Annotated in this window: 55 protein-coding genes and 2 tRNA genes (1 of these 57 cut by a window edge); 43 read left to right on the top strand and 14 right to left on the bottom strand. The window is 69.4% G+C overall.

Features of this window, described 5'->3' with window-relative positions:
• Window positions 1–8, bottom strand: partial view of a TRAFs-binding domain-containing protein gene (locus K344_RS0116100; RefSeq protein WP_028081531.1) — the start only. 2,428 nt of this gene lie to the left of the window's left edge; 8 of the gene's 2,436 nt are visible here — the first part of the coding sequence; its start codon is at window positions 6–8; its stop codon lies off the left edge, out of view.
• A gap of 77 nt (window positions 9–85) precedes the next feature.
• Between K344_RS0116100 and K344_RS0116095 the strand changes: the two genes are divergently transcribed.
• Window positions 86–3,073 (top strand): WD40 domain-containing protein, encoded by a 2,988-nt coding sequence (locus tag K344_RS0116095; protein ID WP_028081530.1) that lies wholly within the window; start codon window positions 86–88, stop codon window positions 3,071–3,073.
• A 50-nt stretch (window positions 3,074–3,123) separates the two neighbouring features.
• Here K344_RS0116095 and K344_RS24190 read toward each other — a convergent pair whose 3' ends face one another.
• Window positions 3,124–3,411 carry a hypothetical protein gene (locus K344_RS24190; RefSeq protein WP_028081529.1) on the bottom strand — a complete coding sequence of 96 codons (288 nt, stop codon included), beginning with the start codon at window positions 3,409–3,411 and terminating at the stop codon, window positions 3,124–3,126.
• Window positions 3,412–3,754: 343 nt separating this feature from the next.
• Between K344_RS24190 and K344_RS0116085 the strand changes: the two genes are divergently transcribed.
• Complete coding sequence (locus K344_RS0116085; protein WP_028081528.1) at window positions 3,755–5,458, top strand: proline--tRNA ligase; 1,704 nt, start codon at window positions 3,755–3,757, stop codon at window positions 5,456–5,458.
• Between the two features lie 11 nt (window positions 5,459–5,469).
• The gene (locus K344_RS0116080; protein WP_043114719.1) at window positions 5,470–6,045 is read left to right on the top strand and encodes a lytic transglycosylase domain-containing protein; all 576 of its coding nucleotides are present in this window, start codon (window positions 5,470–5,472) and stop codon (window positions 6,043–6,045) included.
• Window positions 6,046–6,155: 110 nt separating this feature from the next.
• On the opposite strand, the gene K344_RS0116075 is transcribed toward K344_RS0116080, so the two are convergent.
• The 5 genes from K344_RS0116075 to K344_RS0116055 form a co-directional block, all read right to left on the bottom strand.
• The gene (locus K344_RS0116075) at window positions 6,156–6,620 is read right to left on the bottom strand and encodes a nuclear transport factor 2 family protein (RefSeq protein ID WP_028081526.1); all 465 of its coding nucleotides are present in this window, start codon (window positions 6,618–6,620) and stop codon (window positions 6,156–6,158) included.
• 61 nt (window positions 6,621–6,681) lie between these two features.
• Window positions 6,682–7,155 carry a hypothetical protein gene (locus K344_RS22125; RefSeq protein WP_051362310.1) on the bottom strand — a complete coding sequence of 158 codons (474 nt, stop codon included), beginning with the start codon at window positions 7,153–7,155 and terminating at the stop codon, window positions 6,682–6,684.
• Window positions 7,152–8,015: an FAD:protein FMN transferase gene (locus K344_RS22120; RefSeq protein ID WP_084197545.1), complete on the bottom strand. Its 864-nt coding sequence runs from the start codon at window positions 8,013–8,015 to the stop codon at window positions 7,152–7,154. Before K344_RS22120 ends, K344_RS22125 begins: the two co-directional genes overlap by 4 nt.
• Window positions 7,981–8,511 carry an FMN-binding protein gene (locus K344_RS0116060; RefSeq protein ID WP_028081525.1) on the bottom strand — a complete coding sequence of 177 codons (531 nt, stop codon included), beginning with the start codon at window positions 8,509–8,511 and terminating at the stop codon, window positions 7,981–7,983. The genes K344_RS22120 and K344_RS0116060 overlap by 35 nt, the downstream gene beginning before the upstream one ends.
• Window positions 8,512–8,526: 15 nt before the next feature.
• On the bottom strand, window positions 8,527–9,417 hold the full coding sequence (locus K344_RS0116055) for a DUF6662 family protein (RefSeq protein ID WP_084197544.1): 891 nt from the start codon (window positions 9,415–9,417) through the stop codon (window positions 8,527–8,529).
• A gap of 256 nt (window positions 9,418–9,673) precedes the next feature.
• Here K344_RS0116055 and wrbA point away from each other — a divergent pair, with 256 nt between their 5' ends.
• Window positions 9,674–10,270 (top strand): NAD(P)H:quinone oxidoreductase, encoded by a 597-nt coding sequence (gene wrbA, locus K344_RS0116050; RefSeq protein WP_028081523.1) that lies wholly within the window; start codon window positions 9,674–9,676, stop codon window positions 10,268–10,270.
• Complete coding sequence (locus K344_RS23180) at window positions 10,267–10,629, top strand: DUF2069 domain-containing protein (RefSeq protein ID WP_051362307.1); 363 nt, start codon at window positions 10,267–10,269, stop codon at window positions 10,627–10,629. The genes wrbA and K344_RS23180 overlap by 4 nt, the downstream gene beginning before the upstream one ends.
• Before the next feature lie 16 nt (window positions 10,630–10,645).
• On the opposite strand, the gene folD is transcribed toward K344_RS23180, so the two are convergent.
• On the bottom strand, window positions 10,646–11,512 hold the full coding sequence (gene folD, locus K344_RS0116040; protein WP_028081522.1) for a bifunctional methylenetetrahydrofolate dehydrogenase/methenyltetrahydrofolate cyclohydrolase FolD: 867 nt from the start codon (window positions 11,510–11,512) through the stop codon (window positions 10,646–10,648).
• A gap of 178 nt (window positions 11,513–11,690) precedes the next feature.
• On the opposite strand from folD, the gene ccmA reads away from it, so the two are divergent.
• The 15 genes from ccmA (at window position 11,691) to K344_RS0115965 (ending at window position 26,766) form a co-directional block, all read left to right on the top strand.
• Window positions 11,691–12,242, top strand: coding sequence for a heme ABC exporter ATP-binding protein CcmA (gene ccmA, locus K344_RS0116035; protein ID WP_245586246.1), 552 nt, complete (start codon window positions 11,691–11,693; stop codon window positions 12,240–12,242).
• On the top strand, window positions 12,239–12,904 hold the full coding sequence (gene ccmB / locus K344_RS0116030; RefSeq protein ID WP_028081520.1) for a heme exporter protein CcmB: 666 nt from the start codon (window positions 12,239–12,241) through the stop codon (window positions 12,902–12,904). Before ccmA ends, ccmB begins: the two co-directional genes overlap by 4 nt.
• Window positions 12,905–12,932: 28 nt before the next feature.
• Entirely contained in the window at window positions 12,933–13,706 is a 774-nt protein-coding gene (gene ccmC, locus K344_RS0116025) for a heme ABC transporter permease CcmC (RefSeq protein ID WP_028081519.1), read from the top strand.
• On the top strand, window positions 13,696–13,842 hold the full coding sequence (gene ccmD / locus K344_RS23620) for a heme exporter protein CcmD (RefSeq protein ID WP_169729310.1): 147 nt from the start codon (window positions 13,696–13,698) through the stop codon (window positions 13,840–13,842). Before ccmC ends, ccmD begins: the two co-directional genes overlap by 11 nt.
• Window positions 13,839–14,303 (top strand): cytochrome c maturation protein CcmE, encoded by a 465-nt coding sequence (ccmE, locus tag K344_RS0116015; RefSeq protein ID WP_028081518.1) that lies wholly within the window; start codon window positions 13,839–13,841, stop codon window positions 14,301–14,303. Before ccmD ends, ccmE begins: the two co-directional genes overlap by 4 nt.
• Window positions 14,304–14,313: 10 nt before the next feature.
• Window positions 14,314–16,296, top strand: coding sequence for a heme lyase CcmF/NrfE family subunit (locus tag K344_RS0116010; RefSeq protein ID WP_028081517.1), 1,983 nt, complete (start codon window positions 14,314–14,316; stop codon window positions 16,294–16,296).
• Window positions 16,296–16,817, top strand: a complete 522-nt coding sequence (locus K344_RS0116005) for a DsbE family thiol:disulfide interchange protein (RefSeq protein WP_051362306.1) — start codon at window positions 16,296–16,298, stop codon at window positions 16,815–16,817. The genes K344_RS0116010 and K344_RS0116005 overlap by 1 nt, the downstream gene beginning before the upstream one ends.
• On the top strand, window positions 16,814–17,272 hold the full coding sequence (locus tag K344_RS0116000) for a cytochrome c-type biogenesis protein (RefSeq protein ID WP_028081515.1): 459 nt from the start codon (window positions 16,814–16,816) through the stop codon (window positions 17,270–17,272). The genes K344_RS0116005 and K344_RS0116000 overlap by 4 nt, the downstream gene beginning before the upstream one ends.
• Window positions 17,269–18,495 (top strand): c-type cytochrome biogenesis protein CcmI, encoded by a 1,227-nt coding sequence (gene ccmI / locus K344_RS0115995; RefSeq protein ID WP_028081514.1) that lies wholly within the window; start codon window positions 17,269–17,271, stop codon window positions 18,493–18,495. Before K344_RS0116000 ends, ccmI begins: the two co-directional genes overlap by 4 nt.
• Window positions 18,496–18,588: 93 nt before the next feature.
• Window positions 18,589–19,470 (top strand): MaoC/PaaZ C-terminal domain-containing protein, encoded by an 882-nt coding sequence (locus K344_RS0115990; RefSeq protein WP_028081513.1) that lies wholly within the window; start codon window positions 18,589–18,591, stop codon window positions 19,468–19,470.
• Window positions 19,471–19,494: 24 nt separating this feature from the next.
• Window positions 19,495–20,400, top strand: coding sequence for a UTP--glucose-1-phosphate uridylyltransferase GalU (gene galU, locus K344_RS0115985; protein ID WP_028081512.1), 906 nt, complete (start codon window positions 19,495–19,497; stop codon window positions 20,398–20,400).
• Between the two features lie 84 nt (window positions 20,401–20,484).
• The gene (locus tag K344_RS0115980) at window positions 20,485–23,337 is read left to right on the top strand and encodes a 2-oxoglutarate dehydrogenase E1 component (RefSeq protein ID WP_028081511.1); all 2,853 of its coding nucleotides are present in this window, start codon (window positions 20,485–20,487) and stop codon (window positions 23,335–23,337) included.
• Window positions 23,338–23,427: 90 nt separating this feature from the next.
• Window positions 23,428–24,654: a 2-oxoglutarate dehydrogenase complex dihydrolipoyllysine-residue succinyltransferase gene (gene odhB, locus K344_RS0115975; protein ID WP_028081510.1), complete on the top strand. Its 1,227-nt coding sequence runs from the start codon at window positions 23,428–23,430 to the stop codon at window positions 24,652–24,654.
• 82 nt (window positions 24,655–24,736) lie between these two features.
• Window positions 24,737–25,768, top strand: coding sequence for an AraC family transcriptional regulator (locus tag K344_RS23175; RefSeq protein WP_051362305.1), 1,032 nt, complete (start codon window positions 24,737–24,739; stop codon window positions 25,766–25,768).
• Between the two features lie 110 nt (window positions 25,769–25,878).
• A complete protein-coding gene (locus tag K344_RS0115965; RefSeq protein ID WP_051362304.1) occupies window positions 25,879–26,766 on the top strand; it encodes a metal-dependent hydrolase in 888 nt (295 codons plus the stop codon).
• Window positions 26,767–26,769: 3 nt separating this feature from the next.
• Here K344_RS0115965 and K344_RS22105 read toward each other — a convergent pair whose 3' ends face one another.
• Entirely contained in the window at window positions 26,770–27,642 is an 873-nt protein-coding gene (locus K344_RS22105; RefSeq protein ID WP_169729309.1) for a class I SAM-dependent methyltransferase, read from the bottom strand.
• A 156-nt stretch (window positions 27,643–27,798) separates the two neighbouring features.
• Between K344_RS22105 and lpdA the strand changes: the two genes are divergently transcribed.
• The 20 genes from lpdA (at window position 27,799) to K344_RS22080 (ending at window position 47,057) form a co-directional block, all read left to right on the top strand.
• Complete coding sequence (gene lpdA, locus K344_RS0115955) at window positions 27,799–29,235, top strand: dihydrolipoyl dehydrogenase (protein ID WP_028081508.1); 1,437 nt, start codon at window positions 27,799–27,801, stop codon at window positions 29,233–29,235.
• Between the two features lie 89 nt (window positions 29,236–29,324).
• Complete coding sequence (locus tag K344_RS23170; RefSeq protein ID WP_169729308.1) at window positions 29,325–29,927, top strand: YfaZ family outer membrane protein; 603 nt, start codon at window positions 29,325–29,327, stop codon at window positions 29,925–29,927.
• 35 nt (window positions 29,928–29,962) lie between these two features.
• Window positions 29,963–30,682 carry a YebC/PmpR family DNA-binding transcriptional regulator gene (locus K344_RS0115945; protein WP_028081507.1) on the top strand — a complete coding sequence of 240 codons (720 nt, stop codon included), beginning with the start codon at window positions 29,963–29,965 and terminating at the stop codon, window positions 30,680–30,682.
• A 10-nt stretch (window positions 30,683–30,692) separates the two neighbouring features.
• Window positions 30,693–31,217 (top strand): crossover junction endodeoxyribonuclease RuvC, encoded by a 525-nt coding sequence (ruvC, locus tag K344_RS0115940; RefSeq protein WP_028081506.1) that lies wholly within the window; start codon window positions 30,693–30,695, stop codon window positions 31,215–31,217.
• Window positions 31,214–31,801, top strand: a complete 588-nt coding sequence (ruvA, locus tag K344_RS0115935) for a Holliday junction branch migration protein RuvA (RefSeq protein ID WP_028081505.1) — start codon at window positions 31,214–31,216, stop codon at window positions 31,799–31,801. Before ruvC ends, ruvA begins: the two co-directional genes overlap by 4 nt.
• Before the next feature lie 73 nt (window positions 31,802–31,874).
• Window positions 31,875–32,906, top strand: a complete 1,032-nt coding sequence (ruvB, locus tag K344_RS0115930; protein ID WP_028081504.1) for a Holliday junction branch migration DNA helicase RuvB — start codon at window positions 31,875–31,877, stop codon at window positions 32,904–32,906.
• Between the two features lie 7 nt (window positions 32,907–32,913).
• Window positions 32,914–33,345 (top strand): tol-pal system-associated acyl-CoA thioesterase, encoded by a 432-nt coding sequence (gene ybgC, locus K344_RS0115925; protein ID WP_028081503.1) that lies wholly within the window; start codon window positions 32,914–32,916, stop codon window positions 33,343–33,345.
• A gap of 87 nt (window positions 33,346–33,432) precedes the next feature.
• Window positions 33,433–34,113, top strand: coding sequence for a protein TolQ (gene tolQ / locus K344_RS0115920; protein WP_028081502.1), 681 nt, complete (start codon window positions 33,433–33,435; stop codon window positions 34,111–34,113).
• Window positions 34,114–34,159: 46 nt separating this feature from the next.
• Entirely contained in the window at window positions 34,160–34,564 is a 405-nt protein-coding gene (locus K344_RS0115915; protein ID WP_245586245.1) for an ExbD/TolR family protein, read from the top strand.
• The gene (gene tolA / locus K344_RS22095) at window positions 34,564–35,511 is read left to right on the top strand and encodes a cell envelope integrity protein TolA (RefSeq protein WP_028081500.1); all 948 of its coding nucleotides are present in this window, start codon (window positions 34,564–34,566) and stop codon (window positions 35,509–35,511) included. Before K344_RS0115915 ends, tolA begins: the two co-directional genes overlap by 1 nt.
• Window positions 35,512–35,563: 52 nt before the next feature.
• A complete protein-coding gene (gene tolB / locus K344_RS0115905) occupies window positions 35,564–36,859 on the top strand; it encodes a Tol-Pal system beta propeller repeat protein TolB (protein ID WP_028081499.1) in 1,296 nt (431 codons plus the stop codon).
• Window positions 36,860–36,909: 50 nt separating this feature from the next.
• Window positions 36,910–37,425, top strand: a complete 516-nt coding sequence (gene pal / locus K344_RS0115900; RefSeq protein ID WP_028081498.1) for a peptidoglycan-associated lipoprotein Pal — start codon at window positions 36,910–36,912, stop codon at window positions 37,423–37,425.
• 33 nt (window positions 37,426–37,458) lie between these two features.
• Window positions 37,459–38,349: a tol-pal system protein YbgF gene (ybgF, locus tag K344_RS22090; RefSeq protein ID WP_051362301.1), complete on the top strand. Its 891-nt coding sequence runs from the start codon at window positions 37,459–37,461 to the stop codon at window positions 38,347–38,349.
• A gap of 30 nt (window positions 38,350–38,379) precedes the next feature.
• Window positions 38,380–39,066: a 7-carboxy-7-deazaguanine synthase QueE gene (gene queE, locus K344_RS0115890; protein ID WP_043114715.1), complete on the top strand. Its 687-nt coding sequence runs from the start codon at window positions 38,380–38,382 to the stop codon at window positions 39,064–39,066.
• A 23-nt stretch (window positions 39,067–39,089) separates the two neighbouring features.
• Entirely contained in the window at window positions 39,090–39,764 is a 675-nt protein-coding gene (queC, locus tag K344_RS0115885) for a 7-cyano-7-deazaguanine synthase QueC (protein WP_028081496.1), read from the top strand.
• A 23-nt stretch (window positions 39,765–39,787) separates the two neighbouring features.
• Window positions 39,788–40,441 (top strand): DsbA family oxidoreductase, encoded by a 654-nt coding sequence (locus K344_RS0115880; protein WP_028081495.1) that lies wholly within the window; start codon window positions 39,788–39,790, stop codon window positions 40,439–40,441.
• A 209-nt stretch (window positions 40,442–40,650) separates the two neighbouring features.
• Window positions 40,651–40,726: transfer RNA gene (locus tag K344_RS0115875), tRNA-Lys, on the top strand.
• 29 nt (window positions 40,727–40,755) lie between these two features.
• Window positions 40,756–40,832 (top strand) — tRNA-Pro (locus K344_RS0115870).
• A 97-nt stretch (window positions 40,833–40,929) separates the two neighbouring features.
• A complete protein-coding gene (locus K344_RS22085; protein ID WP_043114714.1) occupies window positions 40,930–43,653 on the top strand; it encodes a PD-(D/E)XK nuclease family protein in 2,724 nt (907 codons plus the stop codon).
• Window positions 43,650–47,057 carry a UvrD-helicase domain-containing protein gene (locus K344_RS22080; protein WP_051362300.1) on the top strand — a complete coding sequence of 1,136 codons (3,408 nt, stop codon included), beginning with the start codon at window positions 43,650–43,652 and terminating at the stop codon, window positions 47,055–47,057. Before K344_RS22085 ends, K344_RS22080 begins: the two co-directional genes overlap by 4 nt.
• Before the next feature lie 31 nt (window positions 47,058–47,088).
• On the opposite strand, the gene K344_RS0115855 is transcribed toward K344_RS22080, so the two are convergent.
• From K344_RS0115855 to K344_RS0115835, 5 genes are all read right to left on the bottom strand, one after another.
• Complete coding sequence (locus K344_RS0115855; RefSeq protein ID WP_157623020.1) at window positions 47,089–47,388, bottom strand: hypothetical protein; 300 nt, start codon at window positions 47,386–47,388, stop codon at window positions 47,089–47,091.
• Between the two features lie 140 nt (window positions 47,389–47,528).
• Window positions 47,529–48,677, bottom strand: a complete 1,149-nt coding sequence (locus tag K344_RS0115850; protein ID WP_028081493.1) for a DUF1501 domain-containing protein — start codon at window positions 48,675–48,677, stop codon at window positions 47,529–47,531.
• Between the two features lie 3 nt (window positions 48,678–48,680).
• On the bottom strand, window positions 48,681–50,084 hold the full coding sequence (locus K344_RS0115845) for a DUF1800 domain-containing protein (protein WP_028081492.1): 1,404 nt from the start codon (window positions 50,082–50,084) through the stop codon (window positions 48,681–48,683).
• A 70-nt stretch (window positions 50,085–50,154) separates the two neighbouring features.
• Entirely contained in the window at window positions 50,155–50,499 is a 345-nt protein-coding gene (locus K344_RS0115840; RefSeq protein WP_028081491.1) for a hypothetical protein, read from the bottom strand.
• 91 nt (window positions 50,500–50,590) lie between these two features.
• Window positions 50,591–51,340, bottom strand: coding sequence for an ion transporter (locus K344_RS0115835; RefSeq protein ID WP_028081490.1), 750 nt, complete (start codon window positions 51,338–51,340; stop codon window positions 50,591–50,593).
• A 120-nt stretch (window positions 51,341–51,460) separates the two neighbouring features.
• On the opposite strand from K344_RS0115835, the gene K344_RS0115830 reads away from it, so the two are divergent.
• From K344_RS0115830 to K344_RS0115820, 3 genes are all read left to right on the top strand, one after another.
• Window positions 51,461–53,221 (top strand): DUF885 domain-containing protein, encoded by a 1,761-nt coding sequence (locus K344_RS0115830; protein WP_028081489.1) that lies wholly within the window; start codon window positions 51,461–51,463, stop codon window positions 53,219–53,221.
• Window positions 53,222–53,338: 117 nt separating this feature from the next.
• A complete protein-coding gene (locus K344_RS0115825) occupies window positions 53,339–54,655 on the top strand; it encodes an ammonium transporter (protein ID WP_028081488.1) in 1,317 nt (438 codons plus the stop codon).
• A gap of 95 nt (window positions 54,656–54,750) precedes the next feature.
• Window positions 54,751–55,047, top strand: coding sequence for a hypothetical protein (locus K344_RS0115820; RefSeq protein WP_028081487.1), 297 nt, complete (start codon window positions 54,751–54,753; stop codon window positions 55,045–55,047).
• Window positions 55,048–55,266 lie beyond the last annotated feature (219 nt).

Raw genomic sequence — 55,266 nt, 5'->3', positions numbered from 1 at the left:
CCTGCCATGCTCGCCGATGTCCTTCGCCGGTCTTGCCCCATCGCCATTATGATGCGCGCGAAGCGGGATCGGAGACGGGGGCGGCGTGCAGGACGGTTTTCGCTACTGGGCATTCATCAGCTACAGCCACCACGACCGCGGTTGGGCGCGCTGGCTGCACAAGCAGCTGGAAACCTACCGCGTGCCGCGCCGGCTGGTCGGCGCGCCGCACGGGAGCGGCGCACGGCCGCGGCGGTTGTATCCGGTATTCCGCGATCGCGACGAACTGCCGAGCTCGGCCGACCTCGGCGGCGTCGTGCAGCGTGCGCTGCAGGAATCACGCTACCTGATCGTGCTGTGCTCGCGGCACGCCGCGGCGTCGCGCTGGGTCAACGAAGAAGTCGAGACCTTCAAGAAGCTCGGTCGGCAAGAGCGCATCCTCTGCCTGAAAGTCGACGAAACCGACGACAGCGGCAGCTGCTTCGTGCCGGCGCTGCTGCAGCACTACGACGACGAAGGACAACCGAGCGGGCAGGCCGCCGAGCCGCTGGCGGCCGACGTCGGCGCACAGGCCGACGGGCGCGACGGCGCGGTGCTGAAGCTGATCGCCGGCATGCTCGGCGTGGGCTACGACGACCTGCGCCGGCGCGAGCGGCGCCGGCGCATGCAGCAGCACCTGGCGCTCGGCACGGCCGCGATCGCGCTGATCGTGCTTGCCGTCGCCAGCTGGCGCTGGCAGCAGGACGAGAAGCGCCAAGCACTCGAAGCGCAGGCGCGGACCGTGCGGCTCAACAAGCTCTACGAGAGCGGCCGCGAGGAACTGCTGGCGCACAACGAAGCGCGTGCCGCGGTCTATCTGAACGAGGTCTATCGCGAAGGTGTCGACACGCCGGCGCTGCGCTACATGCTCGGCAAGGCGATGCGCGTCGTCGATGCGCAGGAGCTGCGCATCAAGCTGAAGCAAGCGCCCTTGAGCCTCGACATCAACCGCGATGGCACGCTGGCCTTCGCCATGACGCCCGACAAGGTGCTGCACGGCTTGGATCTGCGCCGGGGCGGCACCGAGCTGTTCGCGCAAGCGCTGGGTGACCTGAGGCAGTGGCTGATGGGCTACAGCCCTGGCGGCGGGCTGATCTGGCTGCATCACGAGGATTCGAAGCTGCATGGCCGCTGGCTGCAGCTATTCGACGCTCGCAGCGGCGCGCTGCGAGCACGCGTCGAGCTCGGTCCGAATTCCAGCGGCGTTTCCATGCCGCCGGTCGCCGATGACGATCGTCACTTCACTTTCGTCGACGCCGACGGCGCCGTCGTTGTCGGCGAGCTGGCGTCTGCCGCGAACTTCGTCGTGCAAAGGCGCATTGCCGGCAACTACGGCGTTGCCCGCCTCTGTCGCGACGGCCGCTCGGTGCTCGCCGGACGACGCGACGGTGCTCTCGAGTTGCGCGACATCGTCAGCGGTGCGCTGCGCCGTCGCTTCGTCGGCGTCGGTGGCCCGCTGACGATGCTGGCGTCGTCGGTCGGCTGTGGCGTCGTGGCGGGCGGCACCATCAACGGCGCCGTGCGGGTCTGGGATGCGGTGCAGGGCACGGTCCTGGTGAGCGCCGGGCATCGCCGCACGATCACCGATCTGCAGTTCGACGACGATGGCTCTCGATTGCTCAGTGTCAGCCGCGGCGCCGCGGCGATCTGGGATGGCCGCAGCGGTGCGCTGGTCTACGCCAGCAAGTACTTCGGCGCGGGTGGCAACGTCGTGATGCTGCGCTCGGATGGGCGCCAGTTCGGACAGATGGTCGAAGGGCGACTGACGATGTTCGATGCGGCGTCGGGTCAGGAGTCCTACACACTCGACGGGCACATGGGTTCAGCCGTGAACTTTCACTATGCCGACGATGCGCAACGCCTGATCAGCAACGGCCCGGACGGGTCGATCGTCGTCTGGTCCCTGCCTGACAGCGCGCGCGCCGGGCTCGGCTCGGCACCGCCCGGCAAGGCACCTGCCGCCGCGCTGAGCGCCGATGGCCACCTGCTGTTCGTCAGTGAAGCATCCGGCGGCGGCGCGCTGTGGCAGCGCGCGCCGCTGCGCAAGCTGCGCGCGCTGGCGATTCCACAGCGTTTCGTCAGCAGTGCCACGTTCACATCCGACGCCCGCCTTCTCGCGACGGGCTCGCCCGACGGGAGTGTGGTCCTCAGCGAAGTCGGGAGCGGTCGCACCGCGCGACGCTTCAAGGGCGTCGGGCGGGCCACCAGCCTGCAGTTCGACGCCGACGGCCGCTTTCTCGCCGCCGAGATCGAAGATGCCTCGCTGCGCGTCTGGGATCTGCGCGATGGCAGCCTGCGGCTCGCCTTGCCGAGCGGTGAGCTGCAGGCTTATGCGATGGCGCCGCACGGTGCGCTGCTCGCGACCGGCGCGCGCGGGCGGATGCGCCTCGTCGATCTCCAGCATGGCGACGAGCGCTGGGCGGTGCACTTGCCGTCGGGCGAGCTGGAGCTGGCGAGCGCCGCCTTCAGCCGCGACGGCCGCCTCTTGCTGGTGGCGGGCCAGCAGGGATTCGCCTTCGTGCTCGATGCGAGCGACGGGCACATCGTCAAGCAGCTGCACGATCCTTCGGCGGCGTACTTCTGGACGGCGGCCTTTGACCCGGATGCCCGGCAGGTCGTGCTTGCCGAAACGTCGAATTCGATACGTGTCTGGCGGCTGGCCGACGACCGCCTGCTGACGCTCGGCGGGCACACCAATGCCGTCGAGACCGCGGTCTTCAGCCCGGATGGCCGCTTTGCGCTGAGCGCCGGGCGTGATGGCGTGATCAAGATCTGGGATGCCGACAAGGGCGAGCTGCTGGATTCGTTCCTCGCGCACGACGGCCTGATCCAGTGGCGCGCCGCGGTGTTCACGCCGGACGGCGCCGACATCCTGAGTACAGGCCGCGACGGCGTCGCCCACCTGTGGCCGCTGCGCTACGAGGCGCGGGACGCCGCGGCGATCGCCGCCGAGCTCGAATGCCGCGTGGCTTGGCGGGTCGACGGCAGCGCCCTCGTGCCGCGCGAAATCGACACGCCGCGCTGCCAGAAGACGAGCGAAGGCGGCGGCCAATAAAAAAGCGGCGGACCTCGCGGTCCGCCGCTTCGCAGCGAGCCTCGCGGCTCTTACTTCTTCTTGCCTTTCTTCGCCGGCTTCTTGGCAGCCTTCTTGGCGACCTTCTTCACGGCCTTCTTCGCCGGCTTCTTGGCAGCCTTCTTGGCGACTTTCTTCACGGCCTTCTTGGCCGCTTTCTTCGCCGGCTTCTTGGCGACCTTCTTCGCTGCCTTCTTCACGGCCTTGGCGGCTTTCTTGGCAGCTTTCTTCACCTTCTTCACGGCCTTCTTCACCGGCGCCACGACAACCGCCGGCGGCGGAATGGCGGTGGACTTGGTGGCGTTCTGTTCATCACCCATCGACTGACTCCCTCAATTGATCAAGCTTCCTGTGTTCTGCTCGCCATGAGCGGAACTCTGTGACGCATCGCATCCGATTCCATGAAAGATGCGCAGCGTGAGAAAGCTATCGCATCGCCATGTGTTGCGCAAAGGATTTTCGCGAAGCGACACAGGCGCGATGCGTGTACGGCGCGCTCTGCGATGCGCTCCACTGCCTTCCGAAGTCGCGCGCCGCGCATCGCAGACGCATGCGGGGCGATGACGCCGGACGGGCGGGCATCGCGCCATGGACGTATGGCGGACGCTACAATCCGCGCCTTCAGCAGTCCCTACGAAAACGATCGAAAGCCGGTTGCCCGCCATGCGTCTCACGCAATTCCCGCTGTCCACCTCCAAGGAAACGCCGGCCGACGCGCAGGTCGTCAGCCATCAGCTGATGCTGCGCGCCGGCTATATCCGCCAGCTCGGCAGCGGCCTGTACAGCTGGTTGCCGATAGGTCTGCGCACGCTGACCAAGATCGCCACCATCGTGCGCGAGGAGATGAACCGCGCCGGCGCGCTGGAGATGCTGATGCCCTCGGTGCAGCCGGCCGAGCTGTGGCAGGAGTCCGGCCGCTGGGATCAGATGGGCCCCGAGATGCTGCGCTTCAAGGATCGTCACCAGAACGATTTCTGCCTGGGGCCGACGCACGAGGAAGTGGTCTGCCATCACTTCCGCCAGGACTTCCGCAGCTATCGCCAGCTGCCGGTCAACCTCTACCAGATCCAGGCCAAGTTCCGCGACGAGCGCCGCCCGCGCTTCGGCGTGATGCGCTCGCGCGAGTTCCTGATGAAGGACGCCTACTCGTTCCACATGACGGCGGAGGACCTGCATCGCGAATATCTGAACATGCGCGAGGCCTACATCCGCATCTTCACGCGCCTCGGTGCCGAGTTCCGTCCGGTGAAGGCCGACTCCGGCAACATCGGCGGCGCGCTGTCGGAGGAGTTCCACATCCTCGCCGGCTCGGGCGAGGACCTGCTCGCGGTCGCGCAGGGCGGCAGCTACGCGGCGAACGTCGAGGCGGCGGAGACCCGGCCGAGCGGCACGCCGCGCGCGGCGGCGAGCAAGCGCGTCGAGAAGGTGTCGACGCCCGGGCAGAAGACCTGCGAGCAGGTTGCGAAATTCATGGACGTGCCGCTGAGCGGCAAGGTCAAGCTGCTGGTCGTCAAAGCCGCCGGAGGCGGGCTGATCGGCATCGCGCTGCGCGGCGATCACCAGCTCAACGAGATCAAGGCGGCCAAGCATCCGAAGGTGGCGAGCCCGCTGACGATGGCGGCGCCGGAAGAGGTGCGGAAGGTGTTCGGCTGCGAGGTCGGCTATCTCGGCCCGGTCGGCTGCCCGGTTCCGCTGATCGCCGATTTCGCGGCGGCGGAAGTCGCCGACTTCGTCTGCGGCGCCAACGAGGATGACCATCACCTGCGCGGCGTGAACTGGGGCCGCGATTGCGCCGAGCCGGAAACGGCCGACCTGCGCATGATCGCCGAAGGCGATCCGAGCCCGGACGGCGTCGGCACCATCAAGTTCTACCGCGGCATCGAAGGCGGCCACATCTTCCAGCTCGGCACCAAGTACACCCAGGCGATGGGCGTGACGGTGCTCGACGCCGAAGGCAAGGCGGTGACGCCGGAGATGGGCTGCTACGGCATCGGCGTGACGCGCTTGGTGGCGGCGGTGATCGAACAGAACCACGATGCCAGCGGCATCATCTGGCCGGATGCGATCGCGCCGTTCCGCGTCATCATCTGTCCGATCGGCAGCGACAAGTCGGCGGCGGTGAAGGAGGCGGCGGAAGGCCTGTACCGGGATCTGCTGGCGGCCGGCATCGACGTCGCGCTCGACGATCGCGGCAACCGACCGGGCTCGATGTTCGCCGACGCCGAGCTGATCGGCATTCCGCATCGCATCGTCATCGGCGACAAGAGCCTCGCCAACGCCCAGTTCGAGTACAAGCACCGGCGCGCCGAGAAGGCCGAGATGATCGCGGCGAGCAGTGCCGCCGTGCTCGAGCGCCTGGCGGCGTAAGCGTCGCGCGCATGCGGCGGCGGTTCGCGGCGGTGACGGCTCTGCTGGCGGCGACGCTGGCGGCGCCGGCGCATGCCGGCCCGACCGGCGAGCCGGAGCCCGAATTGCGCGCGCTGCTGGCCAAGAACATCGACGCCGCCGACAGCTTCGAGCACCGCTTCGATGCCGAGGTCTGGCTGGTCGACATGTCGAGCCGTCTGCAGAAGTTCGTGCCGGACGAAGACCAGCGCCTGGAACTGCTGCGCCTCGTGCACAGCGAGGCGCGGCGCGCCAAGATCGCGCCGGAGCTGGTGCTGGCGGTGATCCAGGTCGAGAGCGGCTTCAACCGCTACGCGGTGTCGAGCGCCGGCGCGCAGGGCCTGATGCAGATCATGCCGTTCTGGCTCAAGGAGATCGGCAAGCCGGACGACAACCTCTTTCAGGTGCGCACCAATCTGCGCATGGGCTGCACGATCCTCAAGTTCTACCTCGACCAGGAACGCGGCAACCTGATCGGTGCGCTCGGTCGCTACAACGGCAGCTACGGCAAGCCGGACTACCCGATGCTGGTCGTCAATGCGCTGAACCAGCGCTGGTATCGCAGCTGATAGTTGAGCGCCGCTCCGGCACGTGCGTCGCCGCAGGGCGCGGCATCACGCCTGCGGATGCGCGCCGCGGTTGAGCGCAAGCCACGTCAACGCGATATGCAGGACCGCCGTCAGCCCTTGCGCTGCCGCCATTGCGCGAGCCGCTGCGCGGCCTGCGCCTGCAGCTTGCGTTGCAGAAAGGCCGTGCCGCCGAGCAGGCGGCCGGTGAGGCCGAGCGCCTGCGTCGCCCAGCGGTGGAAGTCGAAGGCGTCGCGCTGCACCAGGATCAATCCGTCGCGGAACTCGAAGCGCGTCTCGACGTGGTTGCGCACCGGCCGGCCGGTCGCCGAGAAGGTGTACCAGGCGTCCCAGTGCGCGCGGCCCTGCTGCGCGTCCGCGTCGATGCCGCCGAACTCGATGCGCAGATCCTTCGCGCCGCTGAGCAGCATGCTCCACATCGCGCGCACGCCGCCGGCGTCGAGATCGGGAAAGACCGGATCGCTGAAGCGCGCGTCGTCGTGGTAGCAGGCACTCATGCCCGCCGCGTCGCGATGGCGGAAGGCGCAATAGAAGCTTTCGATACGTTCGCGTGACATGGCGACGGCACCGGGACGGGACGGGCGCAGTATGCGCCGTCAGCCGCCGTGGCGGCATGGCTCAGGGCCGCTCGACGCCGGCCGCCGACACGCGGTGCGCGAGGCGGTGGATGGCGTAGGCCAGCGCGATGGCGACACCGCAGGCCCAGTGCACGATCGACGTGGCGTTGCGCAGGTCCTCGTCGCCGGCGTAATAGAGCAGGTAGCCGCTGACGATCAGCAGCGCCAGCAGGGCGAACACCAGGGCGCCGGACAGGCGCCGCCGCTTCTGCTCCCAGCCGTTGACCACATGCACCGCCCACAGCGTGCCGCTCATCCACAGGGCGGCGAAGGCGAAGGCGCCGTGGCACTTCAGCGACCAGGGTTCGAGCGGATGCGCTTCCGGGCCGAACTCGCCCTGGCGACGCAGCAGATAGTGCAGGACCAGCCAGGCGATGCCGGACAGCCAGATGCCGAGGCCGATCAGGTGAAAGGCCTGCTTGCGCCGCGCGCCGAGGCGCGGCGACGGGCGCGGGCGGTGATGCGTCGGCCTCATGCGATCGCCGTCGTCGCGCGCCAGCCGTGCCGCGGCGAGAACGCGTATGCCGCGGCCCGATGCTGTTGCAGCAGCGGGCGCGCGGCATCGAGGCCGAGCGCGAGCACGATCTTGGTCATGGCGTCGGCGACCATGCAGGACGGCGCCGTCACACTCGCGAAGTGCGCGGCCGGCAGCGATGCGCGCCGCGCGGCGTGGAAATGCGGGGTCTGCAGCGAAGGATCGCCGCCGCTCGACGCGACGGCGCCATCGTCGATCAGCAGCAGCGGCAGCTGCGGCGAACCGTCGACGCGCAGGCGCACGGCGTGATCGGTGCCGAGCACGCGCAGATCGCCGCCGGCATCGACGCAGGCGCGCTGCGCGCCATGGCCTTGCAGCACGCCGATCGCGCGGTCGACGGCATAGCCTTTGGCGATGCCGCCGAGATCGAGCCAGGCCTTGCGGCGCAGGCGCACCGCGCATCCCTCGATGTGGACGTCATGCCAGTCGGCGACAGGATCGGCGGCGTCGCTGTCCGCCGGGCGCGGCAGCGCACCGGCGGCGACCGCCTCGGCGCCGACCGTGGGATCGAAGGCGCCGTCCGACTGCCGTGCGAAGGCGAGCGCCGTCTGCAGGACTTCGGCGGTGCGGGTGTCGACCTCGACGGCAAGGCCGGGCGCCGCCCGGTTCAGGCGGCCGAGATCGCTGTCCGCCTCGTGGAAGGTCATGAGGCGGTGGACGCGCGCGATTTCGGCGAACGCGGCCTCGACGGCGTGCCGCGCCTGCGCGTCGTCCTCCAACTCGACGCTGATGCGGACCAGCGTGCCGAGCAGCGGTCGGGCTCTCTCAAGCGGTGGCGCCGGGCGCGAGGACGATGGCATACGTCGACAGCAGGCGCCGCACGCCGTCGCTGATGTGCTTGGAGGACAGCGTGGCGCCGGAGATGTTCTTGATGTCGTCGCCAAGGGCCAGCGGTGCGCCGCGCTTCTTGCCGACGAACTGCGCCAGCCAGGCCGCTTCGCGCACCTGCGAGCCGTAGGCCTCGCGGTAATCGAGCACCTCGACGCGCCGCACCGCGCCGCCGCCGTCGATCGTCACCGCGAAGGTGATGAACTCGTGCTTGCCGACGACCTCGTCGACGATGAACCAGCTGCCGTCGCTGGCGCGCCAGGCTTTCAGCTGATCGTTGAGCGGCGACTGCCCCGAGTCCTTGCGGATCGCGGCGATCTGCGCCGGCGTGAGCTGGCGGAAGTCCTGCGTGAGCGTGGCGCCGGGCAGCATCTGCGCCTGCGCCTGGTCGACGGTGAGATAGGTCGTCGCCTGCACGGCGCCGGAGGCGAGCAGGGCGATCGGCAGCAGATAGAAGGATGTGCGCATGGCCAAGCGGCTTACTCAGAAGTAGTAGCCGAGCTTGAGGCGGAAGCGGTAGTTCTCGAAGTCGTCGGCGTTGGTGATGCCGTGCACCGTGAAGCTGTCGGCGCCGCTGTTGGCATAGTCCTGCGCCCAGGGCAGCTGCTTGAGGATGGTGCCGGTCGCGAAGAAGTGCTCGTTCGCGTAGTGCAGGGTCGGACCGAAGTACCAGGCCGAGTTGGTGCGGTTCTCCGACTTGAACGGATTGAGGTCGGCCCATTCGCGTTCGTTCTGCAGTTCGAGACCGGCCGACCAGTTCGACACGAAGCGGTAGCTGCCGGCGAGGCCGAAGTTGACGTCGGTCTCCTTGTCCCAGTGATCCCTGAAATCGTCCGACGCGGGATCGGCCGACGGATCGCCCTGCAGATAGCGCCACTCGTAGCCGAGCGTGGTGTTGAAGGCGAAGATCAGGCGGTCGTCGAGGAAGTTCTTCTGCAGGATCAGGCGCGCCTCCAGCTCGCGCGTGCGCGGGCCGATCGACGGTTCCAGATACAGCGCCGCGCCGACCGGATCGGTGTAGGGGCTGAGGAAGCGGTACAGCGCTTCGAACGAGAAGCTCTCGACGCGGAACTGGCGGAAGCGCGCGTCCGGGTCGGCGTCGTAGTCGGCGAACACCTCCGGCGGCGCGGTTTCGCCGGACGGCGTGTTGTGATTGACGCTGGCCCAGGCGAGGTTCGCGTAGCCCGAGATCTGCAGGTTGTCGCTGAGGCCGTAGGACAGCTCGGTGCGCGTCTGCAGCAGGTGGAAGCTGCCCTGCGAGCGGCCTTCGCGCTCCGTCGCCCACTGCTCGATCTCGGTCTTGCCCTGCGGCAGCAGATCGGTCGTGTAGATGTAGCCGAAGATCGGCTCGTCCGCCTGCGCCACTCCGCTCATGCCGCCCGCGAGGGTCGCAATGCACGCTGCCACTGCCGCCGATCTGCGCATACGGTGCTGAATCCAAACGTTATCGATAATAGGAATAATTCTATTCTGTCTAAAACGGATCATTCAACTGACGCCGCGGTGACGCGTGCCCGGTGCGGCGCGCCGAGCGCGGATGCGCTCGAGGGCGCGGCCGCGGCACCGCGTCTGCGCCGGCGGCGAAGGGCGCGGTGCCTCTACAATGCGCGCCCGCGAACGGCGATCCGTGATGACCGAAATCCTTGTCCTCTATTACTCGCGCCATGGCTCGGTGGCGAAGATGGCGCGGCTGATCGCGCGCGGCGTCGAATCGGTGCCCGGCGCGGCGGCGCGCCTGCGCACGGTGCCGCCGGTGACCGCCGATCACGCGCAGCGCGGCCCGGCCGTGCCCGACGACGGTCCGCCCTACGCCGAACCGCGCGATCTCGTCGAATGCGCGGGCCTCGTGCTCGGCAGCCCGACGCGCTTCGGCAACATGGCGGCGCCGCTGAAGCACTTCCTCGACGGCACCTCGGCGCAGTGGCTGTCCGGCGCGCTCGCCGGCAAGCCGGGTGCGGTGTTCACGTCCACCAGCTCGCTGCACGGCGGCCAGGAGATGACGCTGCTGACGATGATGATGCCGCTGCTGCATCACGGCATGCTGCTCGTCGGCCTGCCGTACAGCGAGCCGGCGCTGTCGGCGACGGCCGCCGGCGGCACGCCGTATGGCGCCAGTCACCATGCCGGCACCGGCGCGCAACCGCGCGCGCTGACCAGGGACGAAGAGGCCCTGTGCCTCGCGCTCGGCGCGCGCGTCGCGCGCGTCGCCCTGAAGCTCGCGCCATGAGCGTCGCCGACGCCGCGCCGCGCATGTTGCTGAGCCGCTGGATGCACGCACTGACGATCGCCGCGCACCTGGCGCTGATCATCCTGCTGCTGATCGCCGTGCCGTCGCGCCTCGGCATCGCCTCGGCGCTGCTGCTGTTCGTGCCGCTGCCCGGCCTGTTGCGCGGCAGCCTCTACACCTGCAAGTGGGCGAGCATGCTGCTGGTCTTCTACTGTGCGCTGCTGCTGTCCGGCGGCTACGCGGCTCCGGCGCAGCGCGGCCTGCTGTTCGGCCTCGCCGCGCTGGCGGCCGCCGATTTCGTCGGCATGGTGCTGTTCGTGCGCTTCAGCGCCCGCGAGGCGCTGGCACTGCGTCGCTGAGCAGCCGCGCCGGTCTTCAGTCGATGCCGTGGCCGTCGCGCGCGACGCAGGCGGTCAGCGTGTTCTGCATCAGCATCGCCACCGTCATCGGGCCGACGCCGCCGGGCACCGGCGTGATGTGGGCGGCGCGCTCCCTGGCGGCATCGAAGTCGACGTCGCCGCAGATCCTGCCGTCGGGCAGGCGGTTGATGCCGACGTCGATCACCGTCGCGCCCGGCTTGATCCAGCTGCCCTGCACCATGCGCGGCTTGCCGACCGCGGCGACGACGATGTCGGCGCGGATCACTTCGCCGGCGACGTCCCGCGTGAAGCGGTGGCAGCAGGTCGCGGTGGCGCCGGCCAGCATCAGCTCCAGCATCATCGGCCGGCCGACGTGGTTGCTGGCGCCGACGACCACGGCGCGCTTGCCCTTGAAGGTCTCGCCGGTCGATTTCAGCAGCTCGATGACGCCGAACGGCGTGCACGGCCGCAGGCTGGGAATGCGCTGCGCGAGCCGGCCGATGTTGTAGGGATGGAAGCCGTCGACGTCCTTGTCGGCGCGGATGCGCTCGGTGACGCGGATGGCATTGATGTGCGCCGGCAGCGGCAGCTGCACGAGGATGCCGTCGATGTCGTCGTCGGCGTTGAGCGCGTCGACCGCGGCCAGCAGCTCGGCTTCGCCGATGCCGGCGTCGAAATGCATCGGCACCGAGCGGATGCCGACCTTCTCGCAGGTCAGGCGCTTGTTGCGCACGTAGATTTCCGAGGCCGGGTCGGCGCCGACCAGCACGGTAGCGAGGGCCGGCGCGCGCTTGCCGGCGGCCAGGCGCTCGGCGACGGCGACGCGGACCCGTTCGTGGACGGCGGCGGCGACGGCCTTGCCGTCGATCAGTTGAGCGCTCAAGAGAGGGAGTCCGGTAGTGGCATGCGGCAGAGCCGCGCATTTTAATGCTTCGCGCGGCGACGATCGCGCCGCCGATTGATCCAGATCGGCTCGGCGCGCGGCCCCATCCCGTACACTACGCGGCGTTTTTTCATCCGGCCGTGCGCCTGTGCCTCTACTGACTGCCGATCCGCTCACCGTGACCCGCGGCGATCGCGCGCTGTTGCGCGATTTCGCGCTGCGTCTCGACGCCGGCGAGCTCGTGCATCTGCGCGGTGCCAACGGCGTCGGCAAGACCTCGCTGCTCGAGACGCTGGCCGGTCTGCGCCGCGGCGCCGGCACGATCGTCTGGCAGCCGGCCGACGCGCAGCCCCACTGGCTCGGCCACCGCAACGGTCTCAACCCGCAGCTGTCGCCGCTCGAGAACCTGCGCTTCTGGTGCGGCATCAACGGCGCCGCGACGGCGGCAATCGCTCCGGCGCTCGAGCGTCTGCAGCTGCCGCCGCGCGCGCGCCTGCGCGCCTGCCGCCAGCTGTCGGCCGGCCAGAAGCGGCGCACCGCGCTGGCGCGCCTGCTGCTGCAGCGGCGGCCGGTGTGGCTGCTGGACGAGCCGCTCGACGGTCTCGATGCCGGCGGCCTGGCGCTGTTCGCGCAGCTGGCCGGGGCGCATCTGGCGCAGGGCGGCGCCATTCTCATGACCAGCCACCAGGCGCTGCCGGCACCGCTGCAGGCGCGCGAGCTCGTGCTGTGAGCGCCTTCGTCGCCATCTTCGCGCGCGAGCTGAAGCTGGCGGCGCGCGCCCGCGCCGAATGGCTGATGCCGCCGCTGTTCTTCGTCATCGTCGTGACGCTGTTCGGCTTCGGCGCGCGGCCGAACGATCCGCAGCTCGCCGCCTTCGCGCCGGCGGTGCTGTGGGTCGGCGCGCTGCTCGCCGCGCTGCTGTCGCTGGAGCGCCTCTACCGCGCCGACCAGGAGGACGGCACGCTCGAGCAGCTGCTGGTCAGCGGCACGTCGCTGAGCTTCGCGGTATTCGTCAAAAGTCTCGCGCACTGGCTGCTCAGCGGCCTGCCGATCGTGCTGCTGGCGGCGCCGCTGGCGGCCATGCTCGGGTTGCCGGCGGCGGCGCTCGGTCCGCTGGTTCTCGGCCTCGCGCTCGGCACGCCGTGCCTGAGCTTCATCGGCGGGTTTGTCGCCGCCCTGACGGTCGGCTTGCCGCGCGGCGGCGCGCTGCTGCCGGTGCTGGTGCTGCCGCTGATCGTGCCGGTCATCATCTTCGGCGCCGGCGCGGTGCGCGCCGCGCAGCAGGGTCTGGATGCAGGCGCTCCGCTATACTTTCTGGCCGCCATTTTGACCTTGACGCTGACCGTGCTGCCGTGGCTTGCCGCCGCCGCTCTGCGCAATGCCTTCGAATAGCCAACGACCAACGTCAGTGCAAACGTCCATGAACTGGACCTGGTTCCATCGCCTCGGCTCGCCGCCGAGCTTCTACCGCTTCGCCGAGCGTCTCGCGCCGTGGCTGGGCGTCGCCGCGCTGCTGCTCCTGGCCTACGCCTGGTACGGCGGCCTGGTGCTGGCGCCGGCGGATTACCAGCAGAAGGACGCCTTTCGCGTGATCTACGTGCACGTGCCGGCGGCGGCGGTGTCGCTCTCGCTCTATGTGCTGATGGCGGTCGCCGGCGCGGTGGCGCTGATCTGGCGCATGAAGCTCGCCGAGTGCGTGATGATCGCCAGCGCGCCGGTCGGGGCGAGTTTCACGGCGCTGGCGCTGCTGACCGGCATGCTGTGGGGCAAGCCGATGTGGGGCGCGTACTGGGTCTGGGACGCGCGGCTGACCTCGGAACTCGTGCTGCTGTTTCTCTACCTCGGCGTGATCGGCCTGCACGCCGCCTTCGAGGATGCGCGCGCCGCGGCGCGCGCCTGTGCGCTGCTGGCGATCGTCGGCCTGGTCAACGTGCCGATCGTGCATTTCTCGGTCGAGTGGTGGAACAGCCTGCACCAGGGTTCGACGATCCTGAAGTTCGGCAAGCCGGCCATCAGCGCCGACATGGCACGGCCGCTGTACGCGGGCCTGCTCGGCACCTATCTGCTGTGCGCCTACGCCATCCTGCGCCGCACGCAGAACGAGCTGCTGCTGCGCGAGCGCGGCACGCGCTGGGTGCGCGAGCAGCTCGCGGCAGCGGCCGGGAACCGGGACGGAGGCGCGCATGTCTCCTGAGTTCTGGAGCATGGGCGGCTATGCGCCCTATGTCTGGGGCAGCTTCGGCGTTGCCGCGGCGATCTATCTCTGGAACGCGATCGCGCCGCGCCTGCGCCGCCGCGCGATCCTCGACAGCCTGGCCGACGACGAATGACGAAACGGCAGAAACGCATGGTGGCGGTGGCGGCGCTGGTCGCGGGCCTCGCGCTCGCGGCGGTGTTCGGCTTCACCGCCTTCCGCAAGAACATGATGTATTTCTACACGCCGACCGACATCGTCGAGCACAAGGTCGCCGAGCACGCGCGCCTGCGCCTCGGCGGCCTGGTCACCGTCGGCAGCCTGAAGCGCGGCGAGGGCCTGAACGTCGAGTTCACGCTCGCCGACTGCGAGAAGTCGCTGCCGGTGCGCTACGACGGCATCCTGCCGGACCTGTTCCGCGAAGGGCAGGGCATCGTCGCCACGGGGCAGATGAAGGACGGCACGTTCGTCGCCGACGAGGTGCTCGCCAAGCACGACGAGAACTACATGCCGCCCGATCTGGCGAAATCCCTGGTCACCGCCGACGGCAAGCACAGCTGCGCGCCGTTCAAGTCGGTGATGCGGGCCGCCGGCTGAGCGCGCGACGATGATCCCGGAACTCGGTCATTTCGCGCTGATCGCGGCCCTGGTCGTGGCGATCCTGCAGGCGGCGGTGCCGGCGCTCGGCGTCGTCCGCCGCGATCGTCGCCTGATGGCGGTCGCCGGTTCGGCGGCGCAGACGCAGTTCGCGCTGATCTTCGCCGCCTACCTGTGCCTGAGCTATGCCTTCGTGACCCGCGACTGGTCGGTGGCCTACGTCGCCGCCAACAGCCATTCCGATCTGCCGCTGGTCTACCGCGCGACGGCGGTATGGGGCGCGCACGAAGGCTCGATGCTGCTGTGGATGCTGATGCTGAGCGGCTGGAGCGCGGCGGTGTCGGTGTTCAACCGCCGCCTGCCGCCGGACCTCGTCGCCACCGCGCTCGCCGTGCTCGGCGCGCTGTCGATCGGCTTCCTGCTGTTCATCCTGCTCACCTCGAATCCCTTCGACCTGAACTTCCCGGTGCCGGAGGATGGCCGCGACCTCAATCCGCTGCTGCAGGACCCGGGCTTCGTCATCCATCCGCCGATGCTGTACATGGGCTATGTCGGCTTCTCGGTGGCCTTCGCCTTCGCCATCGCCGCGCTGATCTCCGGCCGCCTCGACGCCGCCTGGGCGCGCTGGACGCGGCCGTGGACGACGACGGCCTGGCTGTTCCTCACCTGCGGCATCACGCTCGGCTCCTGGTGGGCCTACAACGAGCTCGGCTGGGGCGGCTGGTGGTTCTGGGATCCGGTCGAGAACGCTTCGTTCATGCCCTGGCTGGTCGGCACCGCGCTGATCCATTCGCTCGCCGTCACCGAGAAGCGCGACCAGATGAAAGCCTGGACCGTGCTGCTGGCGATTCTCGCATTCGCGCTGTCGCTGCTGGGCACCTTCCTGGTGCGCTCCGGCGTGCTGGTCTCCGTGCACGCCTTCGCCACCGATCCGGCGCGCGGCGTGTTCATCCTGACGTTCCTGGCGATCGTGCTCGGCATCGCCTTCACGCTCTATGCCTGGCGTGCGCCGAAGTTCGTGTCGCAGGCCGACTTCGCGCTGTTCTCGCGCGAGGGGCTCTTGCTGCTCAACAACGTGTTCCTCGTGGTCGCCGCGACCGCGGTGCTGCTCGGCACGCTCTATCCGCTGGTGATCGACGCGCTGAACGCCGGCAAGGTGTCGGTCGGTCCGCCGTACTTCAACGCCGTGTTCATTCCGCTGACGGCGCCGCTCGCCGTGCTGGTCGGGTTCGCCTCGGCGGTCGGCTGGAAGCGGGCGAAGGCGCGCGAAGTCTGGAAGCGCATGCGCGCGCCGGCGGCGATCGCCGTCGTTCTCGGTCTCGCGCTGCCCTGGCTGCTCGGCCACCCGACCAAGCTCGTGGCGATCGCCGGCGGCATGCTGGCGCTGTGGGTCATCGTCACCGCCTTGCAGGAGATCGTGCGCCGCGTGCGCGCCCGGCGCGATCGCCTGCAGGGCCTGACGCAGATCCCGCGCGCGGTCTGGGGCATGACCATCGCGCATCTCGGCCTCGGCGTCTGGGTGCTCGGCATCAGCTTCGTCAGCCTCTACAGCGTCGAGAAGGACGTGCGCCTCGGGCCGGGGCAGGCGGCGACGCTGTCCGGCTATGACTTCCTGTTCCAGGGCACCGAGCCGCGCCGCGGGCCGAACTACGATGCCGATCACGGCACGGTCGAAGTGCGCCGCGACGGGCGCACCGTCGCCACGCTGACGCCCGAGAAACGCCTCTATCACGCGACCGGGCAGCTGATGACGGAGTCCTCGGTCGACCACAACGCGCTGCGCGATCTCTACGTCGCGCTCGGCGAGCCGATCGACAAGAACAACGCCGCCGGCGACTGGGCGCTGCGCGTCTACTACAAGCCGATGATGCGTCTGGTCTGGTGGGGCGGTTTCATCATGGCCTTCGGCGGCCTCGTCGCCGCCTCCGACCGCCGCTACCGCCTGGCGAAGCTGCGAGAAGCCGCGACATCCGGCGCGGAGGCCGCCGCCTGATGCGTCTACGTTATGTGGTGCCGGCCCTGGTGCTCGTCGGCCTCGTCGTGCTGTTCGCCGCCGGCCTGAAGCGCGATCCGCGCGAGGTGCCGAGCCCGCTGATCGGCAAGCCGGCGCCGGCGTTCTCGCTGGCCGTGCTCGGCCATCCCGAACAGCCCTACACGATCGCCGACCTGAAGGGCCGCGCCGTGCTCGTCAATTTCTTCGCCAGCTGGTGCGCGGCCTGCCGCGTCGAGCATCCGTTCCTGATGCGGCTCGCGGGGCAGGGCGTCGAGATCATCGGCATCGACTACAAGGACAGCGACGCCGACGGCGCCGCATGGCTCGCGCGGCACGGCAATCCCTACCGCACCGTGGTCGCCGATCCGCAGGGCGCGATGGGCCTCGACTGGGGCGTCTACGGCGCGCCGGAAACCTATGTGCTCGACGCCGCCGGCACCATCGTCTACAAGCAGATCGGGCCGCTCGGCGAAGAAGTCTGGCGCGACAAGGTCGCGCCGCTGCTCGGAGCCGGGCCGTGAGGCGCGCGCTCGCCGTCCTGCTGCTGTCGCTGCCGGCGCTGGCCGCGGCGGCGCTGAGCGATGAACAGCAGGCACGCTACGACGCGCTGATCCGCGAACTGCGCTGCCTGGTCTGCCAGAACGAGACGATCGCCGATTCGACGGCGCCGCTCGCCGCCGACCTGCGCCAGCAGGTCGAGGCGCAGATCGCCGCCGGCCGCAGCGACGCCGAGATCAAGCGATACCTCACCGACCGCTACGGCGATTTCGTGCTGTACCGGCCGCCGTTCAAGGCCAAGACCTGGCTGCTGTGGGGCGGGCCTTTCGTCGTGCTGCTGTTCGCTCTGATCGTCGCCCTGCGCTTCGCGCGCGCGCGCAAGGTGGCGGCGCCGGCCGCCGTCGATCGCGAGGCGCTGCAACGACTGCTGGCCGAGGAATACCGACGCGAGCCGAAGCCGGACGTGGAATCCCGATGAACGTGACGAGCGTGCTGCTCATGGCGCTGCTGGCGCTGGCCGCCGGTGCCTGGCTGACGCGGCCCCTGTGGAGCAAGGCCACCGCCGCGACCGTGCGCCGCCGGCGCGCCAACGTCGTCGCCTACGAAACGCGCGTCGCCGAGATCGACGCCGATCTCGCCGCCGGCACGCTCGACGCCGAATCGGCGCAGCCCTTGCGCGACGAGGCCGCCGCGCGCCTGCTGCACGACGCCGGCGAGACCGCCGAGGCCGGCGAAGCGCCGCGCCGGCCGCTGGCGGCGCTGCTCGCCGTGCTCGTGCTGCTCGTCGGCGCCGGCCTCGCCTACGCGGTCGCCGGCAACTGGCAGACGCGTGCCCTCATCGACCTCGCGCAGCGCGATCCGCAGGCCGCCGAGCGACAGATGATCGACGGCATGATCGCCCGGCTCGAAACGCGCCTGAAGGCGCAGCCGGACGACGCCCAGGGCTGGGCGATGCTGGGGCGCTCCTACGTCGTCACCCAGCGTTACGCCGAGGCCGCCAAGGCCTACGCGCGCGCCAACGCACTGAGCGTCGAGCAGCCGCAGGCGGACTGGCTGGTCGCGGCCGGTGCGGCGCAAGGCCTGGCTTCGCCGGAGCGTGATCTGCGGCCGTCGCGGGCGCTGTTCGAGCAGGCGCTGCAACTCGACCCCGGCCACGCGGAAGCGCTCTGGTACGCCGGCCTGGCCGCGCTGCAGGCCGGCGATGCGGCGACCGCCTACCGCCACTGGCTCGCGCTGCGCGACCAGGAGCTGCCGGAGGACGTCTCCGCCGTGCTCGAACAGCAGTTGCCGCAGCTCGCGCAGAAGGCCGGACAGACGCTGCCGCCGAAAAAGGCCGGCCCGCCGGCGGCGGCCGGCCTGCGCCTGACCGTGAACGTGCGCCTCGCCGACGCCCTGCGCGCGCAGCTCAAGCCGGGCATGACGCTGCTGGTCTTCGCCAAGGCCGAGGACGGGCCGCCGATGCCGCTCGCCGTGCAGCGCATCGCTTCGCCGACGCTGCCGCTGACCGTCACGCTCGACGACAGCATGGCGATGCTGCCGGCGATGAAGCTGTCGAGCTTCGGGCGCTGGGTCGTCACGGCCCGTTTGACCAGCGGCGCTGGCGCCGAGGCGCTGTCCGGCGACCTCGAAGGCCGGCATCCTGCCAGCCGCGCCGAGGCCGGCACGCCGGTCGATCTGCTGATCGACCGGCAACTGCCGTAGGAACGTTCCTCGCTGTCAGCAGGAGTTCACGGCCGGCGCACCATCATTGATCGCCCATCATCGGTCACTCTTTCGACACCAGGGATTTCCCAGATGAACGCCACGCTTGCCAAGCTGCCTTCCGCCGAAGGCCTTTACCTCAAAGCCGCTTCGACGGTGCTGCGCCGCCCCCGGGGCAAGCCGCGCATCCCGCAGTACGGCGTGCAGGTGAAGGGCGTGCGGGCGTCGGCCAAGCAGCTCGCCGACTATCGCGCCGTGTGCGGCTTCGCCGACGGCCACACCCTGCCGATCACGTTTCCGCACGTCATGGCGGCGGCGCTGCATCTGCACCTGATGACGCAGCCGCAGTTTCCGCTGCCGCTGCTCGGCCTGGTGCACGTGCGCAACCGCATCGAGCAGGTGCGCGGGCTCGGCAGCGGCGAAAGCTACGACTTCGACGTGCGCCTCGGCGAGGCGCGCGAAGTGCGCCAGGGCCTCGAGTTCGACATCGTGTCGAGCGTCAGCGTCGACGGCACCGAAGTGTGGAACGAAGTCATGACCACGCTGTTCCGCATCCCCGGCCCGAAGGAGCCGGCGGCCAAGCCGGCACCGCTGCCGGCCAGCCTGTCCGAGTACATTGCGATCGACGCGCCGGGCGACATCGGCCGCCGTTACGCCAAGGTCGGCAAGGATTTCAATCCGATCCATCTGGCGCCGCTGCCGGCCCGGCTGTTCGGCTTCAAGCGCCACATCGCGCACGGCATGTGGTCGGCGGCGCACTGCGCGGCGCTGCTCGCCGACCGCCTCGAGGGCGAGCCGAAACTGCTCGACGTGCAGTTCCGCCAGCCCTTGTTCCTGCCCGGCCGCGCGGCGCTGAAGTTCGCGCACGGCGCCGCCGGGGAGGGCCGGGCGGCGCATTCTTCCCGCGGGTATATCGAATTTGCGATGCTTTCCCGCAATTCGGATAAGGTCCATTTGTCCGGCATGCTGCGCTAAAATAATCGACCTCAAGGAGTTCTCATGCGTATCCGCAAGGCGGTCTTTCCCGTTGCCGGTCTCGGCACCCGCTTCTTGCCCGCGACCAAGGCGAGCGCCAAGGAAATGCTGCCGGTCGTCGACAAGCCGCTGATCCAGTACGCCGTCCAGGAAGCGATCAGCGCCGGCGCCCAGGAACTCATCTTCATCACCGGCCGCTCGAAGAATTCCATCATGGATCACTTCGACAAGGCCTACGAGCTCGAGGCCGAGCTGGCCGCGCGCGGCAAGAACAAGCTGCTCGAAACCGTGCAGGACATCGTGCCGCCGGGCGTCACCTGCATCTACATCCGCCAGGCCGAGGCGCTGGGCCTCGGCCACGCCGTGCTGCAGGCCTGGCCGGCGGTCGGCGACGAGGACTTCTACGTGATCCTCGCCGACGATCTCATCGACGGCCGCCTGCAGCCCTGCCTGTCGCAGATGCACCGCGTGTATCAGCAGTACGGCACCAGCGTGCTCGCCACGCAGCGCGTGCCGCAGGAAGACGTGTCGAGCTACGGCATCGTCGACGTGCAGCCGATCGGCCCGGGCCTGTCGGAAATCAAGAAGATGGTCGAGAAGCCGAAGCCGGAGAACGCGCCGAGCAATCTCGCCGTCGTAGGCCGCTACATCCTGACGCCGCGCATCTTCAAGCTGCTCGAGCGCACGCAGCGCGGCGCCGGCGGCGAAATCCAGCTGACCGACGCCATCAGCCTGATGCTCAACGAGCAGACCGTGCTGTCCTATGAATTCGAGGGCATCCGCCACGACTGCGGCTCGAAGCTCGGCTACCTGCGCGCCAACGTCGAATTCGGACTCAAACATCCCGAGCTGGCGGAAGACTTCCGCCGCTACCTCACCGACCTGACCGCGGGTTGGCACGAGCAGGACAAGAAGCGGGCCAAGGCGTAAAGCTTCGCGAACGGACAACGAAGTTCTCAAACGATGCTGAAACAGCCGGGGTGACACGAACACACAGACGAGCACTACGCAATCATGGCGACCAGCAAGTATCAGAGCTTCATTGAGTCGTCTTCGATCAACGGCGCCAACGCGCCCTATGTCGAAGCGTTCTACGAACAGTTCCTCGACGACCCGGAATCGGTCGATCCGAGCTGGCGGGCGTACTTCCGCCTGATCCAGGACAAGACCGGGCCGCGCGAGACGCCGCACAGCGAAGTGGTCGCGCGCTTCGAGCGGCTCGCCCGCGAGCCGCGCCGCGTGGTCGCCGCCGAGGCCGGCTTCGATGCCAAGGCCGCCGAGAAGCAGGCCGGCGTGCTGCGCCTGATCAACTACTACCGCATGCGCGGCCACCAGGCCGCCAGGCTCGATCCGCTGGGCCTGTCGCCGGTCGAGCCGATCGAGGATCTCGATCCGGCGTTCCACGGTCTCGGCCCCGAGGACATGGAAACGGTGTTCAACACCGGGACGCTCGCCGCCGGCAACGATCGCCTGCCGCTCAAGGAGATCATCCGCATCCTCAAGGCCACGTACACGGACACCATCGGTACCGAGTACATGTACCTGACGGAAACCAGCGAAAAGCGCTGGATCCAGAGCCGCCTCGAAGCCGTCGCGTTCCAGCCCAAGCTGCCCGCCGCGCGCAAGCGCGAGGTGCTCAAGCATCTCGTCGCCGCCGAAGGCCTCGAGCGCTATCTGCACAACAAGTACGTCGGCCAGAAGCGCTTCTCGCTGGAAGGCGGCGACTCGCTGATGCCGGCGATGGACGAAATCCTGCGCGCCTGCGCGGCGCGCGACGTCGAGGAAATCGTCATCGGCATGGCGCACCGCGGCCGCCTCAACGTGCTGATCAACACGCTCGGCAAGTCGCCGAAGGACCTGTTCGCCGAGTTCGAGGGCAAGTACTCGGTCGAGGCGCTGTCGCGCGCCGGCGACGTCAAGTACCACATGGGCTTCTCGACCGACGTCGATGTCGACGGCAAGCGCCTGCACCTGGTGCTGGCCTTCAACCCTTCGCATCTCGAGATCGTCAACCCGGTCGTCGAGGGCTCGGTCAAGGCGCGCCAGACGCGACGCGGCGACGAGGCCGGCCAGAAGATCGTGCCGGTGCTGATCCACGGCGACGCGGCCTTCGCCGGCCAGGGCGTGGTCATGGAGACGCTGCAGCTGTCGCAGGCCAAGGGCTACGCGACCGGCGGCACCGTGCACCTGATCGTCAACAACCAGATCGGCTTCACCACGCCGGACCCGATCGAGGCGCAGCGCCGCAAGGAAGTGCGCACCTCGCGCTACTGCACCGATCTCGCCAAGATGCTCGAAGCGCCGGTGTTCCACGTCAACGGCGACGATCCGGAAGCGGTGACCTTCGTCACCGGCCTGGCGATGGACTTCCGCAACGAGTTCCACAAGGACGTCATCGTCGACATCTGCTGCTACCGCCGCCTCGGCCACAACGAGGCCGACGAGCCGAGCGTGACCAGCCCGGTGATGTACGAAGTCATCAAGAAGCATCCGACGACGCTGACCCTGTACGCGAAGAAGCTGGAAGAGGAAGGCACGATCGCCAAGGGCGAGGCCGACCAGCTGGTCAAGGCCTATCGCGATGGCCTCGACAAGGGCGAGAACATCGTGCGCACGACGCTCGGCCTGGTCGGCAACAAGCACACCGTCAACTGGTCGAAGTACAGCCAGGGCACCTGGGACACCGTCACCGACACGACGCTCAGCAAGAAGTCGATCCAGGCGCTGTCCGACCAGCTGCTGAAGCTGCCGGAAGGCTTCACGCTGCATCCGCGCGTCGCCAAGATCTGGGAAGACCGCGCCAAGATGGCGGCCGGCGAACTGCCGATGGACTGGGGCTTCGCCGAAACGATGGCCTACGCCGCGCTGGTCAAGGACGGTTTCCACGTGCGCCTGTCCGGCCAGGATACGCGCCGCGGCACGTTCTTCCACCGCCACGCGACGATTCACGACGTCAAGAACGGCCAGCGCTACACGCCGCTGCGCCACCTGGTGCCGGACAAGTACGGCTTCGTCGTCAACGACACGCTGCTGTCGGAAGAGGGCGTGCTCGGCTTCGAGTACGGCTACTCGACGACCGATCCGGATTCGCTGGTGATCTGGGAAGCGCAGTTCGGCGATTTCGCCAACGGCGCGCAGGTGCTGTTCGACCAGTTCATCTCGTCCGGCTACGCCAAGTGGGCGCGACTCTGCGGCCTCGCCGTGTTCCTGCCGCACGGCTACGAAGGCCAGGGTCCGGAGCACTCGTCGGGCCGCCTCGAACGCTTCCTGCAGCTGTGCGCCGAGAACAACCAGCAGGTCTGCGTGCCGTCGACGCCGGCGCAGATGTTCCACATGCTGCGTCGCCAGATGAAGCGCTCGCTGCGCCTGCCGCTGATCGTGATGACGCCGAAGTCGCTGCTGCGCCATCCGCTGTCGGTGTCGACGCTCGACGATCTGACCAAGGGCGGCTTCCAGCCGGTGATCCAGGAGATCGAGCAACTCGACGCCAGGAAGGTCACGCGCATCGTGTTCTGCTCGGGCAAGGTCTACTTCGATCTCGTGCAGGAACGCCAGAAGCAGAAGCTTGAGAACGTCGCCATCGTGCGCATCGAACAGCTTTATCCGTTCCCGCGCGAAGGCTACGAGCGGGCGCTCGCCGCCTATCCGAATGCGAAGGAAGTGGTCTGGTGCCAGGAAGAGCCGGAGAACCAGGGCGCCTGGTACCAGATCAAGCACCGCCTCGCCGCCTACCTGCAGCCGCAGCACCAGATGTTCTACTCGACGCGCAAGGGCGCTTCGACGACCGCGGTCGGCTATCTCAAGGTGCACCAGAAGGAACAGGCCGAAGTCGTGCAGGAAGCATTGACCGGCGGCAAGCGCATGTAACATTGCCCGCATGGGCATGACGGGGCCGGTGTGAACCGGCCCTGTTCTTTGAACAGACAGCAAAAGAGCGAAACAAGGAAATCCCCAAAGATGGCCATCGAAATCAAAGTTCCCAACCTGCCGGAGTCGGTCTCGTCGGCGACCATCGCGACCTGGCACTTCAAGGCTGGCGACGCCGTGTCCCGCGAGCAGAACATGCTCGATCTCGAAACGGACAAGGTCATGCTCGAAGTGCCGGCCACGGCCGATGGCGTGCTGAAGGAAATCCGCGTCGAGGCCGGCGCGACGGTGCAGGCGGGCGACGTGCTCGGCATCCTCGAGGAGGGCGCGGCCGCCGCGCCGGCCAAGAGCGAGCCGGCGAAGAACGAAGCCGCGGCGCCGAAGGCCGCGAGCGCGGAACCGGCGGCAATGTCGTCGGAAGACGGCCAGAGCCCGGCGGTGCGCAAGCTGCTGTCCGAACTCGGCCTGTCGGCGGGCCAGATCAGCGGTACCGGCAAGGGCGGCCGCCTGACGGTCGAGGACGTCAAGGCCTATGCGGCGAAGCCGAAGCCGGCCGCCGCGCCGGCCGCCAAGCCTGCCGCTGCCGCGGCGCCCGCCGCGCCCAAGGCGCTCGGCGCCCGCGAAGAGCAGCGCGTGCCGATGACGCGCATCCGCGCGCGCATCGCCGAGCGTCTGCTCGAGGCGAAGAACACCACGGCGATGCTGACGACCTTCAACGAGGTCGATCTCAAGGCGGTGATGGACATCCGCGCCAAGTACAAGAACGACTTCGAGAAGGCGCACGGCGTCAAGCTCGGCTTCATGAGCTTCTTCGTGCGCGCCGCGGTCGAGGCGCTGAAGAAGTATCCGGTGCTGAACGCCTCGGTCGACGGCGGCGACATCATCTATCACGGCTACTACGACATCGGCATCGCGGTGTCCTCGGAGCGCGGTCTCGTCGTGCCGATCCTGCGCGACGCAGATCAGCTGTCGCTGGCCGGCATCGAGAAGACGATCGGCGACTTCGGCGCCCGCGCCAAGGCCAACAAGCTGACGATGGAAGACCTGTCGGGCGGCACGTTCTCGATCACCAACGGCGGCATCTTCGGCTCGATGATGTCGACGCCGATCCTCAACCCCCCGCAGTCGGCCATCCTCGGCATGCACGGCATCACCGAGCGGCCGGTCGTCGTCGACGGCCAGATCGTCATCCGTCCGATGATGTATCTGGCGCTGTCCTACGATCACCGCATCATCGACGGCAAGGAAGCCGTGCTCGGCCTGCGCACGATCAAGGAATGCCTCGAGGATCCGGCCAAGCTGCTGCTGCAGCTCTGATCGACCGGCGATTTGCCGCGACGACACCGGGCCCGCGAAGCGGGCCCGATTCGTTTGCGCGGCCGTCCGGCATACTCGCGCCATGCGTCAGGCGCCGCTGCACGAACAACCGCTGCCGTTCATCACCTTGCCGAACTGGGTCAAGGCGGCGGCGCTGTGCGGCTTCAACATCCAGCCGGTGTTCGACCAACTCGGCGTCGAGACCGACCTGATCCATCTCGAGGACGCGACGATCCAGCGACCGCAGCTCGAACGGGTGATGGCGGCCTGCGTCGAACGCGCGCGCGGCCAGCATTTTCCCTTCGTGCTCGGCGAGACCTTCGCCTTCGACTATCTGCCGGACATCGGCACCTTCCTCGCGACCAGCCCGACGCTGCGCGATGCGACGCGCGTCTTCGAATGGGTGCGCGCGCTGATCAACCCGATGATCGACGTGCAGCTCGAGGAGGACGGCGAACTCGCGCGCCTCGTGCTGCGCGGCAGCGGCGAGGCGCAGGCCGGCGGCGCGGTCGCGGTCTACTTCATCGAATCGATCTTCGCGGCGATCGCCAAATTCGGGCGTCTGCTGAACGGCGACGTCGAACGCTTCAGCCAGCTGCGCTTCCGCTATCCGGCGCCGCCGCACGCCGCGAGCTACGACGGCTACTTCCGCATTCCGGTCGCGTTCGCGCAGCCCTGCAACGCCATCGAGCTGCCGCGCGCCCAGCTCGACGCGCCGCTCGACGGTGGCTTCCCCGCGCTGCACGATCAGGCCGAGGTGCGCGTCGAGCAGCGCCTCGCGCGGCTGCCGCGGCGCAGCGGGCTGATCGCCGCGGTCGAGGCGCAGTTCGAGCGCGAGCCGCATCTGCTCGGGCTCGGCATCGCGCAAATGGCGCGGCGGCTCGATCTGCACGAGCGCACGCTGCAGCGGCGCCTGCGCGAGGAGGGCGAGGCCTACGCCGCGCTGCAAACCCGGGTGCGCTACCGCCTCGCGCTGCGCGATCTCGACGATCCGCGCCTCGATCTCGAGACGATCAGCGAGCGCCTCGGCTTCTCCGACCGGCGCAGCTTCACGCGCGCCTTCATGCGCTGGGCCGGCGTCACGCCGAGCCAGTACCGGCGGCGCGCGAAATAACCGGCCGCGGCTGTCGCGAATTGTTCCTTATGCGTCGCGCCGCGTCATAGCCGCGGCGCCGGCCGCCGCCTAGATTGGGCGCCATCGACGGAAAGATGCGGAGAACGGACATGGCCGATGGCGGAAACGGTGGCAGCGCTCAGGCGATCGTGCCGCGCAAGGGCCCCGAGTTCGCGTGGGCCGACCTGCCGCGCTGGTGGTTCGGGAACGATCCGTTCCGCACGCGCTTCTTCGACGCGATGTCGCTGCTCTTCCCGGAAGGCGAGAAGTTCTTCATCGCCTGCGTGCGCGACTACCGCGAGCGCATCAGCGACCCGGCGCTCGCCGCGCAGGTCAAGGACTTCATCTACCAGGAAGGCCAGCACGGCATCGTGCACACGGCGTTCAACAATCACCTGAAGGCGCAGGGCGTCGCCGTCGACCACATCCTCGAGCGGCAGAAGGACATCATGTTCGGCTTCTTCCGCAAGCGCCTGCCGAAGGTCTTCACGCTCGGCCAGACCGCCGCCGCCGAGCACATGACGGCGCTGATGGCGCACGGCTTCTTCGCCAACGGCATGTTCGAGGACGCCGATCCGCGGGTGCGCGCGATGTACGCCTGGCACGCGGTCGAGGAGATCGAGCACAAGGCGGTCGCCTTCGACGTGTTCCAGAAGGTCGCGCGCGGCGGCTACTTCACGCGCGTGCTGAGCATGCTGCAGGTCTCGCTGACCTTCCCGCTGCACGTGTTCCTGATCATGCGCCACATGTTCAAGATCGACGGCGTGAAGAACCGCTTCGGCGTGTGGATGAAAGGGCTGTGGTGGCTGTACGGGCCCGGCGGCCTGTATCCGCGGCTGATGCGCCATTACCTCGCGTACTTCAAGCCCGGCTTCCATCCCTGGCAGCACGGCGATCTCGACACCTACACGCGCTGGCGCGAGGCCTACGAAGGCAGCGGCAACGACGCCGTGCACGCGGCCGACACGGTGATGGCGGCGACGCGCGCCGCCGCCTGACGCTCAAGCGTCGCGTCGCTGCGCGACGATCAGCCGCGCCGGGAACAGGTCGCGATCCTCGACCAGCGCGAAGCCCGCCTCGGCGAGCCAGCGCGGTACCTCGGTGCGGTGCCAGGCGTCCGCGAACGGTTCGTTGACGAAGCGCGCCAGCCACCAGAAGTAAAGCCCGCGCCAGCCGTACTGGCGCCACAGCGCGCGCGGCCGGCCGAAGAACTGTTCCGAAGCCGGTTCGAGGATCGCCAGGCGGCCGTCCGGCCGCAGCAGCCGCCGGCATTCGCGCAGCGCGTCGCGCGCGTAGCGCGGCGGCAGCTCGTGGAACAGGAAGCAGGCGGAGATGCCGTCGAAACCGCCGGCCGGCAAGCGCGTGTCCTCGGCCAGGCCCTGCACGAAGCGCGGTGCGGCGAACTGGCGGGCGGCGTGCTGCAGCAGGTACGGCGAGGCGTCGAGCCCGACGACTTCGGTGACGCCGGCCTCGACCAGCGCCTGCGAGGAATAGCCGGCGCCGCAGCCGAGATCGAGCACGCGCCGGCAGCCCTCGAAGCATGCGGCCAGCGCGCGGCGCGCGCGGCGCATCTCGCCGAGCATCACGCGATCGAAGCCGGTGCTGTAGCCCTGCGTGATCTTCTTCGAGTAGTTGCCGTTCGGCAGATTGTGGAATTCGAGCAGCAGATACTTCGGCAGCGCGACGCGCAGCGGCAGATCGCGCGGCAGCTCGACGCGGCCGACGCGGCGCAGCAGGAACTTGCGCAGCAGCTGCCAGAAATCACGCGGACGCCGCCAGCGCAGGCGATCGGGCCAGGCGTCGGGCAGGCTGACGTCGTGCCAGCATGTCTCGAGCTCGGCCAGCGCGCCGTGTTGATCCGCTGCGGAATTCATCGATCGATCGGGAAAATCGTATGGCGTGTTCGCCATTTCTGATCGGCGCGGCCGCCGGCAAGCCAGACCCCCTCCGCGCATGCCGAAAATTATAGCCGAATGCCGTGCGACGACTGGCACTCGGGGCTAGAATGCGCGCGATCACGAAGGAGCAACATGACAGACCAATACGACATCGTCGTGGTCGGCGGCGGCCCCGCCGGCTATCCGACGGCCATTCGCGCTGCCCAGCTCGGCTTCAAGACCGCCTGCATCGACGTCTGGCTCAACAAGGACAACACGCCGGCGTTCGGCGGCACCTGCCTCAATGCCGGCTGCATCCCGTCGAAGGCGCTGCTCGAATCCTCGGAACTCTGGCATCGCGTGCACCATGAAACGGCGGCGCACGGCATCGGCGTCGGCGACATCAAGCTCGACCTCGCCAAGATGCAGGCGCGCAAGACGGCGGTGTCGCGCAGCCTCACCGGCGGCATCAAGACGCTGTTCCAGGCCAACAAGGTCACCGGCCTCGAAGGCTTCGGCAAGCTGCTCGGCAACGGCCAGGTCGAATTCACGCCGCACAAGGGCGACAAGCAGATCCTCAGCGCCAAGCACATCGTCATCGCCACCGGCTCGTCGCCGGTGAACCTGAAGATCGCGCCGTTCGACGACCAGAACATCGTCGACTCATGGGGCGCCCTCGATTTCACCGAAGTGCCGAAAACGCTCGGCATCATCGGCGCCGGCGTGATCGGCGTGGAGCTCGGCTCGGTGTGGAGCCGCCTCGGCGCCAAGACCGTGATCCTCGAAGCGCTGCCGACCTTCCTGCCGATGGTCGATGCGGCGATCGCCAAGGAAGCGCTGCGCACCTTCACCAAGCAGGGTCTCGACATCCGTCTCGGCGCCAAAGTCATCAGCGCCAAGAACACCGGCAAGGCCGTCGACGTCGAGTACGAGGTGAACGGCGAGAAGAAGACGGAGACCTTCGACAAGCTGATCGTCGCCGTCGGCCGCCGTCCGAACACCGACGGCCTCAACGCCAGGGAAATCGGCGTGGCCTTCGACGAGCGCGGCTTCGTCAAGGTCGACGCCAACTACAAGACCAATGTGCCGGGCATCTACGCCGTCGGCGACGTGATCGGCGGTGCGATGCTCGCGCACAAGGCGATCGAGGAAGGCGTCGCGCTCGCCGAGCAGCTGCACGGCGAACACACGCAGGTCAACTACAACGCCGTGCCGAGCGTCATCTACACGATGCCGGAAGTGGCGTGGACCGGCCTCTCGGAAGAACAGGCCAAGGCCAAGGGCTACGAGGTCAAGGTCGGCACCGCGCCGTTCGCCGCGAACGGCCGCGCCAAGGCCATGGAGCAGGCCGGCGGCACGATCAAGATCATCGCCGACGCCAAGACCGACCGCGTGCTCGGCATCCACATGATCGGCCCGTACGTCTCGGAGCTGGTCGCCGAAGCGGTGCTCGGCCTCGAGTTCGCGGCGACGGTCGAGGATTACGCGCTGACCATGCACGGCCACCCCTCGCTCGCCGAGACCTTCCACGAGGCGATCCTGTCCGTCGACGGCCGCGCGATCCACGCGGTCAACAAGGTCAGGAAGTAAGCAGTAAGATGCCGTCCGGCGCCTCGCGCGAGCGGGGCGCCGTTCGCGTTTCTGCGATCCCTGCAAACACCATGAGGAGCACACCGGACATGAAGTCGCTGCTGATGCGGTTCCCCCAGCTTTGCGCACCGCTCGCCGCCATGGGCCTGGCGCTCGCCGCCGGCGCGGCGCAGGCCGAGACCGTCGATTTCTCGCTGTCGGGCGATTCGTTCCGCTTCGGCCTGAACGGGCCGCTGTCGCGCCTGATCGGCGGCGCCGAGGGCCAGTACGACGTCGGCTACCTGCAGCACCGCGATGATGGCGAGGACAGCTACGCCGTGCACGCCGGCTTTCTGGTGACCGGCGACGCCGGCCTGCGCGATCTGGATCTCAAGGTCGGCGCCGGCCTGCGCGGCGTCTACATCGGCGGCGACGGCGACAACGGCGGCGCGATCGCGCCGGGCGTGAAGTTCGACGCGCGCCTGCCGGGCTACGAGCGCCTCGCGCTGACCGGCTACGTCTGGTACGCGCCGAGCGTCGTCAGCTTCGGCGACATCGACAGCTACCGCGATCTCGGCATCGCCGTCAGCTACGAGCTGAACCGCAACGCGGCGATCTATCTCGGCGCGCGCAACGTCAAGTTCGGCGTCGACGGCGGTCCGGACGTGACGCTCGACACCGGCCTCTATGGCGGCATCGCGCTGACGTTCTAAGATCGCGTCCGGCGCAGAGGCAACAGGGAAAATCTATGGGTCGAGGTCCAAGCATCGCGGCGCGCAAGGGCGCCGAGGACGCCAGGCGCGGCAAGCTGTTCACCAAGTTCATCCGCGAGATCACCGTCGCCGCGCGGGCCGGCGGCGGCGATCCGAAGACGAACCCGCGCCTGCGCATCGCGCTCGACAAGGCCTTCGACGCCAACATGACGAAGGACACCGCCGAGCGCGCCATCAAGCGCGGCACCGGCGAGGGCGGCGCGGATCAGTTCGAGGAAGTGCGCTACGAGGGCTATGCGCCGGGCGGCGTGGCGGTCATCGTCGACTGCATGACCGATAACCCGACGCGCACGGTCGCCGAGGTGCGTCACGCCTTCAGCAAGAACGGCGGCAATCTCGGCACGTCCGGTGCGGTCGCCTACATGTTCAGCCGCGTCGGCCAGATCTTCTTCGAGACGAACGGCGACGCCGCGCTCGAGGAGCAGATTCTCGAAGCGGCGCTCGAGGCCGGCGCCGACGACGTGGTCAGCGAGGACGGCTGGACCGAAGTGCTGTCGTCGCCGGAGGGCTTCGAGGCGGTGAAGCAGGCGCTCGGAGGCAAGGGGCTCAAGCCCGTGCAGGCCGACATCACGATGCGCGCCGGCACGATGGTCGAGGTACCCGCCGAGTCGCGCGAAGCGGTGCAGAAGCTGATCGACATGCTCGAGGACCTCGACGACGTGCAGAAGGTCTACTCGAACGCGGATCTCGGATAAGAAGGCCGACGTGATCCGCATCATCGGCATCGACCCGGGATCGCGGCACACGGGCTACGGCATCATCGAGTCGGATCGCGGCCGCGCGCGCCTGATCGCCGCCGGCCGCATCAGCACGGCGCTCGGCACGATGCCGCAGCGTCTGCTGCAGATCCAGAGCGAACTGGCCGCGCTGCTCGCCGAATTCGGGCCGATGGAAGCGGCGGTCGAGGAAGTCTTCGTCAACAAGAACGTGCAGACCGCGCTGGTGCTCGGCCAGGCGCGCGGCGTCGCGCTGTGCACGCTGGCGCAGGTCGGACTCGCGGTCGCCGAATACGCGCCGGCGCAGGTCAAGCTGGCGCTGACCGGCAGCGGCCGCGCCGAGAAACTCCAGGTGCAACACATGGTGAAGGTGCTGCTGAATCTGCAGGGACGCATGGCGGTCGACGCCTCCGATGCGCTGGCGATCGCGCTGACGCACGCGCAGGTGCGCGGCGTGCGCGCGCAGGCCGGTATCGCCGTCGGCGCGCGCAGCAAGAGCTGGAGCCGCGCATGATCGGCCGCATCACCGGCCGCCTGGTGCTCAAGCAGCCGCCGCTGCTGCTCGTCGACGTGAACGGCGTCGGCTACGAGATCGAGGCGCCGATGTCGACCTTCTACAAGCTGCCGGCGCTCGGCGAGACGCTTACCCTGCAGACGCATCTGACGGTGCGCGAGGACGCGCATCTGCTGTTCGGCTTCGCGACCGCGACCGAGAAGGCGCTGTTCCGCGAGCTGATCAAGATCTCCGGCGTCGGTCCGAAGCTGGCGCTGACCGTGCTGTCCGGCGTCAGCGTCGAGGATTTCTGGAACACGGTGCGCGCCGGCGACGTCGCGCGCCTCACCAAGCTGCCCGGCGTCGGCCGCAAGACCGCCGAGCGCCTCGTCGTCGAGATGCGCGACAAGGCCGGCGCCGAAGGCGAGGGCGGCGCCGGCATCAAGCTCGCCGTCGATGCGTCCGCGCTCGGCGAGGCGAAGAGCGCGCTGGCCGCGCTCGGCTACAAGCCGGCCGAGATCCAGCGCTTCACCGAAGCCGTGTATAAGGACGGCATGACGACCGAGCAGATCATCCAGGAAGCGCTGAAGCGCGCGGTGAAATGAGCGTCGGCGCATGCAGGGGTTCACTGCCTCGTCCGCCGCACGGAGAGGACGTCCGTCTGCCTCGGGTGGGCGCATGACCGAGGAGCGCATCATCTCGGCAAAGGCGGGCGGCGACGAGGAGCGCGTCGAGCGCGCGATCCGTCCGCAGCGGCTCGCCGATTACGTCGGCCAGCCGGCGGTCCGCGAGCAGATGGGCATCGCTATCGAGGCGGCGCGCCGGCGCGGCGACGCGCTCGACCACGTGCTGATCTTCGGCCCGCCGGGCCTCGGCAAGACCACGCTCGCGCACATCCTCGCCGAGGAAATGGGCGTCAACCTGCGCCAGACTTCGGGGCCGGTGCTCGAACGGCCCGGCGATCTCGCCGCGCTGCTGACCAATCTCGAACCGCGCGACCTCCTGTTCGTCGACGAAATCCATCGCCTTTCGCCCATCGTCGAGGAAGTGCTGTATCCGGCGATGGAGGATTACCAGCTCGACATCGTCATCGGCGAAGGCCCGGCGGCGCGCTCGATCCGCCTCGACCTGCCGCCGTTCACGCTGGTCGGCGCGACGACGCGCGCCGGCAGCCTGACCAGTCCGTTGCGCGACCGCTTCGGCCTCGTGCAGCGCCTCGAGTTCTATTCGGTGCCGGATCTCACGCACATCGTCACGCGTTCGGCCGGCATCCTCGGCGCGCCGATCGAGGCCGAGGGCGCAGCCGAGATCGCGCGCCGCTCGCGCGGCACGCCGCGCATCGCCAACCGCCTCTTGCGCCGCGCGCGCGACTACGCCGAGGTGCGCGGCGACGGCCGCATCACCGCGGCGCTCGCCGGCGAGGCGATGCAGCTGCTGTCGGTGGACGGCCAAGGCTTCGATCTCATGGACCGCAAACTGCTGCTGGCCCTGATCGAGCGCTTCGACGGCGGCCCGGCCGGCGTCGACAATCTCGCCGCGGCGATCGGCGAGGCGCGCGACACGATCGAGGACGTCATCGAGCCCTACCTGATCCAGCAGGGTTATCTGATGCGTACGCCGCGCGGCCGCATCGCCGGCAAGCTCGCGTATCAGCACTATGGTCTGAAGATGCCCGACCGCCTCGGCACGCCGGACCTGTTCAGCGAGTGAGCCGCGCGTGACGGTCTTCGTCTTTCCGGCGCGGGTCTACTACGAGGACACCGACGTCAGCGGCGTCGTCTACCACGCCAACTACCTGCGCTTCTTCGAGCGCGCGCGCACCGAGTGGCTGCGCGCGCTCGGGCTCGGCCAGGATGCGCTGATGCGCGATCTCGGCATCGCCTTCACGGTCGCCAACATGGAAATCGACTTCCGCATGCCGGCGCGGCTCGACGATGCGCTCGAGATCCACACCGCGGTGCCGCTGATCCGCCGCGCCAGCATCGTCTTCGAGCAGACGCTGTACCGCGCCGGCGAGCGCCAGCTGCTGGCGCGCGCCAAGGTCCGCGTGGGCTGCGTCGGCAGCACGGATTTTCGTCCCGTGCCCTTGCCGGAAGCGCTCGAACGGGCCATCGACGACTGGCGCGAGGCACGGAATCCGGCGGCTTGAGTCATCGGATGACGTGATCCGCGCGTCGGGGAATGTTAAGGTTCAGCGGTTATTTTCCGTATCCGCTTCCCGGGCCATACGCTTTCCATGAATGCCAATCTCTCGCTGACCCATCTGATCCTGCAGGCCAGCGCGCTCGCGCAGGTCGTGCTGTTCCTGCTCGTCGTCGCATCGGTCGTGTCCTGGGCCGTCATTCTCAGCCGGCGCGCGCAGCAGTCGCGCACGTTCAAGGCGGCCGGCAGCTTCGAGGAGCAGTTCTGGAGCGGCGGTAATCTCGCCGATCTCTACGAGCGCCTGCGCCGCGGCGGCGAGCAGGCCGGCATGCCGGCGATCTTCGTCGCTGGCTACGAGGAATTCGTGCGCCAGCAGACCACCGGCAAGGCCGATCCGGACGACGTGCTCGCCGCCGTGCAGCGCCAGATGCGCGTCACGCAGACGCGCGAGGTCGAGAAGCTCGAAGGCGGCCTCGCGCTGCTGGCGACGATTGGTTCGACCAGCCCCTACGTCGGCCTGTTCGGCACCGTGTGGGGCATCATGAGCGCCTTCATCTCGATCGGTAACGTCAAGCAGGCCTCGCTGGCCACCGTCGCGCCCGGCATTGCCGAAGCGCTGATCGCCACCGCCATGGGCCTGTTCGCCGCCATCCCGGCGGTCATCGCCTACAACTTCCTGACGCGCGGCGTCGAGAAGCTCGACTCGCGCTTCCAGGTCTTCGCCGACGAGCTGACCGGCATCATCGAGCGCGGTCTGCGCGGCGGGAAGCACTGAGATGGGCGCGCCCGTGCAGAGCCGCGGCGGCGGCAAGAAGCGGCGCATGAACGCCGACATCAACGTCGTGCCGTACATCGACGTGATGCTCGTGCTGCTGATCATCTTCATGGTCACCGCGCCGCTGATGACGCAGGGCATCGACGTCGATCTGCCCGATGCCAACGCCGAGTCGATGACCGTGCCGGAGGATCCGCCGACGCTGCAGATCCTCGCCGACGGCAGCTACAAGCTCAACGGTGAAACGCTGAGCGAGGACGCGCTCGGCGCCAAGGCGCAGGAGCTGGCGCAGGCCAGGCCGGAGCAGATGATGCTCGTCAACGGCGACAAGAAGGTGCCGTACGAGTATGTCGCCAAAGGCATGGCGATCCTGCGCGGCGCCGGCGTCACCAAGATCGGCTTCGTCACCGAAGCCGCGGACGACACGGCGGGCAAGACCAACAAGCGCTGATGATCGTCGAGCGTCGCTATCTGATCGCAGCCCTCGCGCTGCATCTCGTTCTGTTCGCGCTGCTGTTCGCGGGCGCGATCTTTCATCGCAAGATCCAGGCGCCGCCGCCGATCGAGGCGGTGTTGATTTCGCAGGACCCGCGCGAGGCGCGCGCCGAGCAGATCCGCAAGCAGCAGGAGCAGGAGCGGCAGCGCCAGCTCGAGGAGCAGAAGCAGCAGGAACAGACCGAGCGCGAGCAGGCCGAGCAGCAGAAGCGCGAGCAGGAACAGCAGCAAGAGCAGCAGGAAAAAGCCAAGCAGGCCGAGGTCGAGCGCCAGAAAAAGGCGCAGCAGGACGAAGAGAAGAAGCGCGTCGAGGCCGAGCAGCGTGCGCAGAAGCAGGCCGAGCTGAAAGCCGAGGCGGAGCGCAAGCGGCAGGAGCAGCTGCAGAAGAAGGCCGAAGAGGAACAGAAGCGCCAGGAAGAACTGCGCAAGAAGCAGGAAGAGGCCGAGCAGAAGCGCCAGGAAGAGCAGCGCAAGAAGGACGCCGAAGCCGAGCTCAAGCGGCAGATGGAAGCCGAGCGCGCCGAGGCCGAACGCAAGAAGCGTGAGGCGGAAGCCGCCGAGGCCAAGCGTCGCAAGGAAGAACTGGAGGCGGCGATGGCCGCCGAGCTGCAGGGGCGCATCCAGCAGGCGCAAGCCGATTGGGGCCAGGTCATGGCTGCCCGCATCCGCAAGTTCTGGATCCGCCCGCCGGCCTCGCCGGACGACTTTTCCTGCCAGGTCGCCATGCAGCTGGCGCCGGATGGCTCGGTGCAGTCGGTGCGCGTGGTCACCAGCTGCGGCAACGCACCGCTCGACCGTTCGGTCGAGGCGGCGGTGCTGAAGGCGAGCCCGATGCCGCTGCCGCAGGAGCCGAAGGCTTTCGTGCCGAATGTCACCGTCAATTTCACGCCGCGCGCGCGGTGACGGCGCCGCCGTTCATCGTAGACTCATTTACAACGTCGGATCTTTGACCGCCATGAGCATCTTCAAGCGAATCGTCGCAGCCGCGGCCCTCGTCTGCGGCCTGTCATCGTTGCCGGCGCAGGCCCAGCTCGAAATCACCGTCACCGGCGGCGACGTCGGCGCGTTGCCGATCGCCATCGTGCCGTTCGCGCAGCCGGCCGGTCTGACGACCGACCTGGCGCAGGTCATCAACAACGACCTGCAGCGCAGCGGGCGGTTCCGCACGCTGGCCCGCGAGGAGATGCGCCAGCGGCCGAGCGAGATGGCGTCGTTCGACCCGGCGCCCTGGAAGCAGCAGGGCATCGACAACGTCGTGATCGGCAAGGCCTGGGACGACGGCAAGGGCGGCTTCGTGGTGCGCTTTTTCCTCGTCGACTCGCTGTCGGGCAAGCAGATCATCGCCTACGACTATCCGATCCGGAACGTCTCGCAGGCGCGCTATGCCGCGCACTGGATCGCCGACAAGATCTATGAGCAGCTGCTCGGCATTCCCGGTTACTTCAATACCAAGATCGCCTACGTGGTCGCCAAGGGGCTCGGCTTCCAGCGCACCTACCAGCTGGTGATCGCCGACTCGGACGGCGAGAACCCGCAGTACCCGATCAACTCGCGCGAGACGATCATGTCGCCGTCGTGGTCGCCGGATCGCAAGAAGATCGCGCTGGTCGGCTACGAGCGCGGCCGTTCGGCGATCTACATCTACTCGACCGAGACCGGCCAGGTGCAGAAGCTGGTCAGCGAGAAGGGCATCAACGGTTCGCCGGCCTGGTCGCCGGATGGCACCAAGATGGCGTTCGTGCTGTCGTTCGAAACCAATCCTGACATCTACGTGATGGATCTGGCGACCAAGCAGCGCAAGCGTCTGACCGACCACTACGGCATCGACACCGAACCGGCCTGGTCGCCGGACGGCAGCAAGATCGTCTTCACCTCGGACCGCGGCGGCAAGCCGCAGATCTACGAGATGAGCGCCAACGGCGGCGAGCCGCGCCGCCTCACGTTCCAGGGTTCGCAGAACCTGCGTCCGAGCTATTCGCCGGACGGCAAATCGATCGTCTTCGTCAACACCGATGGCGGACAGCGCGTGGCTGTCCAGGACCTGACAACGGGCGTCATGCGCGTGCTCAGCAGCGGTCCTCTCGATGAAGGTCCGTCGTTTGCGCCCGGTGGCGCCGTGATAATCTATTCGTCGCAAGGGCCCAAGGGCCGGCAACTCGAAACCGTGTCGATCGACGGGCGTGTGCGTCTGACGATGCGGCAAGCCGGTGGCGATGTGCAGGAACCCGCGTGGTCACCCTTGATGAAATAAGCCCCAACCCTCATACCCGACCCGTCGTTCTCCGTAGTAGGAGTTCCAAGATGATCAAGAATAAAGTTCTGCTGTCCGCCCTCTTCGCCTCCATGCTTGCCCTCGGTGCCTGCGCCTCCAAGGGCGACAAGACCGCCAGCACGCCGACGCCGTCGACCGGCTCGGCCTACAACGACACGGCCGGCGCCGGCACGCAGCTGGGCGGCGAAGACGCCCGTACCGCCGCCGAGCGCGCGCTGAGCAACAACCTGGTCTACTTCGACTACGACTCCAGCGCCATCAAGCCGGAATACCAGTCGGTCGTCGATTCCTACGCCAAGTACCTGTCGGCCAACCCGGTCGCCAAGGTCCGCATCGAAGGCCACACCGACGAGCGCGGCACCCGCGAGTACAACATCGGCCTCGGCGAGCGCCGCGCCAATGCGGTCAAGGATGCGCTGACCGCCCGGGGCGTGACGCCGGCGCAGATCTCGGTGATCAGCTACGGTGAAGAGCGCCCGGTCGCCGAAGGCCATGATGAATCGGCCTGGTCGCAGAACCGCCGCGCGCAGATCATCCGTCAGTAAGGCGATCTGATCCGCCGCCCTCCGGAGCCGTCCATGCGCTACGCCCGCTTCGTTGTCGTCGCCTACGCAGCCATGCTCGCGGCCTGCGCGTCGGATTACGGCGGCAGCGTTTCGGGCAATGGCAAGGATGTGCTGTCTCCGGAGGAGCGGCGTCTGCAGACCGTCGAGAGCCGCCTCGCGGTCGTGCAGCGCCGGCTCGACGCCGCCAATCTCGGCGGCATGGACGAGCAGAACCAGCATCTTCGCGACGACCTGCGCACCCTGCGCGGCGATGTCGAGAAGCTGCGCTACGATTTCGACCAGTCGCAGCAGCGCAGCCGCGATCTCGAAGCGCGCCTGCAGCGCCTCGAGGCCGGCGGTGCTGCGGCGACGCCGCCGGCGCCGCAAGCCGGTGGCGCCGCGTACCCGCCGCCGAGCAGCGCGCCAGTGACGGCGGCGCCCGCGGCGCAGGCGCAGGCCGACAGCAACAGCATTCCGGTGGTCACGCCGGCGCAGACGCCGTTGGCCGCCGGCGGTACGACGCTGTCGCAGGGCAACGGTCCTTCGCCGGAGGAGGAAGCCGCTTACCTCGGCGCCTTCGATGCGCTGAAGAACGGCAAGTACGACGACGCGATCAAGGGCTTTCGCGCGCAGCTGGAGCGCTGGCCGTCCGGTCGCTATGCCGACAACGCCTTGTACTGGAGCGGCGAAGCCTATTACGTGAAGCGCGACTACAAGTCGGCACTGGCGGCCTTCCAGGCCGTCAACCAGCGTTTCCCGCAGAGCGCCAAGGGTCCGGATGCACTGCTCAAGTCCGGCCTCGTGCAGATGGACATGGGCGACCAGTCCAGCGGCCGCGCCACGCTGCAGAAGGTCATCAAGACCTATCCCAATTCGAACGCCGCGCGCCTCGCGCAGCAGCGCCTCGAGCCAGGCAAGAAGTAGAATGCCGGCCTGAGCGCCGTTGCCGGCGCGATGCCGGAAACTGCGTTGGACGTCGAAGCTGCCCCGGTCGCGCAAGCCGCGCGGCTGAAAATCACCGAAATCTTTCTCTCGCTGCAGGGCGAATCGTCCTCGGTCGGCTGGCCGACCGTGTTCGTGCGCCTGACCGGCTGTCCGCTGCGCTGCCAGTATTGCGATACGACGTATTCGTTCTACGGCGGGCAATGGCTGACGCTCGACGACATCCTCGCCGAAGTGACGCGGCTCGGCGCCCGCCACGTCTGCGTCACCGGCGGCGAGCCGCTGGCGCAGAAGAACTGCCTGCCGCTGCTGGCGCGGCTCTGCGATGCCGGCCATCGCGTGTCGCTGGAGACCAGCGGCGCGCTCGACATCGGCGCGGTCGATGCGCGCGTCGTGCGCGTGGTCGACATCAAGACGCCTGGCTCCGGAGAAGTGGCGCGCAATCGCTGGGAGAACATCGAGCTGCTGCAGCCGCACGACGAGATCAAGTTCGTGCTCTGCAGCCGCGAGGACTACGACTGGGCGCGCGAGCGCGTCGCCGAGCATCGCCTCGCCGAGCGCTGCGCCGTGCTGTTTTCGCCGAGCCAGGACCAGCTCGACGCCAGAGCGCTCGCCGACTGGCTCATCGCCGACCGCCTGCCGGTGCGTTTCCAGATGCAGCTGCACAAGGTCTTGTGGGGTAACGTGGCCGGCAAGTAGCGCGGCGCGTCGGGGAAGCAAACATGAGCAAGAAAGCCGTCATCCTTCTGTCCGGCGGTCTCGATTCGGCGACCGTGCTGGCGATGGCCCGCGCCCAGGGCTGCGCGTGCTACGCGCTAGCCGTTTCCTATGGCCAGCGCCACGTCGCCGAACTCAAGGCCGCGCAGCGCGTCGCCGCCGCGCTCGGCGCCGAGCGCCTGCAGACCATGCACGTCAATCTCGACGCGGTCGGCGGCTCGGCGCTGACCGACCGCAGCATCGCCGTTCCCGAGTCGCTGGGCGAGGGTATTCCGGTGACCTACGTGCCGGCGCGCAACACGCTGTTCCTGTCGCTGGCCCTCGGCTGGGCCGAGGTGCTCGGCGCGCAGGACCTGTTCATCGGCGTCAATGCGGTCGACTACTCCGGCTATCCGGACTGCCGCCCCGAGTTCATCCGTGCCTTCGAGGCGCTGGCCAACGTGGCGACCAAGGCCGGCGTCGAGGGCCGCGCCTTCCGCGTGCACGCGCCGCTGCTGACGATGAGCAAGGCCGACATCATCCGCGAGGGCACCCGTCTCGGCGTCGACTACGCGCTGACCGTGTCCTGCTACCAGGCCGACGAGGCCGGCACCGCCTGCGGCGTCTGCGATTCCTGCCGGCTGCGCGCCGCCGGTTTCGCCGAGGCGGGCGTCGCCGACCCGACGCCGTATCGTCGCTGACATCAGAACGCCGGAGTAAAGCAATGGCAAAGCCGATCCGCATCGATTTCGTGTCCGACGTGGTCTGCCCCTGGTGCGCGGTCGGGCTGGCCTCGTTGAACGCGGCGCTGGCCAGGCTCGGCGACGAGGTCGCCGTCGAGATTCACTACCAGCCGTTCGAGCTGAACCCGGATCTGCCCGAGGCGGGCGAGACCATCGCCGAGCATCTGGGCCGCAAGTACGGCATGACGCCGGAACAGCTGAAACAGAACGGGCAGGCGCTGGTGCAGCGCGCGGCGAGCGTCGGCTTCACGATCGACCTCGACAAGCGCGACCGCATCTACAACACCTTCGACGCGCACCGCCTGCTGCATTGGGCCGGCACCCTGGGCGAGAAGCCGCAAGCCGCGTTGAAGCTCGCGCTGTTGCGCGCGTATCACAGCGAGGGCCGCGACGTGTCCGACCGCGACGTGCTGAAGAACGTCGCCGCCGAAGCCGGGCTCGACGCGGCGGCGGCGGCGCAGGTCCTCGTCAGCGGCCAATACGCGAGCGAAGTGCGCGCGGACGAGCGCTTCTTTCTCGAACAGGGCATCCGCTCGGTGCCGGCGGTGATCCTCGACCGGCAATACCTCATCTCCGGCGGACAGCCGCCGGACGTATTCGAGGACGCGCTGCGACAACTGGCGGCGCAGGATTAAGAGGGATCGGCCGGCGGCCTTCCGCGGGGCTCAGGGCCCTGCGCCGCGCGCGGCATGGGCGCCGGCGCGTGGCACGGCGCGGCGCCGTCCGGGGCCGATTCCGCAAGCAAAATGCTGTATGATTCGCGGCCCGCAGGAACGGCGGATCAACAGCTTACACGCCGCCCCGGCGACGCTTTCGTCGCAGCCGGAGAGCGCAGTCCTTTGAGGGGTCGTTAGCTCAGTCGGTAGAGCAGCTGGCTTTTAACCAGTTGGTCGCTGGTTCGAATCCAGCACGACCCACCATCCCGCCGAACCCGTACACTCCTGCACCGCGGGGCGTAGCTCAGCTTGGTAGAGCGCTTGCTTTGGGAGCAAGAAGTCGCAGGTTCGAATCCTGTCGCCCCGACCAGTTTTCCTCTTCGTCCTCGCGCGGCGGCTCGGAATTCGAGCCCGGCGCTCGGCATACTGCGCGGCATCTGCTTTCCGCAATTGCCGGCCGACGTCCGATGCTCGACTCCCTCGCGCCCTGCACGGTGCCCGATCTCCACGCCGCGCTCGCCCTTGACGCCGCGCGCCGGCCCGTCGTCGTCTGCGCGAGCCCTCGGCAGGCGCAGGCCCTGCACGAAGCGCATGCGGGCTGGCGGCTGGCGCAGGGCAGCGAGGTCTGGGAGACGCCGGCGATCCTCAGCGTCACGGCTTTCACGGCTGAGCTGCACGAGCGTTCGCGCGCCGCGCTGGCGCTCGCCGGCGCGGCATTGCCGCCGCAGATCGGCGATGGCGAAGCGCGCGTGCTGTGGCGGCTTTGCATCGACGAAAGCCGCGAACCCTTGCCGCTGCTGCGCGCCGGCGACGCCGCGGCCCTGGCCGCCGAAGCCTGGCAGCTGTGTCACGAATACCGACTGGCCCTGCCGCTCGACGCCGGCGGCTTCGCCGACGTCGAGCGTTTCAACAGCTGGGCGCTGGCCTACCGTCGCCGCCTCGAACGGCTCGGCGTCCTCGACGCGGCGCTGGCCGATGTCGCGCTGCTCGACCGCGCGCGTCGCGGCATGCTCACCCTGCCGACTGAGATCGTGCTCGCCGGCTTCGAGGACCTGACGCCGCGTCTCGGCGACTGGCTGCAGGTCTGCGTCGCGCGCGGTGTGATGCTGCGGCAGCTTGCCGACGAGGGCCGGGCCGCGACGCCGAGGCTGGTCTCGGCGCCGGACGAGGAGCTCGAGCTGCGCGCCGCCGCGCAGTGGGCGAGGGCGCAGCTGCAGGGCGCCGCAGAGCGCCGCATCGCCGTGATCGTGCCGGACCTTGGCGCGCGCCGTGCCGCCGTGCAGCGCATCTTCGACGAACAACTCTGCCCGCAGAGCGACGCGCCGGACGCGCACAGCGTCGCGCGGCCCTACGACCTCACGCTCGGCGCGCCGCTGTCGCAATGCGCGCCGCTACAGACGGCGCTGCAGTTGCTGCAGTTCGCGGCGTCCGGCCTCGATGCGGCGACGCGCGGCGCGCTGTTCGCATCGAACCATTGGGGCGAGGACGACGATGTCCGCCTGCAGCGCTGCGCCTTCGAGGCGCGCCTGCGCCGCGAAGGCTGGCTCGAAGCCGATCTGGCGACACTGCTGCCGCTGGCGCCCGCTGCGTTGCGCGAAGGCTGGCGCGCCTGCGCCGCGCTGCTGGCGCCGCGCCGGCGGGCGCCGTCGGAGTGGGCCGAAGCCTTCACGCAGGCGCTCGCCGCGGCGCGTTGGCCCGGGCCGCGCGCGCTCGACAGCGAGGAATTCCAGATGCTGGCGCGCTGGCGCGAGGTGCTGCTCGAATTCGCGGCGCTCGATCGCGTGCTCGGTCGCGTACCGCTGTCGGCGGCGGTGTCGGCGCTGCGCGAACTCGCCGACCGCACGCTGTTCCAGCCGCAGGCCGGCAAGGTCGCGCTGCAGGTGATGGGCGTGCTCGAAGCGCAGGGCCTGCACTTCGACGCGCTGTGGGTGACCGGCATCGACGACGAGCGCTGGCCGCCGGCGAGCCGCCCGCACCCCTTCATTCCGCACGCGCTGCAGCGCCGCCATGGCCTGCCGCATGCCTCGGCGCAGCGCGAGCTGGCTTACGCGCGTGCGCAGCTCGACGGCTGGCGCCGGCGCAGCGGCGAACTGGTGCTGAGCCTGGCGCGCAGCGGCGACGGCCGCGAGTGCGCGCCGAGCCCGCTGCTTGCCGACTGGCAGCTGCCGATCGAGACCATCGATGTCGCCGCGTTGCCGGCGAGCTGGCAACTGAGCTTTGCGTCGTCGCGCGTCGAGGCGGTCGACGATGCGTACGCGCCGCCGCCGGCCGCCGACGCGGTGCTCGCCGGAGGCACGCGCGTGCTCGGCGACCAGGCGCGCTGCCCGTTCCGCGGCTACGCCGTGCATCGCCTCGGCGCGCGGCCGCTCGACGTGCCGGGCTACGGCCTCGACGCCGTCGATCGCGGCGTGCTCGTGCATCGCGTGCTCGAACTGCTGTGGAGCCAGTGGGGCGATCAGGCCACGCTGCTGGCGCTGTCCGACGAAGCGCTCGTGCCGCAGCTGCAGCGCGCCGTCGACGCAGCACTCGACGAGTTGCAGCAACGCGCGCCGCAGCGCCTGCAAGCGGTATTGCGCGGGCTCGAGGCGCAGCGCCTCGCCGCGCTCGTACGCGACTGGCTCGACGTCGAGAAAGCGCGCGCGCCGTTCCGCGTGCTCAGTCTCGAGAAGCGCGCGCTCGGCGCCGCCGGCGACGCCGGCGCCGCGACGACGCTGTTCGAAGGTCTGCAGCTGCGTCTGCGGCCGGATCGTGTCGATGTCGACGAACAAGGTCGCCGCATCGTGCTCGACTACAAGACCGGTGCGCGCAAGCCGCCGCCCTGGGCGGGCGGGCGTCCGGAGGACCCGCAGCTCCTGCTCTACGCCCTGACGGAAGGCGAGGTCGGGGCGCTGGCCTTTGCGCGACTCGCGGCCGGCGACGTCGCGCTGCAGGGCGTCGCCTGCGAGGACGGCTTCGCGCCCGGCATCGTTTCTTACGCCACCGAGCGTGCGACGCGCGACGCCGGAAGCTGGGCGGCGCTGCACGGCCGCTGGCGCGGCGAACTGGCCACGCTCGCCGAGGAGATCCGCCGCGGCTGGGCCGCCGTCGCGCCCAAGCACCCACGCCAGAGTTGTCGCGATTGCGGCCTGCACGCGCTATGTCGCATTCGCGAGGACGTGTCGCTGGACGAAGGCGAGGAGGTGGCCACATGAGCGTCGTCGACGCCGCCGCGCGCGCCCGCGCGCTCGATCCGCATGCGAGTTTCATCGTCCAGGCGCCGGCCGGTTCGGGCAAGACGGAATTGCTCACGCAGCGCCTGCTGGTGCTGCTGGCGAGCGTCGACGAGCCGGAGGAGATCGTCGCCATCACCTTCACGCGCAAGGCGGCCGCCGAAATGCGCGCGCGCGTGTTCCGCGCGATCCGCGATGCGGCGACCGGCGACGAGCCGGCGGACACGCATCGCGCGCAGACCTGGCGGCTCGCGCGCGGCGCGCTGCAACGCTCGCGGCAGCGCGGCTGGCAGCTCGAGGACAATCCGCAGCGCCTGCGTGTGATGACGATCGACGCGCTGTGCATGCACATCACGCAGCAGATGCCGGTAACGGCCGGTTTCGGCGGCCGCGTGCAGATCGCCGACGAGGCCGAGCCGCTGTACCGCGAAGCGGCGCGCGCGACCTTGGCGACGCTCGAAGCCGAGACGCCGTACCGCGAAGCGCTGGCGCGCGTGCTGCGTCATTTCGACAACCGCAGCGGGCAGCTCGAACGGCAGCTGGTCATGCTGCTCGCGCGTCGCGACCAGTGGCTGCGCTTCGCGACCGAAGGCGGTCGCGCGGCGCGCGCCGAACTGGAAGCGGCGCTGGATGGCGTGGTGCGCGCCGCGCTGGAGGCCGCGCACGCGGCGATCGCCGCCCCGCATCGCGAGATCTGGCTGGCGTCGGCGGCGCATGCATCGTCGCAGCTCTACGCCACGCAGCCGATGCTGGCCCTGCACGAGCTGCGCGATGGCGCCTGGCCGGAAGCCGAACCCGCGCATCTGCCGCGCTGGCTCGCGCTCGTCGATCTGGTATTGAAGAAAGACCACGGCTGGCGCCAGCAGATCGATGCGCGCAGCGGCTTTCCGGCGGGCAAGAGCAAGGCCGAGAAGGCGCAGCTCGGGCCGCCGCGCGACGCGCATCTGCAATTGATCGCCGAACTCGCCGCCCAGGAAGGCCTGCTCGATCTGCTGCAGCGCCTGCGCAGCCTGCCGGCCGCGGCCTACGACGACGCGCAGTGGGACGTGCTGCAGGCGCTGCTCGACGTGCTCAAGCTCGCCGCCGCGCAGCTGCGTGTGGTGTTCGCGGCGCGCGGCGTCGTCGACTTCGCCGAAGTCGCCACGCAGGCGGTCGCCGCGCTGGGCAGCGACGAGGCGCCGACCGAGCTGGCGCTGGCCTTCGATTACCGCATCCGCCATCTGCTCGTCGACGAATTCCAGGACACTTCGACGACGCAGTACCGCCTGCTCGAACGGCTCACCGCCGGCTGGCAGGCCGGTGACGGCCGCACCCTGTTCGTGGTCGGTGATCCGATGCAAAGCATCTACCGCTTCCGCGAAGCCGATGTCGGCCTCTATCTGCAGGCGCGCGCGCGCGGCATCGCCGCGCTGCCGCTCGAAGCGCTGCGCCTCGAATGCAATTTCCGCTCGCGCGCCGGCATCGTCGACTGGGTCAACGCCGCCTTCGCGCGGGTGCTGCCGGCTCAGGAAGACGCCGCGCGCAGCGCCGTACCGTACAGCGCGGCGACGGCGACGAAACTCGCGGAGGCCGCAGCGGCCGTGCGCGTGCATCCGCAATTCGCCAGCGCCTCCGGCGAGGACGACGCGCGTGCCGAGGCGCGACGCATCGTCGAGCTGATTGGCGCGGCGCGCGCGCAAGATCCCGAGGGCAGCATCGCCGTGCTGGTGCGCAGCCGCACGCACCTCGACGAGCTGATGCCGGCCCTGCGCGCCGCCGCGCTGCGCTACGAGGCCGTCGATCTCGAAAGCCTGGCGAGCCGGCCGGTGATCGAGGACCTTCGCGCGCTTACGCGCGCTCTGCTGCAGCCGATGGACCGCGTCGCCTGGCTCGCCGTGCTGCGCGCGCCGTGGTGCGGGCTGCGGCTCGCCGATCTGCTGGTGCTCGCCGAGGGCTTGCCGCAGCAGCAGGCCTTGCTGCCGGCCTTGCGCGACGCGCGCCGTGGCGCGCGGCTCAGCGCCGATGGCCGGCAGCGCCTGGCGCGGGCGATGACCGTGCTCGACGCGGCGCTCGCGCAACAGGGGCGCAAGCCCCTGCGGCGCTGGGTCGAAGGCACGTGGCTGGCGCTCGGCGGGCCGGCCGCCGTGCGCGAGCCGCGCGATCTCGCCGACGCGCGGCAGTTCTTCGCCCGGCTCGAAGACCTGGCGCGCGGCGCGACGCTGGACGATCTCGACGCGCTCGATCTCGCGCTCGCCAATCTCAAGGCCACGCCCGATCCGCTCGCCGACGGTCGCCTGAGCCTGATGACGATCCACAAGTCGAAGGGACTCGAGTTCGACACCGTGATCGTGCCCGGGCTCGGACGCACGACGCGCAGCGACACGCCGCCGCCGATCATCTTCGATCGCCGCCGCGGCGCCGACGGCCGCGAGCAACTCGTGCTGGCGCCGATCCAGCCGCGCGGCGACGACAGCGAACCGACCTACGCCTACATTCGCCGGCTCGTCGCCGACAAGCAGGAGCATGAGGACGGCCGCCTGCTGTACGTGGCCGCCACGCGCGCGCGCCGGCGCCTGCACCTGCTCGGGACCGTCGCGCGCGACGAGGAAGGCCTGCCGAAGGCACCGCCGCCGAGCAGCCTGCTGGCGCGCCTGTGGCCGGCGGTGGCCGACGACTACGCCGCCGCGGCGCGCGCCGCGCCGCCGCCGGCCGCGCCGGCGGACTTCGCCGCCGCAGCCACCGCGCCCGTGCCGCCGCTGCGCCGTCTCGTCGCCGATTGGCGGGCGCCGCCGTTCGAGGCCGGCCTTGCCGCTGGCGCGCCGCCGCCCGCCGCCCTGACGCCGTCGTTCGAATGGGCCGGCGAAATCGCCCGTCTGGTCGGCGTCGTCTTTCATCGCTGGGCCGAGCGGCTGGCGGCGGACGGACTGGTGCAATGGGGCGACGCGCGCCTGGCGGCGCTGGCCGACACGCTGCCCGCCGAACTGGCCGAAGCCGGCGTGCCGGCGGCGCGTTGCGCGAGCGCCGCGCAACTCGTGCAGGACGCGCTCGCCGCGCTGCTCGCCGATCCGCGCGGCCGCTGGCTGTTCGATGCTGCGCATCGCGAAGCGCGCAGTGAATGGGAACTGACCGCCTGGCTCGATGGCCGTGCCCAGCGCTTCGTCATCGACCGCAGCTTCATCGACGGCGACGGCGTGCGCTGGATCGTCGACTTCAAGACCAGCCGCCACGAAGGCGGCGAAGTCGAAGCCTTCGTCGCCGAAGAGCGTCGCCGCTACCAGCGCCAGCTGCAGACCTACGCGGCCCTCATGCGCCGCTACGGCCCCGAGCCCGTGCGCGCGGCGCTGTATCTGCCACTGCTCGCCGAACCGGCGCTGCGCTGGCAGGAGGTGGAGACTGCCAGCACTTAGGAAGAATGCGCATGATTGCCTGGTTTGCGAATCACCAGATCACGTCATACATCTGCGCCAGCCCCGCCGCCGCCTTTTCGATGGCGCGGCGGCGGCGGATGTCGATTTCGTCGGGGGCGCGCCAGACCAGGCGCCAGTTGGCTTTGTCGGTGGGCACGACGCCGCTGACCGGATTCAGCATCCAGCCTTCGGCGTGCAGCCAGCGCGCGTTCGGCGCCTGTGTTTCGTCGGCGCGTGCGGCGATGAGGTGGAGCAATGACTCGTGCGTGATGCGTGCCCTGTTGCCCATGCGTCCCCCCGGGTCGCATCGATCACAGATCGCGGTCGACAACGGCCTGGATTGTAGGCGCCGACATGTGGCGTCGCCTGTCGCATTTGCCCCGTCGCGCGTAGGAAACGGCGGCGCCCGCTGCCAGTCCGCGCCCGATGCGCTTGCACGGCGCCGGGGCAGGGGCCGACAGTGGATCGGCCTCAGGTCCGGGTGACGAGGCCTTCGAGCGGGCGCGCGGCACCGGCCTGGGCGAACAGCGCGTCGGCGGTGCGCGCGGGCTCCAGCGCAAAGCATGCCGCGACGGCGCCGGCGATGAGATTGTCGAGCGCCAGCGTCGGCTTGAGGTCGCGGCCGTCGAGCAGTGCGCCACGTGCCAGACCCGGCCAGTCGGCGATGACGCGGCCGCCCTGCACGGCGCCGCCGACGAGCATCGCCGCCGCGCCGGTGCCGTGGTCGGTGCCGCCGGTGCCGTTGGCGGCAGCGGTGCGGCCGAACTCGGTGGCGACCAGCACGACGGTGTCGGCCCACTGCGCGCCCATGCCGGCCTTCAGCGCGGCGAGCAGCGCGTCCAGCGATTTGAGCTGCGCGGCAAGCCGTCCGTTCTGGCCGCTGTGCGTGTCCCAGCCGCCGGTCTCGATCATGGCGATGCGCGGGCCGTCCGGCCGCAGCAGAAAGCTCGCCGCCGTGGCGCCGAGACTCGCCGCATCGCGCCGGCCGCCGGCGTCGCCGGCCAGCGCCTGTGCCGCCAGCGCCGAATCCCAGAGCGCGTGCAGCTGCGCATCGCCGGCGTAGAGCATGCCGACGCGTGTGAGCAGGTCGTCGCTGGCCTGCGGCAGCGCCGAAGGCGCGTAGGAGGTCACGGCGGCCTTGCCGCGCAGCGCCAGCGGCACCGTCGCGGCGAAAGCGATCGCGTGCTCGCCGTCGTCCGGCAGCAGGGCGGCGAGGCGATTGAGCCAGCCGTCCTTGAGCGTGTATGGTGCGCCGCCGCCGGTTTCGAGCACGTTCTGGCCGTCGAAGTGCGAGCGCTCGCGATACGGCGAGGCGACGGCCTGCACGAACAGCGCCTCGCGCGCCGCGTACATCTTCGCCGTTTCGGCGAGTGCGGGATGCAGCGCGAACATCGCGTCGAGCTTGACGGCTCCTTCGGGAACGAGCGCGCCGCGCAGGCCGGCATAGGCCGGATCGCCGAGCGGCGGCACGATGGCGAGGCCGTCGGCGGCGCCGCGCTGGATGATGAACACGAAGCGGCGCCGGCCGCGTCCGGGCGCGGCGAACAGCAGGCGCGGCCGCAGCAGGAGCGCGCCGCCGCCGAGGTTGAGCGCGTGCAGGATCTTGCGACGGGTCGGCATGGATCATCTCCTCTGGAACTCGGGCGCGACCAGCAGCAGCGCCAGTGCCGTCGCCGGACTCTCGGCGCGCGCGATCTGCTTGCGCGTCGCGCCGGTCAGCACGCCGGGCAGCAGGCGCTCGGCGAGCGCGCGGGCGTCGAGGCGATCGCCGAGCCGCGCCGCGAAGCGCTGCGCCAGTTCGACGCGGCGCAGCAGCGCATCGGGCGCCGCCCAGCTGGCGGCGATGTCGTCGTAGCCGGCCGGCGAGCCCGGTTTCCACGGCGGCTGGCCGAGCTGCGCGAGGATCGGCGCCGCGTGCGCGCGATCGAGATCGCGCAGGCCGAGGCCGCGCAGGGCGGACACCGTCCAGTCCCATGGCGTCTTGAACTTGGCCGGTGCCGGCGCCCAGGCTTCGTCGGCGTCGATCAGTGCGCGATAGACCGCGGGCAGATCGCCGCCGCTTTTGCGGAAGGTGTCGGCGAGACGCGCGACGAGCGCCGGCGGCGGCGTGTCGGCGACGAAATGCCGCGCCAGCTTGGTGGCGATGTGCGTGGCCGTCGCCGGTGCGCCGGCGAGGTCGTGCAGCACGGCGCGCGCCTGCGCCTCGCCGCGTTGCGAGTACGTCTTGCCGAGGATGGTGCGCGTGCCCGGCTCGTGCAGGGCCGCGCGGAATTCGAAGCTGCCGGGCGGGGCGGTATCGCGCGCGGCGCCGCGGCCGAGGCCGGCGACGCTCCAGCCGGTCAGGGCGCGCGCGAATTCGGTGACGTCGGCCTGCGTGTAGCCGCTGCGCACGCCGAGCGTGTGCAGCTCCAGGATTTCGCGCGCGAGGTTTTCGTTGAGGCCGAGCTTGCGCTCGGGGCGCCGCGCTTCGACGCGCTGCACCGCCATGCTGTCCGGGCCCACCGAGCGCAGCTGATCGAGGTAGAGCTGCATGGCCGGATGCGTCTCGGCGGCGAGCAGCAGGTCTTCGAAGCGGCCGAGCACGTGCGGACGGATCGCTTCGAGCTCGTGCGGACCGGCCAGCGGCGCGGCGACGACCTTGTCCACCGACACGGCGAAATGGTTCGACCAGAAGTGCACGAGGCGCTCGACGAACGGCGTCGGCGTGTCGAGCGCGCTGAGCAGCCGCGCATCGGCGGCGGCGAGATAGTCGGCGCGCAGATCGCGGCGCAGGCTGCGCCGTCCGGAATCGGCCGCCGGTTCGCCGGCGGCGTCCGGCGCCTGAGCCCTGGCGGCGCCGCGCAAGGCGTCGATCCGCGGAATGATCGCCGCGCTGCCGGGCTGCGAAGCCCAGGCCGGCGGACGCGGCTCGTAACGCGAGAACTGCTCGACGAGCGCGCGGCGCGCCTCGACCGGCGTCGCCTCGTCCGGCCGCGCACCGAGGCCGAAACGGTTGAGGGCGATGGCGACGTCGGTCGAGGCGGGCATCGTGCAACTCCTGCGGACGTTCTTGCGTGTCAGGCCGCGGCGCCGACGTGCGCGCGGTGGCCGGGAGGCCTCACTGGCCGGCCGGCGCGGCGTCGAGGCGTTTGCAGATCGGACGCTGCGGATTGTTGGCGCAGGCGGCCTCGAGCCTGGCGCGACGTTCCTGCTTGCACTGCTCCGGCTTGGCCTGGCACTCGGCGGCCTTCTCCTGCAGCTTCGCCTTCACCTCTTCGCACTTCGCCGGATCGGCGTCGCACTTGGCCTTGAGGCGCGCCTTGGCCTGCTCGCAACGATCCGGGTGCTGGGCGCACCAGGCGGCGCCATCGGGCGGCGGATTCGCCTCATCGGCGCGGGCGAGCGGCGCGGCGCCGAGCAGGGCGAGGGCGGTGAGCAGCAGACGGGCACGGGACGTGAGCATGGGGCGGACTCCGGTCGATGAACGATGGACCCGCAGTCTGCCGCAGGGATTCCCGCCGCCGTGTAACGAACTGTTGCGGCGCGCCGGCCGCTCAGGCGGCCGCCGGCCGGTTGTTGTCGATGATGGCGGTGCGCAGCTGCGCCAGGTTCTCGCGCATCATGTCGGCGACCAGCTCGTCGGTGCGCGGGTCGGCGAGCACTTCCTCGACGATGCGAAAACCGCTGTCGATCATCGCCTCGCTGATGTCCTTGTAGAACGGCAGGCGCGACAGGCGGCCGGCGCGCGGGTCGGCGCGCAGCTTGTCGACCAGCATCTGCCGCAGATCGGCCTCGTTCTCCTTGAGCGCGCGCGCGATGTTGCGCGTGTAGGTGCCGCGGCCGAGCACGTCGGCGACTTCCTCGAGCACGGCGACGGCGACCGCATCGCTGATCGAATCGACGATGGTGTCCTTGAAGCGGTTGACGAGCAGGTAGGTGAAGTCCTCGCCGAGCGCGCGGTCGGCGGCGCCGCCGAAGCGCGACAGCAGCACGGCGATGCGGATGATGCGGAACAGGCGGAAGCCGCGGATCGCCGGATGCGCGGCCGGAATCATGCCGAGCAGCTCGTACCAGTTGCGCGTGAGGTAATTCCACCGCCAGCCCTGCGCGTGCCAGCGCCACAGGAACTCGATGGCGAAGATGGCGCAGATGACCATGTCGGCGATGTAGATCTCGCGCCGCTCGTCGGCGGTCACCGGGCCCCAGGTTTCGTAGCCGAGCAGGGCGATCGAGACGATGGCGAGCAGCAGCATCAGCCAGTCGACGGCGGTGATGCGATGGCGGGTCGGGCGTTCGGTGCGCATGGTGCTCCTGGGCGTGCGCGGCCCGCCGGACGGCGAGGCGGCAGACGCGGCAATGAGGGAAAGCCCGCTCTTGCGGCGGGGTCGGCGCCGCTATGATGCGGGCTCTCCCGGGGGATCGCCATGCACCGACTCGCCGCCATCGCGCGCCATGCCGTCGTCGTCCTGCTGTTCGTCTGCGGCGCGGCGCAGGCCGACGCCGGCACGCAGTTCCGCGCGCGGTTCGGCGATGCCTTTCTCGACCGCTACTGGGCGCTGCACCCGGATGAGGCGATCAGCGTCGGCTACTACAAGTACGCCGATCGTCTTCCCGCGCCGGACACGCGGCATCGCGCCGAACTGAAGGGCTTCCTCGATCGTTCGCTCGCGCAGCTGGCCAGGCTCGCGCCGTCGGCGATGGACGCGGCGGCGCGCACCGACTACGAAGTGCTGCGCGGCGCGCTCGAAGCCGAGCGCTGGTCGCTCGTCGAGTTCCGCGACTGGCGCTGGGCCCCGTCGCAGTACAACGTCGCCGACGGTTTCGCCCTGCTGCTCGACACGCCGTACGCGCCGCAAGCCGAGCGCCTGCGCACCGTGAGCAAGAGGCTCGCCCAGGTGCCGGCCTATTTCGCGGCGGCACGCGCGGCGATCGACCATCCGGTGCGCGAGCAGGTGCAGCTGGCGATCCAGCAGAGCGAGGGCTCGCTCGATGTGTTCGGCGACACGCTGGAGAAACAGCTTGCCGGTTCGGCGCTGAGCGCCGCCGAGCGGGCGACCTTTCTGCGGCGTCTCGCCGCCGCGCGCCAGGCGATCAGCGGCTACGTGGCGTTTCTCAAGGCGCTCGACGCCAGGCTCGGCAAGGACGGCGGCGCGCGCGATTTCCGCATCGGCAAGGCGGATTACGACCAGCTCTTCGCCTACACGATCCAGACCGGCGTGACGCCGGAGCAGCTCTATGCGCGGGCGCAGGCCGAGAAGGAACGCCTGCACGCGCGCATGGACGTGCTCGCCGCCCAGCTGTGGCCGACGTATTTCCCTGGCGAGGCGCCGCCGGCCGACCGCGTCGCCAGGATCGGCAAGCTCATCGCCAGACTGTCCGACCAGCACCTCGCGCCGGATCGCTTCTATCCGGAAGTGAAGGCGCTGATCCCGCGCCTCGAAGCCTGGGTGCGCGATCATGATCTGGTCACGCTCGATCCCAGCCGTCCGCTCGAAGTGCGCGTCACGCCGCCGTACATGCGCGGCGTGTCGATGGCCTCGATCAATGCGCCGGGGCCTTACGACGCCATGGCCAAGACCTTCTTCAACGTCACGCCGCTCGACGATTTCACGCCGGCGCAGGCCGAGAGCTTCCTGCGCGAGTACAACCGCTGGCTGCTGCAGGTTCTCGTCATTCACGAGGCGGTGCCCGGCCACTACGTGCAGCTGATCTACGCCAACAAGACGCCGAGCCGCATCAAGAGCCTGTTCGGCAACGGCGCGATGATCGAAGGCTGGGCGGTGTACAGCGAACGCATGATGCTCGAAAGCGGCTGGGATCCCTCACCGGAAATGGAGCTGATGTATTCGAAGTGGGCGCTGCGCGTGGTCTGCAACACCTTGCTCGACTACGGCGTGCACGTGCAGGGCCTGAGCGAGGACGACGCGCTGAAGCTGCTGATGAACGAAGCCTTCCAGAGCGAAACCGAGGCGCGCGGCAAGTGGCGTCGCGTGCAGCTCAGCTACGTGCAGCTGGCCAGCTACTTCGCCGGCTTCTCGGCGATCTACGATTTCCGCGAAAGCCTCAAGGCGCAGCTCGGCGCGCGCTTCGACCTGAAGAAGTTCCATGAGCGCTTTCTCGCCCACGGCAGCGCGCCGGTGGCGGTGATCACGCCGCTGATCGAGGCCGAAGACGTCGCGCGCTGAGGGCGCCGCGCTGCCGACGCTCCGCTTTGGGGCGTCGGCGATACCGCGGCGCATGGCATCAAACATGCTTGTGAATTTCCCGACCGTTCAACGTCGAGCGGCATCGGGGGATCACACGTGCGTCTACGCCAGCTTCGGCTGCTCGCTCTCATCATCACGAGCCTGGAGATCGCGCCCGCCTGGGCCGACGCGGCGATCCGGCCGCATCTGGTCGGGGCCGACACGATCAGCGCCGGCGATACGGCCTGGATGCTCAGCTCGACCGCGCTGGTCCTGCTGATGACCATTCCCGGCCTGGCGATGTTCTATGCCGGCATGGTGCGCAAGAAGAACGTGCTCGCCACCGCGCTGCAGAGCTTCTTCGTCTGCTGCCTCGTGACGGTGCTCTGGGTCCTGGTCGGCTACAGCCTGGCCTTCACGCCGGGCAGCCCCTACCTCGGCAGCCTCGACCGTTTCGCGCTGCAGGGCCTGCTGTATCTCAAGGACGCCGGCAAGCTCACCGTCAGCCACATCGCGCCGACGATTCCGGAATCCGTGTTCGTGATGTTCCAGATGACCTTCGCGATCATCACGCCCGCGCTCATCACCGGCGCCTTCGCCGAGCGCATGCGCTTCGGCGCGATGGTGCTGTTCATGGCGATGTGGTCGCTGCTGGTCTACGCGCCGGTCGCGCACTGGGTCTGGGAGCCGGGCGGTTGGCTGGCCAGTCTCGGCGCACTCGACTTCGCCGGCGGCACCGTGGTGCACATCAATGCCGGCGCCGCGGGTCTGGCCTGCGCCTACATGCTCGGCCGCCGCACGCATTACGGCAGCGAGCCGTTCATTCCCTTCAATCTCGGCTTCACCATGGTCGGCGCCTCGCTGCTCTGGGTCGGCTGGTTCGGCTTCAACGCCGGCTCGGCGGTCGCCGCCGACGGCCGCGCCGGCATGGCGATGCTCGTCACCCAGACCGCGACGGCGATGGCCTCGCTGAGCTGGGCGACGGTCGAGTGGCTGATCCGCGGCCGCGTGTCGCTGCTCGGCGTGCTGTCCGGCGCGGTCGCCGGCCTCGTCGCCATCACGCCGGCCTCCGGCTTCGTCAATGTCGGCGGCGCGCTGGCGATCGGCATCGCCGCCGGCGTGGCCTGCTACTGGGGCGCGACCGGCCTCAAGCGCCTGCTCGGCGCCGACGATTCGCTCGACGTGTTCGGCATCCACGGCATCGGCGGCATGGTCGGCGCGCTGCTGACCGGCGTGTTCGCCGACAAGGACATCTGCGGCGTCAGCGGTGTGCTGCAGACGCAGGCGATCGGCGCCTTCGCCACGCTGATCTACAGCGGTGCGGTGTCGCTGATCATCCTGGTGATTCTCAAGTACACCGTCGGCCTGCGCGTCACGCCGGAAGAAGAACTGACCGGACTCGATCTCTCCCTGCACGGCGAGACGATTCCCTGAAAAATGACGCCGAGCGTTGCGATGGGCGATCTGGAACGGAGGACGGAAGCGGGTAACAGCCGCCGGCGCGTGGCCGGCGCAGTGGAGATGCGATCATGACCGAGAACGAAGCACTGACCGTGGCGACGCGTCTGTACGTGCGCATGCGCACCGGCGGCGGGCGCGTGATCGACGCGGTATGGATGACGCAGAACGTCGAGTACGCGCGCGAGGTGCTGCGGCTCGCCTATACGCATCCCGATGGCGAAGTGCAGCGACTCGCCGCGCGCTTTGAGGAAGTGGTGTTCGGCAGCCCGGCGCGGCCGGCACTCGCCGTGGCCGCTTCCAGCGCCGCCGCCCGATCACCGGCCGCGCCGGCGACACCGAACAAGTACATCGGCGTCCTGCGCTGAGCCGCGCCCCGCCGCGATCGCACCCGCATCGCACCCCACCTCACCCCACCTCACCCAACCCTCTCCGCCCCGGGGCGGAGAGGGCGCCAAGCGCGGCGCACCCCATTCCCCTCCGCCCGCTCGCGGGGGAGGGGTCAGGGGAGGTGGGCGCTGGGTCGCGCGCCGCAGCCGCGTCGCGCATCGCACGGCCTCGTCGCGCCGTCCTCTTTCCCTTCGAGC

It is taken from the genome of Solimonas soli DSM 21787 (assembly GCF_000474945.1).
Taxonomy (GTDB): domain Bacteria; phylum Pseudomonadota; class Gammaproteobacteria; order Nevskiales; family Nevskiaceae; genus Solimonas; species Solimonas soli.
Note: the sequence above shows the minus strand (reverse complement) of the source record. Positions and strands in the feature narration are given on the sequence as shown.

Excerpts from the sequence above, each read along its gene's own strand:
- K344_RS0115850 (WP_028081493.1), bottom strand. The coding sequence starts at position 48,677 with ATGCCGACCCGTCGCAAGATCCTGCACGCGCTCAACCTCGGCGGCGGC.
- K344_RS0116055 (WP_084197544.1), bottom strand. The coding sequence starts at position 9,417 with ATGAGCGGAGTGGCGCAGGCGGACGAGCCGATCTTCGGCTACATCTAC.
- K344_RS0116005 (WP_051362306.1), top strand. The coding sequence starts at position 16,296 with ATGCGTCTACGTTATGTGGTGCCGGCCCTGGTGCTCGTCGGCCTCGTC.
- pal (WP_028081498.1), top strand. The coding sequence starts at position 36,910 with ATGATCAAGAATAAAGTTCTGCTGTCCGCCCTCTTCGCCTCCATGCTT.
- K344_RS0115835 (WP_028081490.1), bottom strand. The coding sequence starts at position 51,340 with ATGCGCACCGAACGCCCGACCCGCCATCGCATCACCGCCGTCGACTGG.
- K344_RS0116010 (WP_028081517.1), top strand. The coding sequence starts at position 14,314 with ATGATCCCGGAACTCGGTCATTTCGCGCTGATCGCGGCCCTGGTCGTG.
- ccmI (WP_028081514.1), top strand. The coding sequence starts at position 17,269 with ATGAACGTGACGAGCGTGCTGCTCATGGCGCTGCTGGCGCTGGCCGCC.
- K344_RS0115990 (WP_028081513.1), top strand. The coding sequence starts at position 18,589 with ATGAACGCCACGCTTGCCAAGCTGCCTTCCGCCGAAGGCCTTTACCTC.
- ruvB (WP_028081504.1), top strand. The coding sequence starts at position 31,875 with ATGACCGAGGAGCGCATCATCTCGGCAAAGGCGGGCGGCGACGAGGAG.
- galU (WP_028081512.1), top strand. The coding sequence starts at position 19,495 with ATGCGTATCCGCAAGGCGGTCTTTCCCGTTGCCGGTCTCGGCACCCGC.
- K344_RS0116085 (WP_028081528.1), top strand. The coding sequence starts at position 3,755 with ATGCGTCTCACGCAATTCCCGCTGTCCACCTCCAAGGAAACGCCGGCC.
- K344_RS22080 (WP_051362300.1), top strand. The coding sequence starts at position 43,650 with ATGAGCGTCGTCGACGCCGCCGCGCGCGCCCGCGCGCTCGATCCGCAT.
- K344_RS0115945 (WP_028081507.1), top strand. The coding sequence starts at position 29,963 with ATGGGTCGAGGTCCAAGCATCGCGGCGCGCAAGGGCGCCGAGGACGCC.
- tolQ (WP_028081502.1), top strand. The coding sequence starts at position 33,433 with ATGAATGCCAATCTCTCGCTGACCCATCTGATCCTGCAGGCCAGCGCG.
- K344_RS0115840 (WP_028081491.1), bottom strand. The coding sequence starts at position 50,499 with ATGCTCACGTCCCGTGCCCGTCTGCTGCTCACCGCCCTCGCCCTGCTC.
- ccmE (WP_028081518.1), top strand. The coding sequence starts at position 13,839 with ATGACGAAACGGCAGAAACGCATGGTGGCGGTGGCGGCGCTGGTCGCG.
- K344_RS23175 (WP_051362305.1), top strand. The coding sequence starts at position 24,737 with ATGCGTCAGGCGCCGCTGCACGAACAACCGCTGCCGTTCATCACCTTG.
- K344_RS0115980 (WP_028081511.1), top strand. The coding sequence starts at position 20,485 with ATGGCGACCAGCAAGTATCAGAGCTTCATTGAGTCGTCTTCGATCAAC.
- K344_RS24190 (WP_028081529.1), bottom strand. The coding sequence starts at position 3,411 with ATGGGTGATGAACAGAACGCCACCAAGTCCACCGCCATTCCGCCGCCG.
- K344_RS22105 (WP_169729309.1), bottom strand. The coding sequence starts at position 27,642 with ATGAATTCCGCAGCGGATCAACACGGCGCGCTGGCCGAGCTCGAGACA.
- K344_RS22120 (WP_084197545.1), bottom strand. The coding sequence starts at position 8,015 with ATGCCATCGTCCTCGCGCCCGGCGCCACCGCTTGAGAGAGCCCGACCG.
- K344_RS0115965 (WP_051362304.1), top strand. The coding sequence starts at position 25,879 with ATGGCCGATGGCGGAAACGGTGGCAGCGCTCAGGCGATCGTGCCGCGC.
- lpdA (WP_028081508.1), top strand. The coding sequence starts at position 27,799 with ATGACAGACCAATACGACATCGTCGTGGTCGGCGGCGGCCCCGCCGGC.
- K344_RS0115880 (WP_028081495.1), top strand. The coding sequence starts at position 39,788 with ATGGCAAAGCCGATCCGCATCGATTTCGTGTCCGACGTGGTCTGCCCC.
- queC (WP_028081496.1), top strand. The coding sequence starts at position 39,090 with ATGAGCAAGAAAGCCGTCATCCTTCTGTCCGGCGGTCTCGATTCGGCG.
- K344_RS0115845 (WP_028081492.1), bottom strand. The coding sequence starts at position 50,084 with ATGCCCGCCTCGACCGACGTCGCCATCGCCCTCAACCGTTTCGGCCTC.
- wrbA (WP_028081523.1), top strand. The coding sequence starts at position 9,674 with ATGACCGAAATCCTTGTCCTCTATTACTCGCGCCATGGCTCGGTGGCG.
- ccmD (WP_169729310.1), top strand. The coding sequence starts at position 13,696 with ATGTCTCCTGAGTTCTGGAGCATGGGCGGCTATGCGCCCTATGTCTGG.
- queE (WP_043114715.1), top strand. The coding sequence starts at position 38,380 with ATGCCGGAAACTGCGTTGGACGTCGAAGCTGCCCCGGTCGCGCAAGCC.
- K344_RS0115820 (WP_028081487.1), top strand. The coding sequence starts at position 54,751 with ATGACCGAGAACGAAGCACTGACCGTGGCGACGCGTCTGTACGTGCGC.
- K344_RS22125 (WP_051362310.1), bottom strand. The coding sequence starts at position 7,155 with ATGAGGCCGACGCATCACCGCCCGCGCCCGTCGCCGCGCCTCGGCGCG.
- K344_RS23170 (WP_169729308.1), top strand. The coding sequence starts at position 29,325 with ATGAAGTCGCTGCTGATGCGGTTCCCCCAGCTTTGCGCACCGCTCGCC.
- K344_RS22085 (WP_043114714.1), top strand. The coding sequence starts at position 40,930 with ATGCTCGACTCCCTCGCGCCCTGCACGGTGCCCGATCTCCACGCCGCG.
- K344_RS0116080 (WP_043114719.1), top strand. The coding sequence starts at position 5,470 with ATGCGGCGGCGGTTCGCGGCGGTGACGGCTCTGCTGGCGGCGACGCTG.
- K344_RS0115915 (WP_245586245.1), top strand. The coding sequence starts at position 34,160 with ATGAACGCCGACATCAACGTCGTGCCGTACATCGACGTGATGCTCGTG.
- K344_RS0116060 (WP_028081525.1), bottom strand. The coding sequence starts at position 8,511 with ATGCGCACATCCTTCTATCTGCTGCCGATCGCCCTGCTCGCCTCCGGC.
- ybgF (WP_051362301.1), top strand. The coding sequence starts at position 37,459 with ATGCGCTACGCCCGCTTCGTTGTCGTCGCCTACGCAGCCATGCTCGCG.
- ccmC (WP_028081519.1), top strand. The coding sequence starts at position 12,933 with ATGAACTGGACCTGGTTCCATCGCCTCGGCTCGCCGCCGAGCTTCTAC.
- ruvA (WP_028081505.1), top strand. The coding sequence starts at position 31,214 with ATGATCGGCCGCATCACCGGCCGCCTGGTGCTCAAGCAGCCGCCGCTG.
- tolA (WP_028081500.1), top strand. The coding sequence starts at position 34,564 with ATGATCGTCGAGCGTCGCTATCTGATCGCAGCCCTCGCGCTGCATCTC.
- K344_RS0115830 (WP_028081489.1), top strand. The coding sequence starts at position 51,461 with ATGCACCGACTCGCCGCCATCGCGCGCCATGCCGTCGTCGTCCTGCTG.
- K344_RS0116075 (WP_028081526.1), bottom strand. The coding sequence starts at position 6,620 with ATGTCACGCGAACGTATCGAAAGCTTCTATTGCGCCTTCCGCCATCGC.
- K344_RS23180 (WP_051362307.1), top strand. The coding sequence starts at position 10,267 with ATGAGCGTCGCCGACGCCGCGCCGCGCATGTTGCTGAGCCGCTGGATG.
- odhB (WP_028081510.1), top strand. The coding sequence starts at position 23,428 with ATGGCCATCGAAATCAAAGTTCCCAACCTGCCGGAGTCGGTCTCGTCG.
- tolB (WP_028081499.1), top strand. The coding sequence starts at position 35,564 with ATGAGCATCTTCAAGCGAATCGTCGCAGCCGCGGCCCTCGTCTGCGGC.